This is a genomic window from Klebsiella sp. F11 (assembly GCF_056712265.1).
The window spans coordinates 903,151-959,031 of sequence record NZ_CM160060.1 but is presented as its reverse complement, the minus strand read 5'-3'; the positions used below and the strand labels follow the sequence as shown (position 1 = coordinate 959,031).

The 55,881-nt window shown below is 58.9% G+C and carries 55 protein-coding genes, 1 tRNA gene, 1 other RNA gene and 1 pseudogene (1 of these 58 only partly in view); 17 read left to right on the top strand and 41 right to left on the bottom strand.

Annotation, left to right across the window (positions count from 1 at the left end):
* Positions 1-244: 244 nt before the first annotated feature.
* The 6 genes from fbpC to AC1M2H_RS04855 form a co-directional block, all read right to left on the bottom strand.
* On the bottom strand, positions 245-1,291 hold the full coding sequence (fbpC, locus tag AC1M2H_RS04880) for a ferric ABC transporter ATP-binding protein (RefSeq protein ID WP_480150515.1): 1,047 nt from the start codon (positions 1,289-1,291) through the stop codon (positions 245-247).
* Positions 1,292-1,295: 4 nt separating this feature from the next.
* Positions 1,296-3,374, bottom strand: a complete 2,079-nt coding sequence (locus tag AC1M2H_RS04875) for an ABC transporter permease (RefSeq protein ID WP_480150514.1) — start codon at positions 3,372-3,374, stop codon at positions 1,296-1,298.
* A gap of 60 nt (positions 3,375-3,434) precedes the next feature.
* Positions 3,435-4,466 (bottom strand): ABC transporter substrate-binding protein, encoded by a 1,032-nt coding sequence (locus AC1M2H_RS04870; protein WP_480150513.1) that lies wholly within the window; start codon positions 4,464-4,466, stop codon positions 3,435-3,437.
* A gap of 11 nt (positions 4,467-4,477) precedes the next feature.
* Complete coding sequence (gene uhpC, locus AC1M2H_RS04865; protein ID WP_480150512.1) at positions 4,478-5,779, bottom strand: MFS transporter family glucose-6-phosphate receptor UhpC; 1,302 nt, start codon at positions 5,777-5,779, stop codon at positions 4,478-4,480.
* Between the two features lie 85 nt (positions 5,780-5,864).
* Entirely contained in the window at positions 5,865-7,406 is a 1,542-nt protein-coding gene (locus AC1M2H_RS04860; RefSeq protein WP_480150511.1) for an MASE1 domain-containing sensor histidine kinase, read from the bottom strand.
* On the bottom strand, positions 7,406-8,035 hold the full coding sequence (locus tag AC1M2H_RS04855) for a response regulator (protein ID WP_480150510.1): 630 nt from the start codon (positions 8,033-8,035) through the stop codon (positions 7,406-7,408). The genes AC1M2H_RS04860 and AC1M2H_RS04855 overlap by 1 nt, the downstream gene beginning before the upstream one ends.
* A gap of 205 nt (positions 8,036-8,240) precedes the next feature.
* On the opposite strand from AC1M2H_RS04855, the gene AC1M2H_RS04850 reads away from it, so the two are divergent.
* Complete coding sequence (locus AC1M2H_RS04850; RefSeq protein ID WP_480150509.1) at positions 8,241-8,810, top strand: cytochrome b; 570 nt, start codon at positions 8,241-8,243, stop codon at positions 8,808-8,810.
* Between the two features lie 44 nt (positions 8,811-8,854).
* Here the strand turns inward: AC1M2H_RS04850 and AC1M2H_RS04845 are convergent, their stop codons facing one another.
* A complete protein-coding gene (locus AC1M2H_RS04845; RefSeq protein ID WP_480150508.1) occupies positions 8,855-9,433 on the bottom strand; it encodes a YceI family protein in 579 nt (192 codons plus the stop codon).
* A gap of 164 nt (positions 9,434-9,597) precedes the next feature.
* Between AC1M2H_RS04845 and AC1M2H_RS04840 the strand changes: the two genes are divergently transcribed.
* Positions 9,598-10,017, top strand: coding sequence for a GNAT family N-acetyltransferase (locus AC1M2H_RS04840; RefSeq protein WP_480150507.1), 420 nt, complete (start codon positions 9,598-9,600; stop codon positions 10,015-10,017).
* Between the two features lie 40 nt (positions 10,018-10,057).
* Here AC1M2H_RS04840 and AC1M2H_RS04835 read toward each other — a convergent pair whose 3' ends face one another.
* Positions 10,058-10,792: an SDR family oxidoreductase gene (locus AC1M2H_RS04835; protein WP_480150506.1), complete on the bottom strand. Its 735-nt coding sequence runs from the start codon at positions 10,790-10,792 to the stop codon at positions 10,058-10,060.
* Between the two features lie 96 nt (positions 10,793-10,888).
* Here AC1M2H_RS04835 and AC1M2H_RS04830 point away from each other — a divergent pair, with 96 nt between their 5' ends.
* The gene (locus AC1M2H_RS04830; protein WP_480150505.1) at positions 10,889-11,719 is read left to right on the top strand and encodes a LysR family transcriptional regulator; all 831 of its coding nucleotides are present in this window, start codon (positions 10,889-10,891) and stop codon (positions 11,717-11,719) included.
* Positions 11,720-12,094: 375 nt separating this feature from the next.
* Here AC1M2H_RS04830 and AC1M2H_RS04825 read toward each other — a convergent pair whose 3' ends face one another.
* The gene (locus AC1M2H_RS04825) at positions 12,095-12,493 is read right to left on the bottom strand and encodes a helix-turn-helix transcriptional regulator (protein ID WP_480152312.1); all 399 of its coding nucleotides are present in this window, start codon (positions 12,491-12,493) and stop codon (positions 12,095-12,097) included.
* Between the two features lie 373 nt (positions 12,494-12,866).
* Here AC1M2H_RS04825 and AC1M2H_RS04820 point away from each other — a divergent pair, with 373 nt between their 5' ends.
* On the top strand, positions 12,867-14,063 hold the full coding sequence (locus AC1M2H_RS04820; RefSeq protein ID WP_480150503.1) for an IS110 family RNA-guided transposase: 1,197 nt from the start codon (positions 12,867-12,869) through the stop codon (positions 14,061-14,063).
* 309 nt (positions 14,064-14,372) lie between these two features.
* Here the strand turns inward: AC1M2H_RS04820 and AC1M2H_RS04815 are convergent, their stop codons facing one another.
* The 6 genes from AC1M2H_RS04815 to actS all read right to left on the bottom strand — a co-directional run bounded on the left by AC1M2H_RS04815 (position 14,373) and on the right by actS (position 17,983).
* On the bottom strand, positions 14,373-15,248 hold the full coding sequence (locus AC1M2H_RS04815; RefSeq protein WP_480150502.1) for an AraC family transcriptional regulator: 876 nt from the start codon (positions 15,246-15,248) through the stop codon (positions 14,373-14,375).
* A 323-nt stretch (positions 15,249-15,571) separates the two neighbouring features.
* Positions 15,572-16,057: an Hcp family type VI secretion system effector gene (locus tag AC1M2H_RS04810; RefSeq protein ID WP_480150501.1), complete on the bottom strand. Its 486-nt coding sequence runs from the start codon at positions 16,055-16,057 to the stop codon at positions 15,572-15,574.
* An 18-nt stretch (positions 16,058-16,075) separates the two neighbouring features.
* Positions 16,076-16,402 (bottom strand): DUF1493 family protein, encoded by a 327-nt coding sequence (locus AC1M2H_RS04805; RefSeq protein ID WP_480150500.1) that lies wholly within the window; start codon positions 16,400-16,402, stop codon positions 16,076-16,078.
* A complete protein-coding gene (locus AC1M2H_RS04800; RefSeq protein WP_480150499.1) occupies positions 16,396-16,845 on the bottom strand; it encodes an STM2901 family protein in 450 nt (149 codons plus the stop codon). The genes AC1M2H_RS04805 and AC1M2H_RS04800 overlap by 7 nt, the downstream gene beginning before the upstream one ends.
* 264 nt (positions 16,846-17,109) lie before the next feature.
* Positions 17,110-17,183 (bottom strand) — tRNA-Gly (locus tag AC1M2H_RS04795).
* An 80-nt stretch (positions 17,184-17,263) separates the two neighbouring features.
* Entirely contained in the window at positions 17,264-17,983 is a 720-nt protein-coding gene (actS, locus tag AC1M2H_RS04790; RefSeq protein WP_480150498.1) for an amidase activator ActS, read from the bottom strand.
* A 268-nt stretch (positions 17,984-18,251) separates the two neighbouring features.
* Between actS and idi the strand changes: the two genes are divergently transcribed.
* Positions 18,252-18,803, top strand: coding sequence for an isopentenyl-diphosphate Delta-isomerase (gene idi / locus AC1M2H_RS04785; protein ID WP_480150497.1), 552 nt, complete (start codon positions 18,252-18,254; stop codon positions 18,801-18,803).
* 102 nt (positions 18,804-18,905) lie between these two features.
* On the opposite strand, the gene lysS is transcribed toward idi, so the two are convergent.
* From lysS to xerD, 5 genes are all read right to left on the bottom strand, one after another.
* Positions 18,906-20,423 carry a lysine--tRNA ligase gene (gene lysS, locus AC1M2H_RS04780; RefSeq protein WP_480150496.1) on the bottom strand — a complete coding sequence of 506 codons (1,518 nt, stop codon included), beginning with the start codon at positions 20,421-20,423 and terminating at the stop codon, positions 18,906-18,908.
* A gap of 9 nt (positions 20,424-20,432) precedes the next feature.
* Positions 20,433-21,531 (bottom strand): peptide chain release factor 2 gene (gene prfB / locus AC1M2H_RS04775; RefSeq protein ID WP_143350158.1). Its coding sequence is split into 2 segments (ribosomal slippage): positions 20,433-21,455 and positions 21,457-21,531, totalling 1,098 coding nucleotides; the frame shifts between segments, so codons are not numbered across the junction.
* 122 nt (positions 21,532-21,653) lie between these two features.
* On the bottom strand, positions 21,654-23,387 hold the full coding sequence (recJ, locus tag AC1M2H_RS04770; RefSeq protein ID WP_480150495.1) for a single-stranded-DNA-specific exonuclease RecJ: 1,734 nt from the start codon (positions 23,385-23,387) through the stop codon (positions 21,654-21,656).
* Between the two features lie 5 nt (positions 23,388-23,392).
* Positions 23,393-24,106, bottom strand: coding sequence for a bifunctional protein-disulfide isomerase/oxidoreductase DsbC (gene dsbC, locus AC1M2H_RS04765; protein ID WP_480150494.1), 714 nt, complete (start codon positions 24,104-24,106; stop codon positions 23,393-23,395).
* Between the two features lie 23 nt (positions 24,107-24,129).
* A complete protein-coding gene (xerD, locus tag AC1M2H_RS04760) occupies positions 24,130-25,026 on the bottom strand; it encodes a site-specific tyrosine recombinase XerD (protein ID WP_480150493.1) in 897 nt (298 codons plus the stop codon).
* 158 nt (positions 25,027-25,184) lie between these two features.
* Here xerD and fldB point away from each other — a divergent pair, with 158 nt between their 5' ends.
* Positions 25,185-25,706, top strand: coding sequence for a flavodoxin FldB (gene fldB, locus AC1M2H_RS04755; protein WP_480150492.1), 522 nt, complete (start codon positions 25,185-25,187; stop codon positions 25,704-25,706).
* 30 nt (positions 25,707-25,736) lie between these two features.
* Here fldB and AC1M2H_RS04750 read toward each other — a convergent pair whose 3' ends face one another.
* A complete protein-coding gene (locus AC1M2H_RS04750; protein WP_480150491.1) occupies positions 25,737-26,147 on the bottom strand; it encodes a protein YgfX in 411 nt (136 codons plus the stop codon).
* Entirely contained in the window at positions 26,128-26,394 is a 267-nt protein-coding gene (sdhE, locus tag AC1M2H_RS04745) for an FAD assembly factor SdhE (RefSeq protein WP_041147145.1), read from the bottom strand. The genes AC1M2H_RS04750 and sdhE overlap by 20 nt, the downstream gene beginning before the upstream one ends.
* A gap of 369 nt (positions 26,395-26,763) precedes the next feature.
* Between sdhE and ygfZ the strand changes: the two genes are divergently transcribed.
* Complete coding sequence (gene ygfZ / locus AC1M2H_RS04740) at positions 26,764-27,747, top strand: tRNA-modifying protein YgfZ (protein WP_480150490.1); 984 nt, start codon at positions 26,764-26,766, stop codon at positions 27,745-27,747.
* Between the two features lie 77 nt (positions 27,748-27,824).
* On the opposite strand, the gene trhA is transcribed toward ygfZ, so the two are convergent.
* Together trhA and yqfB are read right to left on the bottom strand one after the other, a co-directional pair.
* On the bottom strand, positions 27,825-28,484 hold the full coding sequence (gene trhA / locus AC1M2H_RS04735; protein ID WP_480150489.1) for a PAQR family membrane homeostasis protein TrhA: 660 nt from the start codon (positions 28,482-28,484) through the stop codon (positions 27,825-27,827).
* 160 nt (positions 28,485-28,644) lie between these two features.
* Positions 28,645-28,956: a N(4)-acetylcytidine aminohydrolase gene (yqfB, locus tag AC1M2H_RS04730; RefSeq protein WP_480150488.1), complete on the bottom strand. Its 312-nt coding sequence runs from the start codon at positions 28,954-28,956 to the stop codon at positions 28,645-28,647.
* Positions 28,957-29,005: 49 nt separating this feature from the next.
* On the opposite strand from yqfB, the gene AC1M2H_RS04725 reads away from it, so the two are divergent.
* The 6 genes and pseudogenes from AC1M2H_RS04725 to AC1M2H_RS04700 all read left to right on the top strand — a co-directional run bounded on the left by AC1M2H_RS04725 (position 29,006) and on the right by AC1M2H_RS04700 (position 34,948).
* On the top strand, positions 29,006-29,734 hold the full coding sequence (locus AC1M2H_RS04725) for a MurR/RpiR family transcriptional regulator (RefSeq protein ID WP_480151841.1): 729 nt from the start codon (positions 29,006-29,008) through the stop codon (positions 29,732-29,734).
* A gap of 120 nt (positions 29,735-29,854) precedes the next feature.
* Positions 29,855-31,288 (top strand): 6-phospho-beta-glucosidase, encoded by a 1,434-nt coding sequence (locus tag AC1M2H_RS04720; RefSeq protein WP_480150487.1) that lies wholly within the window; start codon positions 29,855-29,857, stop codon positions 31,286-31,288.
* A 137-nt stretch (positions 31,289-31,425) separates the two neighbouring features.
* Positions 31,426-31,785 (top strand): copper resistance protein, encoded by a 360-nt coding sequence (locus AC1M2H_RS04715; protein ID WP_480150486.1) that lies wholly within the window; start codon positions 31,426-31,428, stop codon positions 31,783-31,785.
* 49 nt (positions 31,786-31,834) lie between these two features.
* Entirely contained in the window at positions 31,835-33,847 is a 2,013-nt protein-coding gene (locus AC1M2H_RS04710; protein ID WP_480150485.1) for a protein-disulfide reductase DsbD family protein, read from the top strand.
* Positions 33,847-34,458 carry a DsbA family protein gene (locus tag AC1M2H_RS04705; protein ID WP_480151840.1) on the top strand — a complete coding sequence of 204 codons (612 nt, stop codon included), beginning with the start codon at positions 33,847-33,849 and terminating at the stop codon, positions 34,456-34,458. The genes AC1M2H_RS04710 and AC1M2H_RS04705 overlap by 1 nt, the downstream gene beginning before the upstream one ends.
* Positions 34,448-34,948, top strand: a pseudogene (locus tag AC1M2H_RS04700) (protein disulfide oxidoreductase). Before AC1M2H_RS04705 ends, AC1M2H_RS04700 begins: the two are co-directional and overlap by 11 nt.
* A gap of 49 nt (positions 34,949-34,997) precedes the next feature.
* On the opposite strand, the gene AC1M2H_RS04695 reads toward AC1M2H_RS04700, so the two are convergent.
* The 8 genes from AC1M2H_RS04695 to AC1M2H_RS04660 all read right to left on the bottom strand — a co-directional run bounded on the left by AC1M2H_RS04695 (position 34,998) and on the right by AC1M2H_RS04660 (position 45,087).
* Positions 34,998-35,741, bottom strand: coding sequence for an SDR family oxidoreductase (locus AC1M2H_RS04695; protein WP_480150484.1), 744 nt, complete (start codon positions 35,739-35,741; stop codon positions 34,998-35,000).
* Positions 35,742-35,801: 60 nt separating this feature from the next.
* Complete coding sequence (gcvP, locus tag AC1M2H_RS04690) at positions 35,802-38,675, bottom strand: aminomethyl-transferring glycine dehydrogenase (protein WP_480150483.1); 2,874 nt, start codon at positions 38,673-38,675, stop codon at positions 35,802-35,804.
* 175 nt (positions 38,676-38,850) lie between these two features.
* A complete protein-coding gene (gene gcvH, locus AC1M2H_RS04685; RefSeq protein WP_480150482.1) occupies positions 38,851-39,240 on the bottom strand; it encodes a glycine cleavage system protein GcvH in 390 nt (129 codons plus the stop codon).
* Between the two features lie 22 nt (positions 39,241-39,262).
* The gene (gene gcvT, locus AC1M2H_RS04680) at positions 39,263-40,357 is read right to left on the bottom strand and encodes a glycine cleavage system aminomethyltransferase GcvT (RefSeq protein WP_480150481.1); all 1,095 of its coding nucleotides are present in this window, start codon (positions 40,355-40,357) and stop codon (positions 39,263-39,265) included.
* A 423-nt stretch (positions 40,358-40,780) separates the two neighbouring features.
* Positions 40,781-41,983, bottom strand: coding sequence for an FAD-dependent 2-octaprenylphenol hydroxylase (gene ubiI / locus AC1M2H_RS04675; RefSeq protein WP_480150480.1), 1,203 nt, complete (start codon positions 41,981-41,983; stop codon positions 40,781-40,783).
* A 10-nt stretch (positions 41,984-41,993) separates the two neighbouring features.
* The gene (gene ubiH, locus AC1M2H_RS04670; protein WP_480150479.1) at positions 41,994-43,172 is read right to left on the bottom strand and encodes a 2-octaprenyl-6-methoxyphenyl hydroxylase; all 1,179 of its coding nucleotides are present in this window, start codon (positions 43,170-43,172) and stop codon (positions 41,994-41,996) included.
* Positions 43,169-44,485 (bottom strand): Xaa-Pro aminopeptidase, encoded by a 1,317-nt coding sequence (gene pepP / locus AC1M2H_RS04665; protein ID WP_480150478.1) that lies wholly within the window; start codon positions 44,483-44,485, stop codon positions 43,169-43,171. Before pepP ends, ubiH begins: the two co-directional genes overlap by 4 nt.
* Before the next feature lie 23 nt (positions 44,486-44,508).
* Complete coding sequence (locus tag AC1M2H_RS04660; protein ID WP_464415139.1) at positions 44,509-45,087, bottom strand: YecA/YgfB family protein; 579 nt, start codon at positions 45,085-45,087, stop codon at positions 44,509-44,511.
* Between the two features lie 166 nt (positions 45,088-45,253).
* On the opposite strand from AC1M2H_RS04660, the gene zapA reads away from it, so the two are divergent.
* The 3 genes from zapA (at position 45,254) to AC1M2H_RS04645 (ending at position 46,534) form a co-directional block, all read left to right on the top strand.
* Positions 45,254-45,583, top strand: coding sequence for a cell division protein ZapA (gene zapA, locus AC1M2H_RS04655; protein WP_041147162.1), 330 nt, complete (start codon positions 45,254-45,256; stop codon positions 45,581-45,583).
* A 40-nt stretch (positions 45,584-45,623) separates the two neighbouring features.
* A non-coding RNA gene (gene ssrS / locus AC1M2H_RS04650) (6S RNA) lies at positions 45,624-45,807 on the top strand.
* A gap of 127 nt (positions 45,808-45,934) precedes the next feature.
* Complete coding sequence (locus tag AC1M2H_RS04645) at positions 45,935-46,534, top strand: 5-formyltetrahydrofolate cyclo-ligase (RefSeq protein WP_480150477.1); 600 nt, start codon at positions 45,935-45,937, stop codon at positions 46,532-46,534.
* Between the two features lies 1 nt (position 46,535).
* Here AC1M2H_RS04645 and AC1M2H_RS04640 read toward each other — a convergent pair whose 3' ends face one another.
* The 3 genes from AC1M2H_RS04640 to rpiA all read right to left on the bottom strand — a co-directional run bounded on the left by AC1M2H_RS04640 (position 46,536) and on the right by rpiA (position 49,345).
* Positions 46,536-47,147, bottom strand: a complete 612-nt coding sequence (locus AC1M2H_RS04640; protein ID WP_480150476.1) for a DUF2238 domain-containing protein — start codon at positions 47,145-47,147, stop codon at positions 46,536-46,538.
* Positions 47,148-47,184: 37 nt separating this feature from the next.
* On the bottom strand, positions 47,185-48,417 hold the full coding sequence (gene serA, locus AC1M2H_RS04635; protein WP_480150475.1) for a phosphoglycerate dehydrogenase: 1,233 nt from the start codon (positions 48,415-48,417) through the stop codon (positions 47,185-47,187).
* A gap of 268 nt (positions 48,418-48,685) precedes the next feature.
* Positions 48,686-49,345: a ribose-5-phosphate isomerase RpiA gene (rpiA, locus tag AC1M2H_RS04630; protein WP_045857130.1), complete on the bottom strand. Its 660-nt coding sequence runs from the start codon at positions 49,343-49,345 to the stop codon at positions 48,686-48,688.
* Positions 49,346-49,512: 167 nt separating this feature from the next.
* Between rpiA and argP the strand changes: the two genes are divergently transcribed.
* Positions 49,513-50,406, top strand: coding sequence for a DNA-binding transcriptional regulator ArgP (gene argP, locus AC1M2H_RS04625; protein WP_041147167.1), 894 nt, complete (start codon positions 49,513-49,515; stop codon positions 50,404-50,406).
* A gap of 53 nt (positions 50,407-50,459) precedes the next feature.
* Here the strand turns inward: argP and AC1M2H_RS04620 are convergent, their stop codons facing one another.
* From AC1M2H_RS04620 to epd, 6 genes are all read right to left on the bottom strand, one after another.
* Positions 50,460-51,233, bottom strand: coding sequence for an oxidative stress defense protein (locus AC1M2H_RS04620; RefSeq protein ID WP_480150474.1), 774 nt, complete (start codon positions 51,231-51,233; stop codon positions 50,460-50,462).
* An 83-nt stretch (positions 51,234-51,316) separates the two neighbouring features.
* A complete protein-coding gene (argO, locus tag AC1M2H_RS04615; protein ID WP_480150473.1) occupies positions 51,317-51,958 on the bottom strand; it encodes an arginine exporter ArgO in 642 nt (213 codons plus the stop codon).
* Positions 51,959-52,099: 141 nt separating this feature from the next.
* The gene (mscS, locus tag AC1M2H_RS04610) at positions 52,100-52,957 is read right to left on the bottom strand and encodes a small-conductance mechanosensitive channel MscS (protein ID WP_480150472.1); all 858 of its coding nucleotides are present in this window, start codon (positions 52,955-52,957) and stop codon (positions 52,100-52,102) included.
* A gap of 189 nt (positions 52,958-53,146) precedes the next feature.
* A complete protein-coding gene (fbaA, locus tag AC1M2H_RS04605; protein WP_480150471.1) occupies positions 53,147-54,226 on the bottom strand; it encodes a class II fructose-bisphosphate aldolase in 1,080 nt (359 codons plus the stop codon).
* A gap of 202 nt (positions 54,227-54,428) precedes the next feature.
* The gene (gene pgk / locus AC1M2H_RS04600) at positions 54,429-55,592 is read right to left on the bottom strand and encodes a phosphoglycerate kinase (protein ID WP_426812470.1); all 1,164 of its coding nucleotides are present in this window, start codon (positions 55,590-55,592) and stop codon (positions 54,429-54,431) included.
* A gap of 48 nt (positions 55,593-55,640) precedes the next feature.
* A protein-coding gene (gene epd, locus AC1M2H_RS04595) for an erythrose-4-phosphate dehydrogenase (protein WP_480150470.1) crosses the window boundary here: on the bottom strand, positions 55,641-55,881 show its 3' end. It continues 779 nt past the right edge of the window; only the last 241 of its 1,020 coding nucleotides appear in the window; its start codon lies beyond the right edge, outside the window; it ends in the stop codon at positions 55,641-55,643.

Genomic DNA, 55,881 nt, shown 5'->3' with positions numbered 1-55,881 from the left:
CGCAAATAGTGTTGACATTGCCACTACGACAGATTTTATTATTTTATTGTTTATAAACAAAAAGTTATTGAATATCCATTCAGTATAAATGGATAGCCCGCGGTGGCTGGATAGCGTGATTAAAACCGGGATAAATGTAGGGTTGGCGAAGTCTACGGCGGGAAATGGGGATAAATAGGGTTATTGATTTTTCACCGGCGTCGCACGCCGGCGGCCCCCCACCGCGAAGCGGGGGGCCGGGCTCCTAGGCGGCATCCTGTAGCATAAACATCCCGTACGGATGAATCTGCAGGTAGTAGCTCTCACCGACGTCGGGCTGCAGGCGGGTGGCGTTGATTTGCAGCAAAATCTGCTGGCCGTGCCACTCGACGATCGCCTCATACTGCGGCCCCATATAGGCCACGTGACGGATGACGCAGCGCTGGCTCTCAAGCCCCTGCTGGCTGAGGGTAATCGCCTCCGGGCGAACGCCGACGGTGCCGCTTCCGCTGGCGGTAAAGTGCGGCGGACGCGGCAGGCGATAGCCGTGGATCTCCACGCTTTCGGCGCTGAAGCTGGCCGGGAGCAGGTTCGCGTCGCCCATAAAACTGGCCATAAAGCGCGAAGCGGGCTGACGGTACAGCTCCTGCGGCGAGCCAATCTGCATGATGCTGCCTTTGTTCATCACCAGCACCGTATCGGAGACCGCAAAGGCCTCGCTCTGATCGTGGGTGACGTACAGCGAGGTAATATTGAACTGCTTTTGCAGCTCGCGGATCTTATCCCGCATGCTGCGGCGCAGGTTGGCGTCAAGGTTGCTCAGCGGCTCGTCGAACAGCAGCACCTTCGGCTTGAGGATCAGCGCCCTGGCCAGCGCCACGCGCTGCTGCTGACCGCCGGAGATCTGATCGACAAAGCGATCCTCATAGCCTTCCAGGTCAACCATCGCCAGCGCCTCTTTCACCCGCGCTTTTGTCTCGCTGCGCGATACGCCGAGCATCTTCAGGCCGTAGCCGACGTTCTCCCCCAGCGACATATGGGGGAACAGCGCGTAGGACTGGAACACCATGCAGATATCGCGCTGCTGGATGGAGCGGTGGGTGACGTCTTCGCCATCGATAAAAATCTGCCCGCTGGTGGGCTTTTCCAGCCCGGCCACCAGCCGCAGCACCGTGGTTTTTCCGCAGCCGGACGGCCCGAGCAGCGTCACCATCTGCCCCTGCGGAATGGAAAGGTTAATGGTTTCGATAACGGTGTTATCGCCAAAGCGCTTGCCGACGTTGCGCAGCTCAACGAAATGTTTTTGAGTCATAGAATTACGCCTGATTTTTGGCTTTTGAGCGGGAGATTCGCGCCTCGCCGATCAGCCAGTCAAAGAGGAAAATAATCGCCAGCATCACGACTATCAGAATGGAGCCGTAGGCGATCGCCACGCCGTATTCGCCGTCTTCTACCCGGTTGAGAATGTAGGCCGTTGCCACCCGGGTATCCGGCGTGACGAGGAAGACAATCGCGCTGACGGTGGTAATGGCGCGCACGAAGCTGTAGATCAGCGCCGACAAAATAGCCGGGCGCAGCAGCGGCAGCAGGATATGGGTAATGGTGCGTAGGCTCCCGGCGCGCAGGCTTAGCGAGGCCTCATCCAGCGACTTATCGATCTGGCCGAGGCCGGCGATGCCCGCGCGAATGCCGACCGGCACGTTGCGCATCACCATCGACATAATCACAATCGCCGCCGTGCCGGTGAGGTAAACCGGCGCGCTGTTGAAGGCCAGAATGTACGATACCCCCGCCACGATGCCGGGAACCGCGAAGCACAGCATGGTGGTGAACTCGATGGTCTTTTTGCCCCTGAACTGCTGGCGCACCACCACCCAGGCGATCAGCAGCCCGAAGGCGGCGGTGATCGGCGCCGCAATTCCGGCGTACAGCAGGGTATCAAGCAGCGAAGGCCACGCGCCGTCGCTCATCCCCTGGCCAAAGAGCTTAATAAAGTTATCCAGCGTCAGGGTGTAGTCCACGCCCCAGTTGACGGTGAAGCTGCCGTAGAAAATGCTGCCGTAGAGCAGAGCGTTAAACGCAATCCAGATCGCCAGCAGGGCCACCACGCCCCGCACCAGCATCGCCGGCAGCGGCTGCACGTCGCCGCGGTAGGATTTGCCGGAAACGGTCACGTAGGAGCGCTTGCCGATCCACATATACTGCACGCAGAACACCAGCAGCGAAAACAGCAGCAGGAACGCGCCGAGGGTGCTGGCGGCCTGATAATCCAGCTGCGAGCCGGTAATGTAGAAGTAGATCTGCGTCGCCAGCACGTCGAAGTTGCCGCCCAGCACCAGCGGGTTGCTGAAGTCGGCCAGCGACTGCACGATAACGATCAGGAAGGCGTTCGCCAGCGCCGGCTTGAGCAGCGGGACGAATACGCCGTTAAAGGTTTGCCAGCGGCTGGCGCGCAGGGTATACGACGCCTCCTCCAGCGAGGGGTGAATGGTCTTGATGGCGCCGTCGAGGATCATAAACGCCATCGGGGTAAAGGCCAGCACCTGCGCCAGCCAGATGCCGGTAAAACCGTACAGCCAGTTGGTGTTGGTCAGCCCGAACCAGGTCACCATAAATTCGGTCACGTAGCCGGAGCGCCCCATCATCAGCGTGACGCCAAGCCCTACCACGAACGGCGGCGTGACGATCGGCAGAATCGAGAAGATGCGTCCGATGATGGCGCTGCGCTTCGCGATGCGGGTGGTGTAAATCGCCAGCACCAGCCCGAAGAAGGTGCAGCCGATCCCGACTGCGACCGACAGCAGGATCGAGTTGATAATGACCTGTACGATATGCGCCTGGGAGAGGACGCTGACAAACGCCAGCGGCGCGAACTCCCCGGCGGCGTTGGTGAACATCGGGATAAAAATGGCGATGCTCGGCCAGACGATAAAAATGCCGATCAGCGCGATGATGGTAATCAGCGAACCAATCACAAAGCGGTCGCCGCCCAGCCACTCGAGGCGCGTCAGCGCCAGGGTCATGATCGCGCCCAGCGCCACGAACAGCACGATGGCGGCGTAGCCTAAACCCCGGCCCTCGACGCTGGCGCTGATGACGATAAAGGCCATGCACAGCAGCGCCCAGCCGGCGTCAAAGTAGTGGCGGGCCCGCTGCTCGCGGCGCGCTTCGCTCAGCGGGCGAACCAGCAGCAGGCTAGGCAGCAGGTACCATAGCCAGCTAACGTTGACCTGCGACCAGCCGTAGGCGGCGAGGATCTCGTCGCGCGTCGACTCCAGCAGGCCGTAATCCAGGCTCCAGCCCGGCAGCAGGGCAAACGCCAGCCAGCCGAGTAAAACCCACAGGAATACCGCATCCCGTTTTTTCGCGGGATGAAGAGCTAATGTGTGTGACATAAGTTTTCCGGGTGTTGTTGGCCCGGCGGGGACGCCGGACGATAACCACTTGTCGCGGGCTTATTGACCCATCTTCACGTCGGCAACCCATTTATTAATGAGCGCTTTACGTACTTCCGTTGAGCCGTACTTATCCATGTCATAGCTGATGAGCTTGAGGTCATCGAGCTTCAGCGAGTTTGGCGAGGTTTCCGCCGTGGTGTTGGTGAGGATTTGATAGGATTTGCCCTTCTTCCACGCCAGCTCCTGGGCATCCTTCGACAGCACCCAGTCAACGAACAGCTTCGCGTTATCCGCGTTGCGCGCGCCCTTCAGAATGCTGACGCCGCCAATCTCGTAGCCGGTGCCCTCGCACGGGGAGATGAGCTCCAGCGGCGCGCCCTGCTCTTTTTCCAGCGAGTAGTCGTGAAGGAAGCCGATACCGATCGCCGTTTCGCCGCGGGCGGCGTTACGCGCCGGGGCGATGCCGGATTTGGTGTACTGGGAGACGTTGGCGTTGAGCTGCTTCAGATAATCAAACGCCTGATCTTCCCCCCACAGCTGGACGAAGGTTGCCAGCGCGGTATAGGCGGTGCCCGAGCTCTGCGGATCGGCAATCTGGATCTCGCCCTTGTATTCCGCTTTGGTCAGATCCTTCCAGCATTTCGGCACCGGCAGATTCTTCTCTTTCAGCCGCTGCGTGTTGACGCCGAAGCCGAGGATCCCGACGTAAACCGCCGAGGAGAGGTTGCCCTTCACCTTCGCCGGATCGCGGAACTTCTCCATGATCTGCGCGAGGTTAGGCGATTTATACGGTTGCAGCAGCCCCATTTCGCCGGCCTGCGACTGCGGATCGAGGGTACCGCCGTACCAGACGTCGGCCTGCGGGTTTTTCTTCTCCGCGTCCACCTTCGCCAGGGTACTGCCGGAACCGTTGCGGATAAACGAGGTTTTAACGTCGTACTTGTCGCCGAACGCCTTGGTTTCGGCTTCGCACATTTCGTTGGTGGCGCTGCAGTAGACCACCAGGCGGCCTTTAGCCTGCGCCGCGCCGCTGAGGGCGGCGAGCGCGAGTCCGGAAGCAATGAGGGTAGAGAGAAGCGTTGTTTTCATTATTCAGCCATTCAGGATGTTGTGTGATTGCGAGAAACGGTGACGCCCGACATCAGCAGAGGCATCAGTAATAAACCCATCAAAACGGCGGCCAGCGAGAGCAAGCTGAACATCCCCGACCAGCCGTAGCGTTCGATAACCTGCGACAGCGGCCAGCCGGCCAGCGCGGCCCCCAGATAGGCAAACACGCCGAGAAAACCGCTGATCGAACCCGCCGCCTGCTTGTGCCCGTACTCAACGGCGGCAAGGCCAATGAGCATCTGCGGACCAAAGACAAAAAAACCGACGCTGAAAAAGCACATCGCCAGCAGCGCGTAGTGGTGCACCGGCGCCAGCCACAGCGCGGCGACCGAGACCATTAGCCCCAGCGTGAACAGCAGGAGCATCGGCGCGCGCTGGCCGCTGAACAGCAAATCTGAACCCCAGCCGGCAAACAGCGCCCCGAGCAGTCCGCCGGCCTCGAACAGCATGACCGTGGCGTTGGCGCTCAGCAGATTGACGCCGTGGCTCTCCGCCAGCCAGATGTTGCCCCAATCGTTGAGCGCGATGCGGATCAGGTACACCAGCACGTATGAGGCGCCCAGCAGCCAGATCATCGGGTTCTGCAGCATGGTGGTGCGCAGCATCTGCCACAGCCCCATCGGCGGGCTCTGCAGCTCCTGGCGCAGCTCCAGCGGATCGTTGCGCCACTCGCCCACCGTCGGCAGCCCCTCCTCCTGCGGCGTACCCCGCAGCTGCGTGGTCAGCCAGATACCGAGTACGATGCTGATGATCCCCGGCGCCAGCATCGCCGCCCGCCAGCCCCAAAAGTGGGCGGCGAAGGCGCAAATCAGCGGCACAATCGCTCCGCCGATATTGATGGAGGTGTTCCAGCATCCCCACCAAAAGCCGCGTTCGTTGCGCGAGTACCAGTGGGTTAACAGCCGGGCGCAGGGCGGCCATCCCCATCCCTGGAAAAAGCCGTTTAGCGTCCAGATACACAGCAGCGCCGGCAGGGAGTGGCTAAACACGAACAGCACGTTCAGCACCCCGGTCGCCAGCAGGCCAATCCCCATAAACGCCCGCTGTCCGTGGCCGTCATGCCACAATCCGGCGGCAAATTTCGACAGGCCGTAGCTCAGATAAAACAGCGAGCCGATCAGCCCGATGTCGCTTTTGCTCAGCCCCATGTCCAGCTGCAAAACCGGCAGCACGTAGTTGATGCTTTTGCGCGTCAGGTAGAACGCGGCGTAGCCAATGACCATGCACAGCAGCAGCCTCGGGCGCTGGGTCCGGTAGCGTTGGGCGATCTGTGCGGCAGACAGTGCGGGCATGGCGTTCTCCGTTTAGGCTGACGATATAAAAGCGCGGGGCAAAATGGATGAGAGAAAGTCCGGGGCGGCTAAGACTTTTTCCTGGTTAACGAAGTGTTTGTGACGAAAATGTGGGCAGGTTAACAATTACGCGCGTGCCGCCGCGTGATTCCAGGGTCAGCTCGCCGCCGAGAGCGTGGACCCGCTCGCGAATGCCCTGCATGCCAAAGCCTGGCGTATTCTGCGGGCCGAGGCCGCTGCCGTTATCCCGCACCTCGAGGTACAGACCGTCGCCCTGCTGGCAAAGCAGGATCGCCACCTCGCTGGCGCCGGCGTGCTTGCTGACGTTATTGAGCAGCTCCTGCAGCAGGCGATAGAGGGTAAAGACCAGGGTTTCGCTGGCCGGCGGAGTCGCCAGCCGGTAGTCGAAGCGGCAGTCAATCCCGCGCTCGGCAAAAGCGAACTCCTTCACCAGATGGTGCAGCGCCTCCTTGAGCGACAGTTCGTCCAGCGCCGGGGGGCGCAGCTGGCGCAGCATCTGGCGGGTGGAGTGGTGAATGCGCTGGGCCAGGGCGTTGATTTGTCCGGCGGCCTCAATCGCCAGGGTGCTGCCGCCGGCCCGTTTGACCAGCTGCGACTGGATCTGAATGGCGGTGATGTTCTGCCCGATTTCATCATGCAGCTCGCGGGCGAGATGCTTGCGGGTATCCTCCTCCGTGTGGATCAGCTTCTCCGTCAGCTCGCGCCGGGTCTGCAGCTCCTGCTCCAGCCGGCGGCGATAGCGATCGAGATTGAGCGCCAGATGCTGCTGGCGGCTGATGGCGATGCCAAGGCCGATCCCCAGCAGCGACTGGGTGGCGAGGAAAATCTCAAGCTCCAGCAGGTCCGTAAACCCGCCGCCCACCTGGCGCGCGATGGCGATCATCATGCTGCCAAGCAGGCCGGACAGCACCCCGCCCTGCCAGCCAAACTTCCACGCCATCACCACGTTAGGCAAAAACACCACGATCAGCAGCAGCCGCTCCAGCGCCGGGGAGAGCACCATCTGGGTGCCGATGCCGATGATAAAAAACAGGCTGCACCAGATAATCAGCGAGGCGCGCAGCGGCGGGTTGCTGGTATCCAGCCCCAGCAGCTGATAGCGATGCTGCTGGCGCAAAAACTCGAACATCAGATAGACAAAGGGCGTCAGCAGCACGCCGCCGGTAAACGAGGCCAGCCCGAGCAGCGTCGCGGGGCTTTGCAAAAAGGCGATCAGGGTCAGGGTCTGGAGCAGCGCGTTGGCGCTGACCGCGGCGATCAGCAGCGACAGCCGCTGCCAGTAGAGCGGGAAACGGTACCAGAAACGCTGCGCCATAGAGGCCGAGAACATGCCCACCAGCGGGACGATCGCGATCGTGTAGCCGGTCAGCAGCTGCTCGCTGCGCAGCCAGCCGATCGCCGCCAGCGGCGGCAGGACCACCGCCGGCCAAAAGCGGCGCGGCAGCAGGATCAGCAGCGCCAGATAGACGCCCTGGGGCAGGAACAGCACCGCCTGCTGGCCGTTGTGGGTCAAATAGAAGCTGAGCGTCCACAGCATCAGCCAGCCGCTTCCCCAGGCCAGGGTGATAAACAACGTCAGGATCAGATGGCGGGAGGCGCGTGTCATCAATGGCCCGTCAGCAGCTGATTATCGAGAGCGAAATGCACCAGCTCGATGGTGCTGCCGCACTGCAGCTTGCTCAGCACGTTAGCCCGGTGAACGTGGACGGTTTTATGGCTCAGCGCCAGGCTGAAGGCGATCGCCTTCACGCTCTCCCCTTTCACCAGCAGCTCGAATATCTCCCGCTCGCGCGGGGTCAGGACGTCGAGCGCTTTTGGCGACGATTCGCCGCCGCGCAGCGCCTTAAGCGCATCAACGCACAGGTAATGGCCGCCCATCCCCACCGAACGTACCGCCTGCACCAGCTCTTCCGGGCCGCAGCGTTTGGTCAGATAGCCGCTCGCCCCGGCATCGATGGCGCTCTGCACAAAAGCCGGGGTGTCGTAGATGCTGAGAATAATGGCGCGAAACCCCGGCTGCCGCTGGCGCAGGCGTTTGAGCAGGCTCAGGCCATTCTCATCGGGCATGGCGATGTCGAGCACCGCAACATCAATTTCGCTGCGCATCAGCGCCGGCCACGCCTCGGCGGCGCTGCTGTACTGCCCCGCCACGATAAGATCGTCTTCCAGATTTAATAGCTGGGCAAAACCGGAGCGAACGACCACATGGTCATCCACCAGGGCGACTCTGATCATGATGCAATACTCTTGGCGGAAAGTTGTTTTATGATGCCTGTTAGCGCGGCGCAGGCAATGCCGCAGCCGCCGTTATGTAATGAATGTAACAAAATTGCAATAAACCGACCCGTGCGGACGAGCGCCCGATAGAAAAATTTTCCGAATAGATATTCCCCCTGGCGCGTTTACCCATCATCAAACACCGCTGATGGAGTCCCCTACTATGAAAGAACTGTCCCCCACCGCGCAGCGCCAGAGCTATGATCGCCTCACGTTGACGCTGCACTGGCTGACCGCCGCCTGCGTCATCTTTCTCTTTTCCAGCGCCCATATCTGGGCGTGGCTGGAGCGCGGCACGCCGTTGCGAAAAGAGCTGCAGGCCCTGCATATCTCGTTCGGCATCTTGCTGGCGCTGACGATCGTCGTGCGCCTGCTGTGGCGTATTATCAGCCAGCGCATCCCGCGCTACGCCCTGCCCCCGGCCCGGCAGCCGCGCCCGATGAAGCTTGCCGCGCACGCCGTCCACGGGATGCTGTACCTGCTGCTGTTCGCCCAGGCCACGCTGGGCTTTCTATTTCGCTGGGCGCAGCAGGAGCCGTTCCGCTTTTTTGGCGGGCTCGATCTCTCCGGCTGGGTGAGCATCGATCCCACGCTCAGGCATACCCTGGGAGAGTGGCACAATAACGTGGCGTGGGCGCTCATTACTCTCGCCTGCGCCCACGCCCTGGCGGCGCTGGCCCACCACTACCTGCTTCGCGATAACGTGCTGTCCCGGATGCTGCCCGGCCGTTAATCCCCGTCGTTAGATAACTCCCACGCGAATAGCGCGCGTGGGCGTTATGCCCGATGCCGAATTTTAGCCTCAATGGCGATATCAATGGTGACGGTATCGCCCACCAGCGCCGCCAGGCTGTCCATATTAAAAGCCGCACGAGAGATGGCGGTCGTCGCATGCAGCGAAAGCACCTCCCGGCCGACGGGGTTGCTCGTCGAATCTTTGAGAGCCGCTTCCAGCATGACCGGGCGCAGAATATTTTTTACGCCGAGGTAGCCAAAAACCCGAAAGCGCCCGCCTCCCAGCGCCACCACGCGGCTGCTGGTAAAACGGATCGCTGGATAACGATCGGCATCGAAAAAAAGAGGGCCTTTCATTTGCCAGGTCAGCAGATTATTGGAAGCCGCGAGGGTGGCGACCGGGATATTGACGCTCAGCCGATCGTCCATGTCATTATCCGTATCCAGCGTCAGTTCCCCCGTTACGCCGGCAAGGTGCGCCTGCGAGGTGCCGCCGAAAGCGTGCCATGAAAGCCCGATTGCGGTATCGGGGGTGCTGATGCCGTAACTAACCGGCATCGCGTACAGCGGCGCCGGGCCGAGCAAGAGCCCGAAGGCGATAGCGGAAACTGTGCGCATCATAGTGGGTTATCCTCAGTGTTGATAACCGGTAAACGCGCCTGGCCCCGTTTTTATTCATTTCTATTTTTGCCGACGGATCGGTAGTTTGCCGGCGACGCGCGCAGCGGTTGAGCGAACGCGTGGTTGATGGTAAACAGGGGAACGCCCACTATCGAGATCAATACATGTCAGCAACCTACGCCATTGTGGAAACCGTTCCTCCGGCAGACGATTTTTGTCGCCTGCGCGTCATCTCCGGTTTAACGCCCCGCCCTCTTGAGGCGGCGAAACGCGCGCTGCCCCGCAGCTGCCACGGCGTATACGTGGAGCATTCCGGGATAATTGTCGGCATGGGACGCATCGTTGGCGACGGCGCGCTTAACTTCGAGATTGTCGATGTTGCCGTCGATCCGGCGCATCAGGGCAAGGGGCTGGGGCGAAAAATCATGGAGCATCTGATGGCCTGGCTTGAGCTGCATGCGCCGACGGGCGCCTACGTCAGCCTGGTCGCCGACGTTCCCGAACTGTATAAAAAATTTGGCTTTCAGCTGGTGCGCCCGGAGAGCGAAGGCATGGCGCTGGTGTGGGGATCGCACAGGGGTTGAAGGGAGGAGTCATCCCCCCCCCTTCTTTTAGCGGGGACCGCTACGCGCCCTGGCGGGTCGCGGCGAGGACAATTTCGCGAATGCAGACGTACTGCGGCTGGGAGTAGGCGTACTCGATAGCGTGGGCTACGTCTTCCGGGCTGAGAACTTTGCCGCCCATATCCTGCTTCCACGCCTGGTAACCGGCCTTAATGTCGTCGCTGGAGGTATGGCTCAGCAGCTCGGTCTCGACGGCGCCGGGCGCAATCACCACCACCCGCACGTTATGCGGCGACAGCTCTTCACGCAGGTTTTCCGACAGGCCGTGGACGGCAAACTTGGTCCCGACGTACACCACGTGGTTAGGGAAGGTTTTGCGCCCGGCAATGGAGCTGATGTTAATAATGGTGCCGGCCTTGCGTTCAACCATCCCTTTGGTGACGGCATGAACGCCGTTCAGCAGGCCCTTGACGTTCACGTCCAGCATCTGCTCCCACTCATCCGGATCCTGCTGGTCAATGTTACCCAGCAGCATCACGCCGGCGTTGTTCACCATCGCATCCACCGGCCCGAACTGCTGTTCCGCTTCGGCGATCGCCGCGGCGACCGCCTGGCGGTCGGTAACATCCACCGCGCGGCACAGGGCGTTCGGCAGATTTAGCGCCGTCATACGCTCGACGCGACGGGCCAGCAGGAGCAGCGCATGTCCGCGCTCTGAGAGCAGTCTGGCGGTCGCCAGGCCAATGCCGGAGCTTGCGCCGGTAATCACAACTAAAGGTTTTACTGCAGCGTTCATGGCGTTACCTCATAAATAAAATTGATGGCGCTACTTTAAATCCGCATAGATATGGTGAAAAATGGTTTGTTTTTCTCACAGCCATAAAAAATAACTATGGATAAACGACAGCTCGGCGCCTTCATCTGCGTGTTTGAAGAGCGAAATATTACCCGCGCGGCTGAACAGTTAAGTCTGACGCAGCCGGCGCTATCCGCCACCATCAAGGCCCTGGAAGAGGAGCTGGGAACGCGGCTTTTCGTGCGCAAGCCGCGAGGAGTAGAGGTGACCGAGGACGCGAGAGCGCTCTATCCTCACGCCTGCCGGATGATCCAGGATATGGCCGCGCTAAGCACCCGCTTTCGCAAGCGCCAGGACAAGCTGCCGCTGAGTATTGGCATTGAGCAGGATATCGCCTCTCCCTGCCTCGATCCGCTGCTGCAGAAGATCCGCCTGGCGATGCCGGACACCCTGGTCACGCTCGATCCCGGCTGTACGGGCGATATTCGCCTCGGCTGCGAAAGCCTGCGCTGCGAGGATGAGCTTTTTATGCCGCTGTTCGAAGAGCGCTACGTGCTGGCCTATCCCGCCGCGCACCCGCTGGGCCAGCTGGCGGAGCTGACGTCGGAACAGCTCTGTAGCCAGCCGTGGGTGATGTATCCGGCTCACGACTCCCATCAGCGATTCCTGCCGTTTTACGGCGCCTCGGCCGGCGCCCCCAGCGCCAACGCCGGAAGCTTTAGCCTGGCGCTCGATCTGGTAGAGGCGGGCTTCGGTCTGGCGATCGCCCCCCGCTCGCTGGTTGAATCGCGCTGCGAGCTGAGCTCGCGTCAGCTGCCCGGCTATCCGCTACTGCGCCGGGTCGGCATTTGTTACGCCATGCAGGCGGTGGAAATAGCCGCCGTGGAGCAGTTGCTGAATATGTTAAGCCGACAGGCCGCCGTTTGATTGAATATCTGCAAGAGAAGCCTGAAATCGCCGGGAGCTACTCTCTATTCCGCGCTACCTCAGGCCATTGGCACACAGGGTGCAATAAAACATCCGGCCCGCCGCCGAACTTGACGCGGAAGCGGGCCAGATGGTGTGCTTAATTATCGGCGTCGATCCCGATATTAAAACATCTCTCGCGTCTCCATTGCTCTTTGCTTATTCGGCAGCCTATGCAAAATGCGACTCAGCAGCTGGGAAATCACGGCGAGTGCAAGCATGTACCATCCCGCGCTGGCAAAGACAAAACCATTAAGTTCAGCAAAGCTCAATGTATGGATGGATTATTTTCAGCAAAAACCCTCCTTCCCTCGAATAGCGGGGAGTGCCTGTACATTACTCTGCGCTGCGTTGTTTCATCTCATTATCCCGCCAGCGTTCCCAACGGTTTCTGAGTTCACTCCTGCTGGTGCCAATATTTTCATGCAATATCGTCGCCTGGCGCATTCGATCAGCCCGGAAATGACGAAAGCCGCCGCGTAGCTCGCACCAGCTAATGAGGAGACAGCTGGTCTGGTCATAGCCCAGCATCACCGGCCAAACGATTCTTTGAGTGATGTCGCCGGAGCTGGAGCAGTAATCCAGTAAAAGCTTTTTGCCTTCCCGAATAGCGATGCGTATCTTTCGCGTATCGGGTTTGCAGCTGCCTGACTCATCCGGTTTTATCCCTACTGCCGAATAAGATAAATAACCGAGCAGCCGTGCGGGGACCGCCGAGGCAATTTTTGCCAGCACGTCGCTGGCGTTATTCGCCAGAGTCGCATCCGGTAAGCGCCGCACCAGCTCTGCGCCAAGAAAGATGGCTTCCAGCTCCTCGGCCGTAAACATCAAAGGGGGCATATCGTAATCTGAACTTAAAACATAGCCACAACCCGCCCCCCGTTACTTTATTCATACCCCTTATAATGGGGTGTTAGCCAGCCAGACCCGGCATGATTACTGCCCCCTGTCGTCCATGATCCGGGGGGTGATGTCACCGGGTCTGGTGGGGCGCTGGTAACCGCTAATAGGGGGCAGGTCAGACATCATGTCGGGACCGTCTGTAACGTGGATGCCGGTACCTGCTCCCCGTGGTTATCTGGTTAACCCGTATAAACAGGGAGACAGAATGACCGAATCTAGTGGTTACGAATCAGTCCAGGTCTTTATCGGTGTTGATGTCGGTAAAGATACTCATCACGCTGTTGCCGTTAATCGTCCAGGTAAGCGCCTGTTCGATAAAGCGTTACCCAACGATGAAAACAAACTCCGGTCGCTGATATCTGACCTGAAACAGCATGGTCAGATACTGCTGGTTGTTGACCAGCCTGCCACCATCGGCGCGTTACCCGTCGCAGTTGCCCGCTCTGAAGGCATCCTTGTCGGATACCTCCCCGGACTGGCAATGCGCCGCATCGCCGACTTACATGCCGGTGAAGCCAAAACCGATGCCCGTGATGCGGCCATCATTGCCGAAGCAGCACGTACTCTGCCTCATGCGCTACGCACACTAAAGCTGGCTGACGAGCAAATCGCCGAACTCTCCATGCTCTGCGGCTTCGATGATGATCTTGCTGCACAAACAACGCAGGCCAGCAACCGTATCCGTGGCCTGTTGACCCAGATACATCCGGCACTGGAACGTGTTCTGGGCCCACGGCTGGATCATCCGGCAGTACTCGATCTTCTCCAGCGATATCCCTCACCCGAAAAACTCGCTTCGCTGGGTGAGAAGAAGCTGGCAACCCAGCTCTGCAAACTCGCACCTCGTCTGGGAAAGCGCCTTGCTGCAGATATCACCCAGGCACTGACAGAGCAAACCGTCGTCGTTCCCGGCACGAATGCCGCTGTCGTTGTTCTGCCCCGCCTGGCTCTCCAGCTCATCACACTGCGTAAGCAAAGAGACGAGGTGGCTCTTGAGGTAGAACAACGGGTTCTTGCTCACCCTCTTTACCCGGTCCTGACCAGCATGCCCGGAGTCGGTGTCAGGACCGCTGCCAGACTCCTCACAGAGGTTGCCTGCCGCGCCTTCGCCTCTGCTGCACATCTCGCAGCTTATGCCGGTCTTGCGCCTGTAACCCGGCGTTCCGGTTCATCCATACGAGGGGAGCATCCCTCACGACGGGGTAATAAGACGCTCAAACGGGCGCTGTTCCTGTCAGCCTTCGCTGCGCTCAGAGATCCGATCTCCAGGGCTTACTACACACGCAAAATGAGCCAGGGAAAACGCCACAACCAGGCGCTTATCGCTCTCGCAAGACGGCGTTGTGACGTCCTGTTCGCCATGATGCGTGACGGGACTTTTTATACCCCTACGGCGTCATAACATGCTTGACAACTTAATAGGGGCACCCCCCCGAAAGATTTACCCTGGGAAAACAGGACGGCGCAGTTTCGCGATCCCGAAGGCTCGTTGATTTCACTTTATACTCCGGTAACGGAAGCGGCGAAAACGCGCTTTAATCGGGGATAAGAGGAAGGCAAACCGCTACCGGCCGAAAGAAAGATGGGAGGGCTGCCCGGGGAAGTTGAAGTCCCAGATTAAATCTGGACGACGCCACTCCCCCGGAGAAAAAACGCACCGGGAAACTTCCCGGCGCCTCTCACTTCTGCAGCGGCGGTAGCCAGGATCGGCTTATTTCAGCGGCAAATAGATATCCGTGAGCAATTCATGTTCCGCCACCTCGTGCACAAAGTTGTGGTAGTGAAAGAAGAGCGGGAAGTCGCGCAGCTCTTCTCCGCTACCGGGCAGCCAGTCGCGATACAGAGCCTGCGCCAGGCCGGTTAACGCATCGTGCGATCCCTGATGGCGCAGCACCGCGCATCGGCCCGCGGGGATTTCGTTATTAACCACCCCGAAGCGATTATCTTCGGCAATCGGTGACGTTACCGTTCCGCAAATATGGAACTCAAATTCATCCGCTGGCGTTGTGGCCGGATCGTCCGGAGCAACACCATACGTTTGGCTGCTGGCAACGGGTGAAAGACCCGTGCCTTTTCGCCATTCAATAAAGCGGGCCGCAGTTTCGTTTATGAGCTCCGGTTGGCCGCGGTGGCTCAACATGGCAACCGGCGTGGCGGAAAAGTTAATGATCCTGACCTGGCCTTGCATCGTTTTTCTCCTCGTTTGATAAGCTTCTGATATACGCTGATGCCAGTCGACCCAGAGGGGACGCTGGCGAAACTGCGTCGGTGACAGACCAAACATTTGCCTGAAGGCGCGGCTGAATGATTCGGCATGCTGAAAACCGGCGTCGAACGCGATATCGGTGATTCTCTCTAACGGATTAAAAGCCAGCCGATAGGATGCGCGTTTTAAGCGCATCATCTGGATGTAACGACCAGGCGGCATGCCGCAATAGCTGCAAAACTGACGATGGAAATGAAATGGCGAAAAGTAGGCCACTTCGCTGAGTTTTTCCAGCAACAGCGCGTCGTCGAGATGGCGGTCAATATAATCAAAAACCTGATTAAAACGTCTGGCGTAACTATCGGTCTTGTTATCACACATGGCTTCCTCCGTGCCTCTTAATATGCGCAAAGGCGATGTGATTTGCCTGACCGATCTTGCGCAAAATAACAAAACCGCAAAAGAAACCAGTCGCAAGGTGCGGCCTTAGCTGCCGCAGACAAACGCCCTCCCAGAGCGGCGTTATCAATGATGGCGCCGGGATGCGTCAAAAAATGGAGTATGCCGATCCAGAACTGGCGGTTGGCAATGAGCCGTTTTATTATCGAGTTCGGTGACCGCCTGAGCGATCGTCTTTAATGCGGCGGCAGTTACACAGAATTATTTACAGGGTTATACGAGGGGGAGCGCAACGCCCCCTTTCTTTATGTCGTTGGGCGTTCGTTCCAGGCGTCTGTATACTGGATATTACCATCCACAATACGCCAGGTGATTTTTTCATAACGCAGTTGCACGCTCTCCAAATGCCCCGTACCTGTTACAGTCCGAGTGTCGTGAACAATTGGCGTTACAGAAACAACCTTCACACCTTCCAGCAGAATATTGAAGTATTCCACTTCCTGACCAGCGTCATTAATATGATAGAACTTGAATTCAGCACTTTGCAGCGTCTGGCCAGTGGCAACGGCTTTGTAAAGGTATGGGCTGGAAGAATCAATCTCTTTATCGAACAGAAATGGCGCGTGTTTACGTGTGCCCGTCAATTTTCCTGTAGCGCCATCGGTAGGAATGCTGAGATTATGTGTAAGACCGCGAAGTTCGACACTCCCCTCACGATATTGAACATCGGAACCGCCACGGATTACCGCGCCGCCATCATCTTTCAAAAATAAGTGTACAGGTACAGCCATTCTTAAAACTCCTTGTAATCAATCGTATAACCAGCGTCCGGCTTTAGCTGACTCTGCGAACATTCGTACAGTTAGCGGCTTTGATACTTGCCTGATCGGCTCTTTGTTAAACCATTTGCGGTATACAGAATCTCTTTCCCACGGGTAGTAGGCATCAAAATTGATCGCCGATACATCGACGTTAAATTTTTCCCCGAAATCCTCGATTGCATAAGGCAATTCATCCCATTCAGCGTAGCCTTGTAACGGCGTATCAAACTCAATTGGGATAGGCTTAAAAGTAAAGGTTACTGCAAGAGATAACTCTCCTCGGAAAAACTCTAATACTTCACCATCTGTCACCATACGCGATCTTCTTTTCTGGCTACAGTGTTGTAGGTATTCACCGTTTTATAGGTAATCTGAGCGACATCACTCGCCAATAGTGCCCAGCCTATAACAGGGATTGAGCGCCCGACGAATGCGCCTAAATTGTTAGTCATCATTGGCTTTAAGTACTTGATACTGGCATTGGTTATAGTGGGAAGTCTGATAGGGAGTTTTACGTTGAGCAAATCGCGGGAATACTTAGAAGCAATTGAGGTGCCAGGTGTCGCACCGTATGGCTTGCCTCTGGTTTTCAACAAAGGTAGACCAAGAACAATACAGGCCATCTCTATAACGTCAGAGATCCCGCCAAACTGTTCATCAATCTTATCGAGAAAGATCCAGAAAAATAGCTCACCCGCCGAAATGTTGCAGACACCTTTATAGAAGTATGTTTCATTAAGTTGTTCTACTGTATCCATCAGTAACCCTTTAATTGCTAATGACTTCTTCGCTTATCGTACTACTATGCAATCGGACACAGGACAGTTTTCTTCCACGAAACTTCTGATTTTTAGGCAATAGAAGCCATAAAGCCTCATTGGTGATACAGCAACAAGCGGAGCGGAGCGATTTTCTTGTGTTGGTACTCGTCGTTCAATGGTAGAACGATCGCGACAACTTATCCAAGGTAACCCATTGAAAGAAAATGAGTTTTATCGAGGCTTGCCACAAGGAGAGAGATCTGGAGCGGGCGAAGGGAATCGAACCCTCGTATAGAGCTTGGGAAGCTCTCGTTCTACCATTGAACTACGCCCGCGAAGAGGTGCGAGGGCCATTATAGACCTTACGCACCGTCTGACAAGACTGGCCCATGCTAACTGCTGATAAAATAACCCGTTAGCACTTAGGCTTACTGCCCTGCGGCGGCAAATAGCGCTGCGGATCGATGGCCGTTGCCCGGTAGCGTATCTGGAAGTGCAGACGCACGGAGTCGGCATCGGTGCTGCCCATCGTGGCGATCTGCTGGCCTATCTTCACGCTCTGGCCGTTGTTGACCATCATTTTATCGTTATGCGCATAGGCGCTGATGTAGTCATCGCTGTGCTTAATCATGATTAGATTACCGTAGCCGCGCAGCTGGTTGCCGACGTACACCACCTTCCCCGCGCCGGCCGCATATACCGGCTGGCCGCGCGTACCGGCGATATCAATGCCCTTATTGCCGCCATCGTTTGAGGAGTAAGGCAGGATGACCTTACCGCTGGTCGGCCAGCGCCAGCAACGCTGCCCTACCGGCGGCCACGTGACCGGCGGCAGAGCGGCCGGCGGCTTAGCCGCAGCGGTGCGGGTCGCGGCGCTTTTCTTCGCGCTCTTGCCGCCGCTCGTTCCCGACGCGCTGTTCAGCTTCAGGCGCTGCCCCACTTCGATGGTATAGGGCGGCGAAAGATTATTCAGCCGGGCCAAATCTTTGACGCTGGTGCCGGTGGTGCGGGAAATGCGGTACAGCGTATCGCCGCGCTTAACGGTATAGGCGGAACCGGAATCGGATGAGCTGGAGCATCCGGCAATCACCAGGCTGCTAACCAACATCATAGCGATATAAAAGCGTTTTCTCATCGGGCGTCCTGCACTCAACACAACTCTCACCTCGTCGGAATGGACGATTATCATACCAGCCCGCAGCCGGATCCCCAATCGATACGCCTCTTACCCTTAAGGATTAAACGCCCGGCGGACGGCCGCCTGTGACGCGCCTTCCCGTCAACTGTCCGCTTCCTGGGCTTGTTTTGGTAATGCCTTTCGTCCGCGAATGGTCTACCCTAACGGCCTGAGTACATGGCCCGGCGGGTTTGTACCGGGTCATTTTTTATTTTCAGGAGTCGTTATGACCGGGGAACACGTCATTTTGCTGGACGAGCAGGATAAGCCAGCCGGCATGCTGGAAAAGTATGCCGCTCATACCTTAGATACCCCACTACACCTCGCGTTTTCCTGCTGGCTGTTTGACGAACGGGGCCAGCTGTTGGTCACCCGCCGTTCGCTGGAGAAGAAGGCCTGGCCGGGCGTGTGGACCAACTCGGTCTGCGGACACCCTCAGGAGGGCGAAACGTTCGAACAGGCCGTTACGCGGCGCAGCCGCTTTGAGCTCGGCGCCGAAATCACCGATATCGTGCCGATCGCCCCGCGGTTTCGCTACCGGGCCGTCGCCCCCAACGGCATCGTCGAGAACGAAGTCTGCCCGGTATACGCCGCCCGCGTCGCCGGCCCGCTGCGGCCGAATAGCGATGAGGTCATGGACTATCAATGGTGCAGGCTGGCGGATCTGCTCAACGCGCTGGCGATAACGCCGTGGGCCTTCAGCCCGTGGATGGTGCTGGAGGCCCTGGATGAGGACGCCCGCGCGGCGCTGCAAGACTACGTTGCGCCACTGCGCTGAGGATCGATAACGCCTCCTCGCACGGCCATCGCGCAGAAGCGCGGCGGCGACCATAAAAAAACCCCGACACGCAGGCCGGGGTTTGATCGTTCGCGGTGGGTCTTATTTAACCGGGCGCATCGCCGGGAACAGGATCACGTCGCGGATGGTGTGGCTGTTGGTGAACAGCATCACCATACGGTCGATACCGATACCCAGGCCAGCGGTCGGCGGCAGGCCGTGCTCCAGCGCGGTCACGTAGTCTTCGTCGTAGAACATCGCTTCGTCGTCGCCGGCGGCTTTCGCGTTCACCTGGTCGAGGAAACGCTGCGCCTGGTCTTCGGCATCGTTCAGCTCGCTGAAGCCGTTGCCGATTTCACGGCCGCCGATGAAGAACTCAAAGCGGTCGGTGATTTCCGGATTCTCGTCGTTACGACGCGCCAGCGGAGAAACCTCTGCCGGGTACTCGGTGATGAAGGTCGGCTGGATCAGGTGCGCTTCCGCCACTTCTTCGAAGATCTCGGTCACAACGCGGCCCAGGCCCCAGCTCTTCTCAACCTTGACGCCGACGGCGGCGGCAATTGCCTTCGCGGAGTCGAAGTTATCCAGATCCGCCATCTCGGTTTCCGGACGGTATTTCTTGATAGCCTCGCGCATGGTCAGCTTCTCAAACGGCTTGCCGAAGTCAAAGGTCTGATCGCCATAAGGCACCGCGGTATTGCCGAGAATATCCTGCGCCAGGGTGCGGAACAGGGATTCGGTCAGCTCGATCAGGTCCTTATAGTCCGCATACGCCATATAGAGTTCCATCATGGTGAACTCTGGGTTGTGGCGTACGGAGATGCCTTCGTTACGGAAGTTACGGTTGATCTCGAACACGCGCTCGAAGCCGCCGACAACCAGACGCTTGAGGTACAGTTCCGGCGCGATACGCAGGTACATGTCCAGATCCAGCGCGTTGTGGTGGGTGATAAACGGACGGGCGGAGGCGCCGCCGGGGATCACCTGCATCATCGGGGTTTCAACTTCCATAAAGCCGCGGCCGACCATGAACTGGCGAATGCCGGCCAGGATCTGCGAACGCACTTTAAAGGTGTTGCGGGATTCGTCGTTGGAGATGAGATCCAGGTAGCGCTGGCGATAGCGCGCTTCCTGATCCTGCAGGCCGTGGAACTTGTCCGGCAGCGGGCGCAGGGCCTTGGTCAGCAGACGCAGCTCGCTGCAGTGGATAGAGAGCTCGCCGGTTTTAGTTTTGAACAGCTTGCCGCGCGCCGCGATGATATCGCCGAGGTCCCACTTTTTGAACTGCTCGTTGTAGACGCCTTCCGGCAGATCGTCACGCGCCACATACAGCTGAATGCGGCCGCCGACGTCCTGCAGGGTGACGAAGGAGGCTTTACCCATGATACGACGAGTCATCATGCGGCCAGCGACGGAAACCTCAACGTTCAGCGCTTCCAGCTCTTCATTTTCTTTCGCATCGAAGTCAGCGTGCAGAAGGTCTGAGGTATGGTCACGACGAAAATCGTTCGGGAACGGGATACCCTGCTCGCGCAGCGCAGCCAGCTTTTCACGACGGCTTTTCAGTTCATTATTAAGGTCAATTGCCGCGTCAGCGCCCGGTGCTTGTTGTTCAGACATGTTGGTTCCTCATAACCCTGCTTTCAGACTTGCTTCGATAAATTGATCCAGGCTGCCGTCAAGCACCGCCTGAGTGTTGCGGGTTTCCACCCCGGTGCGCAGATCTTTAATGCGGGAATCATCCAGCACGTAAGAACGGATCTGGCTGCCCCAGCCGATGTCCGATTTGGTATCTTCCATCGCCTGCTTCTCGGCATTTTTCTTCTGCATCTCCAGTTCATAAAGCTTGGCTTTCATCTGCTTCATGGCCTGGTCTTTGTTTTTATGCTGCGAACGGTCGTTCTGGCACTGCGTGACTAACCCGCTTGGAATGTGGGTAATACGCACCGCGGATTCGGTACGGTTAACGTGCTGACCGCCCGCGCCGGAGGCACGGTAAACGTCAATACGCAGGTCCGCCGGGTTGATCTCGATGTCGATATCGTCATCGACTTCCGGGTAAACGAACGCGGAGCTGAAGGAGGTGTGGCGACGGCCGCCGGAGTCGAACGGGCTCTTACGTACCAGGCGGTGAACACCGGTTTCGGTACGCAGCCAGCCGTAGGCGTAATCGCCGATAATCTTGATGGTCACGGACTTGATGCCCGCCACTTCGCCTTCAGACTCTTCGATAATTTCGGTCTTAAAGCCGCGCGCTTCGGCCCAGCGCAGATACATGCGCGTCAGCATGCTGGCCCAGTCCTGCGCTTCGGTGCCGCCGGAGCCGGCCTGAATATCGAGGTAGCAATCGGCGCTGTCGTACTCGCCGGAGAACATGCGGCGGAATTCAAGCTGCGCCAGCTTCTCGTCGAGCACGTTAAGCTCGGCGACGGCTTCGTTGAAGGTCTCTTCGTCTTCGGCCTCAACGGCCAGCTCCAGCAGGCCGGAAACGTCTTCCAGACCCTGGGACATCTGATCGAGGGTGTCAACGATGGCTTCCAGAGAAGAACGCTCTTTGCCCAGCGCCTGTGCGCGCTCGGGCTCGTTCCATACGTCCGGCTGTTCCAGCTCGGCGTTTACTTCTTCCAGACGCTCTTTCTTAGCATCATAGTCAAAGGTACCCCCTAAGAACGTCGGAGCGCTCCGTGAGGTCCTGAATACGGTTTTTTACCGGATTTATTTCAAACATGATCGATTTTCTTTTAATGGATTGGTCAAAATGCGGTGATAAGAGCGGAATTGTACCGGATCCCCGCTCTCTTTTATAGCCACTTCAGCCTTCAGGCGGCCTCTTTGTTGCCGGTTTATTCGTCACAGCGGCCAAAGATGGTCAATGATAAGCTGCAGGCTGCGGTTGCCGCGAAACTCGTTGATATCGAGCTTATAGGCGAGGGTTACTTCGCGCACGCCGTTATCCGGCCACATCGAGGTATCGACGTTGAAGGCGATGCCGTCCAGCAGCGGCCCGCCGCCAACCGGCTCGACCATCACCTTGAGATGCCGCTCGCCCACCAGACGCTGCTGCAGCAGGCGGAAACGGCCGTCGAACAGCGGCTCAGGGAACATCTGCCCCCACGGCCCGGCGTCGCGCAGCATCTGCGCCACCTCCATGCTCATCTCCCCGGCGTCCAGCGGACCGTCGGAAACCACTTCCCCCTGCAGCAGCGCAGGGTCCAGCCATTCGGTCACCAGCTCGCCGAAGCGCTGCTGGAACTCTTCGAAGCGGGCCTCTTCCAGCGACAGCCCCGCCGCCATCGCGTGGCCGCCAAACTTGAGGATCAGCCCCGGGTTGAGCGTGTCGAGACGCTCCAGCGCGTCGCGCATATGCAGCCCTTGCACCGAGCGGCCGGAACCTTTTAACAGCCCGTCTCCCGTCGGCGCAAAGGCGATAACCGGCCGATGAAAACGCTCTTTAATGCGCGAGGCCAGAATGCCGACCACGCCCTGATGCCACTGCGGGTGATACATCGCCAGCCCGCCGGGCAGCGCCTCGCTGCTGCGCTCAAGCTGCTGGCACAGGGTGAGCGCTTCCGCCTGCATCCCCTGTTCAATCTCTTTGCGGGTCTGGTTCAGGGCATCCAGTTCGTTGGCCAGCACCCGCGCCTCGCCGGCGTTATCGCACAGCAAAAGCGCCACGCCCACCGACATATCGTCCAGCCTTCCCGCCGCGTTCAGCCGCGGGCCAAGGGCAAAGCCGAGATCGCTGGCCGCCAGCTTCTGCGGGTCGCGGTTGGCAATCTCCAGCAGCGCCTTAATTCCCGGACGGCACTTGCCCGCCCGAATGCGGCTCAGCCCCTGCCAGGTGAGGATACGGTTATTGGCGTCCAGCGGCACCACGTCCGCCACCGTGCCCAGCGCCACCAGATCCAGCAGCTCGGCGAGATTAGGCGCGGCAATCCCGCGCGTTTCGAACCAGTTTTTATCGCGCAGGAAGGTGCGCAGCGCCAGCATCAGGTAAAACGCCACCCCGACTCCGGCCAGCGATTTTGACGGGAAGCCGCAGTCGCGCAGGTTCGGGTTGACGATGGCCTCCGCCGCCGGCAGCGTGTCGCCCGGCAGGTGGTGATCGGTAACCACCACCGGGATCCCCAGCTCGTGCGCGCGATCGACGCCGCTGTGCGAGGAGATGCCGTTATCGACGGTCATGATCATCTGCGCGCCGCGGGCGTGGGCCTGATCGACCACTTCCGGGCTCAGGCCATAGCCATCTTCAAACCGGTTCGGCACCAGATAGGAGACGTTGCCGTAGCCCAGCGCGCGCAGCGCCAGCACGCTCAGAGCGGTGCTGGTAGCGCCATCGGCGTCAAAATCGCCGACGATTACAATATGCAAATCCTGCTGGAAGGCGTCGTAGAGCATCTCAACGGCTTTGTCGATGCCGTTGAGCTGCGCCCACGGCAGCATGCCCCTAACGCCGCGCTCCAGTTCCTGAGCACTGCGTACGCCGCGGCTCGCGTAGAGCCGCTGCAGCAGCGGCGAAAGGTCGGCGGGAAGCTCCGCGCCGTCGGCCGCCTCACGGCGGCGCAGTTGTGTCTGTTGTTTCACGCGAATTATTTACCGCTGGTTTGTTTTTGATGCTCATCGAGGAAGGCTTTCAGCTCTTTCGGCCCCTGATAGCCCGGCAGCAGGTAGCCGTCGCTCAATACCATTGCCGGCGTACCGTTGACGTCGAACTGCACGCCGAGCGTGTAGTGCTTGCTGATATCCACGCCGCAGCTGGCCGGCTGTACGCCTTTGCCGCCCATCGCGTCATTCAGGGCTTTATTGCGATCTTTGGCGCACCAGATGGCCTGCATGTCCTGCTCGGTCTGGCTCTGCAGCCCCTGGCGCGGGAAGGCCAGGTAGCGAACGGTGATGCCCAGCGCGTTGTAGTCGCTCATCTCTTCATGCAGCTTGTGGCAGTAGCCGCAGGTGATGTCGGTAAAGACGGTGATAACGTGCTTTTCCTGCGGCGCCTTGTAGATAATCATCTCTTTTTCCAGCGCGTTCAGCTTGCCCACCAGCAGCGAGTTGGTGACGTTAACCGGCTGGGCGCCGCTGACGTCGTACATCGGCCCCTGGATAACGTGCTTGCCGTCGTCGGTCACGTACAGCACGCCGCCGTCGGTCAGCACGGTGCTCATGCCGGCAACCGGCGAGGGCTGAATGTCGGTGCTCTGCACGCCCAACTTGGCCAGCGACTGCTTGATCGTCGCGCTGTCGGCGTGCGCCGCGCCGGAGAGCGTTGCCGCCAGCAGGGTGAACATCAGTAAACCTTTTTTCATACTCAATCCTTTTTATGCAGCACTCACGCCCGCGGGTGGTGCTGTTGATGAAGTTGTCTCAGACGCTCGGTCGCCACGTGGGTGTAAATCTGCGTCGTCGAGAGATCGCTGTGTCCCAGCAGCATCTGCACCACGCGCAGGTCGGCGCCATGATTGAGCAAATGCGTCGCAAACGCGTGGCGTAAAACGTGCGGGGAGAGCTTCGCGCTGTCGATCCCCGCCAGCACCGCATAGTGCTTAATGCGATGCCAGAACGTCTGCCGGGTCATTTGCTGCGCGCGCTGGCTGGGGAAGAGTACGTCGGAGGCGACGCCGTTCAGCAGCCAGGGACGGCCATACTCAAGGTAGTTCTCAACCCACAGCACCGCCTCTTCGCCGAGCGGTACCAGCCGCTCTTTGTTGCCTTTCCCCACCACCCGCAGCACGCCCTGGCGCAGGCTGATATCGCTCATCGTCAGGCCCACCAGCTCCGAGACGCGCAGGCCGGTGGCATACAGCACCTCCAGCATCGCCTTGTCGCGCAGCTCCAGGGGCTGCTCCACCAGCGGCGCCTGCAGCAGGCGGTCCACCTGTACTTCGCTGAGATCTTTCGGCAGGCGCTGCGGCAGCTTTGGCGACGCCAGCAGCGCGCTGGGATCGTCGGTACGGATTTTTTCCCGATACAGATGCTGGAAAAAGCGGCGCACCGCGCTCAGCAGCCGCGCGGTGCTGGTGGCCTTGTAGCCGCCGGTTTGCCTTTCGGCCAGCAGCGACTGGAGATCCTCCCCGCTGACGCTGACAAGCGTCAGCCCGCGATGGTGCAGCCACTCCACGACCATCGTCAGGTCCCGACGGTAGGCGCTCAGCGTATTTTCCGCGAGGTTGCGCTCCAGCCACAGGGCATCAAGAAACTGTTCGATTTGTGCCAGATCCTGTTCCACATCGGCCTCTTTGCTCGTTAAATCGTCCCCAGTATACCCAAATAAGCCGCACGACTGGACAAAAACGGCGGCGACGGGCTGCCTGAAGTATGACGGCTATCATCACCTTTCTGGTAGACTAGACGCAAAGTCACAGCATGAATTGAGATGTTTACGCCATGAACATAGGCCTTTTTTACGGTTCCAGTACCTGCTACACCGAAATGGCTGCGGAGAAAATCCGCGATATTATCGGCTCCGAATTAGTGACCCTGCACAACCTGAAAGATGACTCCCCCGAGCTGATGACCGGCTACGACGTGCTGATCCTCGGCATCCCGACCTGGGATTTCGGCGAGATTCAGGAAGACTGGGAGGCCATCTGGCCACAGCTCGAGACCCTGGATCTGCAGGATAAGATAGTGGCGCTGTACGGCATGGGCGACCAGCTGGGCTACGGCGAGTGGTTCCTCGACGCGCTGGGCATGCTGCACGACAGGCTGGCAACCCGGGGCGTGAAGTTTATCGGCTACTGGCCGACCGAAGGCTATGAGTTCACCAGCCAGAAGCCAATCGTTGCCGATGGCCAGCTGTTCGTTGGCCTCGCGCTCGATGAAACGAACCAGTATGACCTGAGCGACGATCGTATCCAGAGCTGGTGCGAGCAAATCCTTGCGGAAATGGCCGAACAGTTCGCCTGAGATTAGCGGCGAGCCTGGCGCGCCAGGCTCTTAGTCCTGCGCCGGTTTGTGCAGCACCAGCCGGCGCAAATCGCACCACTCCCTCGCATCCATGCTATCAGCCGCCACCCACAGGTGCTGGCTGCGACGCGTTTGCGTATCGCGCAGACGCAGCAGCATCCCGCTGTTAATAACCCACGGCATGCCGACGATCTCCCACTCCGCTTTTTGCCAGCGCAGCCGGGAATCGGTCAACAGCTTTATTTCTCCCTGGCAGGCGTGGATCCGCCGCTGGCTGCGTACGCAGTCAAACACCACCAGAGAGAGCAGCAGTAGCCATAACGGGGTGTAGCTGAGCGGCCAGGGCATCAGCAGAACGATAGCCGCCACTACGCCGTGGAGCAGCAGCGAGAACCACTGCGAACGCCAGGAAATGCGTAAATCAGATTGCCACAGGACCACGTTCCCGATTCCGAGTCTGGATTAATTTTACCATCCGCTGCAGCTGCGCGTCGGAGGGTTCGCCGTGATTCATCAGCCAGTTGAACAGATCCGGGTCGTCGTTTTCTAGCAACCGGATGAACAGCAGCTTGTCCTCATCGCTGAGCGTATCGTACTCATACTCGAAAAACGGCATGATGGAGATGTCGAGTTCACGCATACCCCGGCGGCATGCCCAGTGGATGCGGGCTTTATTAGTAATGTCCATGTTATCCTTCCAGCGTAAAGGTATATACCCGTCATACTTCAAGTTGCATGTGCGTTAGCCACGTTCGTTCCTCCCAGCCACTTACCCGAGTAAGCTCCTGGGGACTCGCTCACTTGCCGCCTTCCTGCAACTCGAATTATTTAGGCTATAGGTTAGTTTAACCCGTTTTTGGCACTTACTTTACAGCATTATCGAGAAGCGCGAGCAGCATTCCACAAAAACCGTAAATTTATTATGGTTTTATCCGTTTCCTTCGTTCGCCCTCTTACGCCTTTAGGGCACAAATGGCCTGCCGAAAGCGCTTGCATTGCACCATAGCTCTTTTACCATTAGTCACTCACTCTGCGTTAAGCTATTCAGGACATGACTATGGCTTTTACACCTTTTCCTCCACGTCAGCCCTCCTCTTCCGCGCGGCTGCCGTTAACGCTGATGACCCTGGATGACTGGGCGCTGGCAACGATCACCGGTCAGGATGCGGAGAAATATCTGCAGGGGCAGATCACCGCTGATGTCAGCGCGCTGACTGACGATCGCCACCTGCTGGCCGCGCACTGTGACGCCAAGGGTAAAATGTGGAGCAACCTGCATGTGTTTCGCCGCGACGGCGGCTTCGCGTGGATTGAGCGCCGCAGCCTGCGCGACGCGCAGCTAACCGAACTGAAAAAGTACGCGGTGTTCTCTAAGGTGACCATCGCCGCGGACGATGAGCTCGTCCTGCTGGGCATAGCCGGTTTCCAGGCCCGCGCCGCGCTGGCTCCGCTGTTCAGCGAACTGCCGAATGCCGATAAACAGGTGGTGACCGACGGCGCCACCAGCCTGCTGTGGTTTGCGCATCCGGCGGAGCGTTTCCTGCTGGTGACCGACGCGGCAACGGCGACTCGCGTCACCGAAGCGTTGCGCAGCGATGCCCAGCTGAACAACAGCCAGCAGTGGCTGGCGCTGAATATTGAAGCGGGTTTACCGGTCATCGATAGCGCCAATAGCGCGCAGTTTCTGCCGCAGGCCACCAACCTGCAGGCGCTGGGCGGCATCAGCTTTAAAAAAGGCTGCTATACCGGGCAGGAGATGGTCGCTCGGGCAAAATTCCGCGGAGCCAACAAGCGGGCGCTGTGGTTGCTGAGCGGGAAAGCCAGCCGCGTTCCGCAGGCCGGGGAAGACCTTGAGCTGCAGATGGGCGAGAACTGGCGCCGCACCGGCACCGTGCTGGCCGCCGTACAGTTAGATGATGGTCAGCTGTTGGTGCAGGTGGTGATGAATAATGACATGGAGGCGGATAGCGTATTCCGCGTACGCGACGATGCCGGCACGCTAAGCATCACCCCGCTGCCGTACTCGCTGGAAGAAGAGTAGCCTTTCGCCTGCAGATAATGGCGTCAGCGCCCTGCCCTGAGGCGGCGCTGACGCTACTTTCCCCGCTCGCCGATGATTTAAACCTGCCCCACGTACAGATAGATCGCCAGGAAGTGACAAACGCTGCCGCCGAGGACAAAGCCGTGCCAGATCGCATGGTTGTAGGGTATCCGCTTGCAGACGTAGAAGATAACCCCCAGCGAATAGACGATCCCCCCGACCGCCAGCAGCGTCACCCCGCCAACCGCCAGCTTAATCGCCAGCTGATAAACCACGATGAGCGACAGCCAGCCCATCGTTAGATAGGTGACCAGCGACAGGATTTTAAAGCGGTGCGCAATGGTCAGCTTAAACAGGATCCCCAGCAGCGCCAGGCTCCAGATAACGATCATCAGGCCGCGCGAGAGCGGCGAGTTGAGCCCCACCAGCAGAAAAGGGGTATAGGTGCCCGCAATCAGCAGATAAATGGCGCAGTGGTCGAATTTTTTCAACCACAGCTTCGCCCGCTGGTGCGGAACCGCGTGATAGAGCGTGGAGGCGAGAAACAGCAGAATCATGCTGCCGCCGTAGAGGCTGTAGCTGGTAATCGCCATCGCGCCGGCGTTAGCGTCTACCGCCTGCACCAGCAGCAGCACCAGGCCGACGATCCCAAACACCAGACCGATCCCGTGACTGATGCTGTTGGCAATTTCCTCTGCCAGAGAATATCCCTGGGTGATTAATGGTTTACTAACCATATTTGACTCCGAAAACATGAAAGCTTTCAACGCTCACCTAGGGTAACTGAGAATGATTCCAGTGAACACCTGTTAGCTAAAATAAAACGATGAATATTTGTAAGCAGTTTAAAATCATAATATTACAGTTAAATTTCACCTAACAGGCGTGCGCTATTTATCAAAGCAGTTTGAATTCAATGACATAAAACTGCCCTTCATCCGGGTAGATCTCCGCGATGACCTGCCGCAGCTGCGCGAGGGTCATATTTTCCTGCTGCGCGTGCCGTTCGCTCAGCGTCGCCAGGGTTACCGTGGAGGTCGCGACCACGCTAATCGTGCAGAAATAGCCGTCATCTTCATAGCGCCCGACGCGCAGCACATCGCCGACCCTGAAATGCGACTCCGCGGCGTTGCGGATGGTGATCGTTTTGCGGCCGCTAAGGATGTCGTCCTGAAAGCGCTGAAAAAAGGTTATGTCATTCGGCTGCATGATATGATTCCGTCCTGGTCATTCTGAATTGTGAGTTATTACCGTGAGTATGTTCTCCCACGCCGCTATTGCCAGTCTCAATAATCTTGAGATGATGGTCTACCACTACGTCATTAAGAATCGTGACAAAGTGATGTATATGACCATCCGCGAGCTGGCGGAAGCCGCCGGCGTTTCCACCACCACCGTGCTGCGCTTCTGCCGCAAGCTGCAGTGTGAGGGATACTCAGAGTTTCGCATACGCTTTAAATTATATCTCGAGCAGAATGAGCCTCTACAGGCAAATATCGGCGCCAGCGAAATAATGAGTTTTTTTAAAAGCGTCAATAACGATGAATTTGATAATTTACTCGAGCGCGCGGTGGATATTATTCTTGCCTCGGAGCGTATTATTTTCGTCGGTGCCGGAACCTCCGGCGCGCTGGCGAAATATGGCGCACGGTTCTTCTCCAACGTCGGGAAATTCAGTAACCATATCGACGATCCCTATTTTCCGGTGACTAACGATATGGCCCGCAACGCGCTGGCGATCGTCCTCTCCGTTTCCGGCGAAACCGAAGAGATCCTGCGCTTTGCCGGCCAGTTCAGCCTCCACCGCTGCAAGGTGATGTCGATAACCAGCCACGAGCATTCGCGGCTGGCGAAGCTGGCGGATTTCAACCTCTCCTGGCACATCCCGCAAACGCGCATCGGCGGCGTCTACGATATTACGACGCAAATTCCGGTGATTTATATTCTTGAAAGCCTGGGGCGTAAATTAGCCCGTAAAATAGCCTAAAAATAACACCCTGTTTTTTCGATGTAACATATTCCAGGAGCGGCAAATTGTTATATCGTGACATTTATATGCCCTTTGCTAGACTCGAAACCAACGAAACATCAGACGAGATTAGCAGCAATGAAAAAAATCCCCTTAGCGAAAGATTTTTTATGGGGCGGCGCGGTCGCGGCGCACCAGGTTGAAGGCGGCTGGAATAAGGGCGGTAAAGGTCCGAGCATTTGCGACGTGCTGACCGGCGGCGCCCACGGCGTGCCGCGCGAGATTACCCACCAGGTTGAGCCGGGTAAATACTACCCCAACCACGAAGCCATCGATTTCCACGGCCGCTACAAAGAAGACATCAAGCTGTTCGCCGAGATGGGCTTCAAATGTTTCCGCACCTCCATCGCCTGGACCCGCATCTTCCCGCTCGGCGACGAAGCTCAGCCGAACGAAGAGGGGCTGCAGTTCTATGACGACATGTTCGATGAGCTGCTGAAGTACAACATCGAACCGGTTATTACCCTCTCCCACTTTGAAATGCCCCTGCACCTCGTGCGGCAGTACGGCGGCTGGACCAGCCGTAAAGTCGTCGATTTCTTCGTGCGCTTTGCCGAGGTGGTCTTCGAGCGCTATAAGCACAAAGTGAAATACTGGATGACCTTTAACGAGATCAACAACCAGCGTAACTGGCGCGCGCCGCTGTTCGGCTACTGCTGCTCCGGCGTGGTCTATACCGAACATGAAAACCCGGAAGAGACCATGTACCAGGTGCTGCACCATCAGTTCGTGGCCAGCGCGCTGGCGGTGAAGGCGGCGCGGCGCATCAACCCGCAGATGCAGGTTGGCTGCATGCTGGCGATGGTCGCCCTCTATCCGTTCTCCTGCAAGCCGGAAGACGTGATGTTCGCTCAGGAGTCGATGCGCGAACGCTACGTCTTCACCGACGTGCAGCTGCGCGGCTACTACCCAACCTATGTCCTGAACGAGTGGCAGCGACGCGGCTTCAGCATCAGGATGGAAAAGGGCGATGAGCAGATCCTGCGCGAAGGCACCTGCGACTACCTCGGCTTCAGCTACTACATGACCAACGCGGTGAAGGCCGAAGGCGGCAGCGGCGACGCCATTTCCGGCTTTGAAGGCAGCGTACCGAACCCGCACGTGAAGGCCTCCGACTGGGGCTGGCAAATTGACCCGGTGGGCCTGCGCTACGCGCTGTGCGAGCTGTATGAACGCTATCAGAAGCCGCTGTTTATCGTGGAAAACGGCTTTGGCGCCTACGACAAAGTCGAAGAGGACGGCAGCATCAACGATGACTATCGCATCGACTACCTCCGCGCCCACGTTGAAGAAATGATCAAAGCGGTCACTTACGATGGTGTCGAGCTGATGGGCTACACCCCGTGGGGCTGCATCGATTGCGTCTCCTTCACCACCGGCCAGTACAGCAAGCGCTACGGCTTTATCTACGTCAATAAGCACGATGACGGTACCGGCGATATGTCCCGCTCGCGGAAAAAGAGCTTCAGCTGGTACAAAGAAGTGATTGCCAGCAACGGCGAAAAGCTCTGATCTCTCGCCCTGCCGCCTTCTCCTCTCTCCGCTTCGGGGAGAGGAGTTCTCCCCCGCCCGGACACTTCTTTACAGCTTTCGCATTGCCAAAATGCTTCAGGCCGCTAAGATAGGCCACGTGAATATTTGGGGCGATCATGATTAAGCAACAGCGCAAAGCCATTCTTCTTGTAGTTCTTGCCTGCCTGGTGGTGCTGGTATGCACCGCGCAGCGTATGGCGGGGCTGCACGCGCTGATGATGGACGCCGCCGCCGTGACGCAGTCGGCCCAGCAGGGGCCGGACAACGCCGACGCGCCGGTCACCCCCTGCGAGCTGAGTGCAAAGTCGCTGCTGGCCTCGCCGCCGGTGCTGTTTGAAGGGGCCCTGTTCGCTTTCGCTCTCCTGCTGACGGTGCTGGCGGCGGTGCCGCCGCGCATTGAGCGGCTGTGGCCGCCCCGCGTTATCTCCCCTCCCCGGCTACGGGTGCACCTGCGGCTATGCGTCTTCCGTGAATGAGAACTTTTCCTGACAGCTCAGGTTAATCAATCATTTACGGAGAAAATTTATGCTTATGGTATTCAGGCGACTGCTGGTCTGCCTGCTTTGGCTATGGCTGCCCGCAAGCCAGGCCGCCGACAGCGGCTGGCTACGCGCCGCCGATAATCAACACGCCAGCGTCAGGCTGCGCGCGCAAAACGAGGGCGGCGGCGCGGCCCGCCTGCTGCTGGACGTGGCTCTGGAAAAGGGCTGGAAAACCTACTGGCGCTCGCCGGGAGAAGGCGGGATCGCGCCGGCGATCGCCTGGCATCAGCCGCTGGCGGTGAGCTGGCGCTGGCCGGTGCCGCAGCGTTTTGACGTTGCCGGTATTTCGACCCAGGGCTATCACGACAGCGTCAGTTTCCCGATGGCGATCCGCGGCCAGTTTCCTGCGACGCTGAGCGGCGTGCTGACGCTTTCCACCTGCAGCAACGTCTGCATTCTGACCGACTATCCCTTCTCGCTGGATATGACCGCTCCGGCGGACAACGACTTTGGCTACGATTATACCCGCGCAATGGGCGCCCTGCCGCTGCCCGACGGGCTGACGACGCACCTCTCCGCCGGCTACAGCAGCGGCAGACTGACGGTGACCGCCGTTCGTGAAGCCGGCTGGCAGCAGCCCTCCCTGTTCATCGACAGCATGGAAGACGTCGATTTCGCTAAACCTACCTTTACCATCAAGGGCGATACCCTCACCGCCACGCTGCCGGTCACCGACGGCTGGGGCGAGGCGGCGCCGGACCTGCGCAATAAGCGCCTCTCGCTGGTGCTGGCCGACGGCGGCCAGGCGCAGGAGAGCTCGCTCATTATCAGCGCAGCGTCTCCGGTTCCCGCTACGTCGTGGTGGTGGGCGCTGCTGATGGCGCTGGCCGGCGGGCTGATCCTCAACGTCATGCCCTGCGTTCTGCCGGTGCTGGCGATGAAGCTCGGTTCGCTGGTGCAAACCGGCGTTCACCAGCGCGGCGCGGTGCGGCGACAGTTCCTCGCCTCGGTTAGCGGTATCGTAACCTCTTTCCTCGCCCTGGCGCTGATGATGACGCTGCTGCGCCTCGGCAATCAGGCCTTAGGCTGGGGGATCCAGTTCCAGAACCCGTGGTTTATCGGCGTCATGACGCTGGTGATGGTGCTGTTCAGCGCCAGCCTGCTGGGGCTGCTGGAGATCCGCCTCTCCTCCCGCGCCAGCACCTTCCTCGCTACCCGCGGCGGCAACGGCCTGATGGGGCACTTCTCCCAGGGCGCGCTGGCCACGCTGCTGGCAACTCCGTGCACCGCGCCTTTTCTCGGCACCGCGGTTTCGGTGGCGCTGGTGGCGCCGCTGCCTCTGCTGTGGGGCATCTTCTTCATGATGGGATTAGGCATGAGCCTGCCGTGGCTGCTGGTTGCCGCCTGGCCCGGACTCGCCCTGCGCCTGCCGCGCCCCGGCCGCTGGATGAACGTCGTCCGGGTGGCGCTCGGACTGATGATGCTCGGCTCGTCGCTGTGGCTGATGAGCCTGCTGACGGTGCATATCGGCCGCACGCCGGTGCTCGCGCTGGCGGTGATATTAGCGGTCGTACTGCTGATTGCGACGGCCTGGCGCTACCGCTGGCGTACGGCTCTGCGGGCCGGCGCGCTGGCGCTGGTCGTCGCGGCGGCGGTCGCCTTCGTTTCCCCGCCGGAGGACCAGGGCGCCAGACGCGACCGGGTAAACTGGCAGCCGCTCAGCGAGCAGGCCATTACCGCCGCCCTGACCGACCATAAGCGGGTCTTTATCGACGTTACCGCTGACTGGTGCGTGACCTGCAAAGCGAATAAATACAACGTGCTGCTGCGCGATGAGGTGCAGGACGCGCTCTCCGCCCCCGACGTGGTGGCGCTACGCGGCGACTGGAGCCGGCCGTCGGACACCATCAGCCGTTTTCTAAACGCTCGCGGCAGCGCCGCGGTCCCTTTCAACCAAATTTATGGGCCGGATTTAGCCCAGGGTCAGATACTTCCCGCGCTGTTAAACCGTGAAGCGCTGCTCGCCACGCTATCCGCCGCCAAAGGACAACAATGATGAGAACGATTACCGCCCTCCTGCTGCTGTGCATTTCGGCTTTTGCCTTCGCCGCCCCGGCGCCGCAGGCAGAGTCATCTTCCGACGCCCAGTTGGCGGACCTGCTGTTTAACGATCCCAATAGCCCGCGCATTGGGGCCAAAGCGCCGCGCCTGACCATCGTGTCGTTTACCGACTACAACTGCCCCTACTGCAAGCAGTTCGATCCGCTGCTGGAAAAAATCGTCCACGATAATCCCGACGTCCTGCTGATCGTCAAGCTGCTGCCGTTTAAGGGGCAAAGCTCGGTAAACGCGGCCAAAGCGGCGCTTTCAACCTGGCGTCAGCAGCCGGACAAATTCCTGGCGCTGCACCAGCGGCTGATGGCGAAAAAAGGCTATCACGACGATGCCAGCATTCTCGCCGCCAGGCAGAAGACCGCCACCGATGGCGTAAAGATAGATGATGGCACGATGGACTCACTGAAGATGAACCTGATTTTGTCCCAGGTGCTGAATATTCAGGGGACTCCCGCGACTATCGTCGGCGACGAAATGGTCTCCGGCGCCATTTCATATGCCGATCTGGAGGGGCTGGTAAAAGAGCAGCTGGCAAAAAACCGTGGCCGGTAAGCTGCGCCGCTGGCTGCGCGAGCTGATTATCCTGCTGCTGCTCGCGGCAGCGGCTATCGGCGGGATGGACTATCTGCGCCGGCCCGCGCTGCCGCAGAATTTTATCAGCACGCCGCTGCAAACCGTTGACGGTCGGACGGTCGATCTGCGCGCCATGAGCGAGGAGCGGCCGCTGCTGCTTTACGTCTAGGCGACGTGGTGCGGGATCTGCCGCTACACCACGCCGTCCGTCGCGGCGCTGGCCGCCGATGGCGGCAACGTCATGACGGTGGCGCTGCGCTCCGGCGATGGCCCGGCGCTGGAGAGGTGGCTGGCGCGTAAAAAAATGGCGCTGCCGACGGTTAACGATCCCGACGGGCGGCTTTCAGCGCAGTGGGATGTGCAGGTGACGCCAACCCTGGTGGTGATTTCTCGCGGCGAGGTGAAATCCGTCACCACCGGCTGGACCAGCGGCTGGGGGATGCGCCTGCGGCTGTGGCTGGCGTCATAACCTCGCAGACCCGGGCGGTTGCCGCCCGGGATTTCACATTGACCGGAGGTTATTTCCCGCCGGCCAGTTCAAGGAAGCTGCCGGTGACGTAGGAGGCTTTGTCGCTCAACAGCCAGGCGATGGCCTGGGCGACCTCTTCCGGCTGCCCGCCGCGCTGCATCGGCAGCATCGACTTCACGCGATCGACTCGTCCAGGCTCTCCGCCGGAGGCGTGCATTTCGGTATAAATCAGGCCCGGACGCACGCCGTTAACGCGAATGCCCTGCGCCGCCACCTCCAGCGACAGGCCGGTGGTCAGCGTATCGATCGCCCCTTTCGACGCGGCGTAGTCGACATACTCAAACGGCGCACCCAGCCGCGATGCGGCGGAAGAGACGTTCACAATCGCACCGCCTTTCCCGCCGTGCTTATGGGACATTCGCTTCACCGCTTCCCGGCAGCAAAGAAAATAGCCGGTGACGTTGGTGCTCAGCACCCGGTTAATCCGCTCGGCGCTCAGCTCTTCGACAGAGCTCTGGGTAAACAGAATGCCGGCATTATTCACCAGCGCGCTCAGGGGTTCACCAAGGCGGTCGATGCCGGCGAACATCGCCATCACCTGCGCTTCGTCGCTGATATCCGCGCGCAGGGCGATAGCCTTGCCGCCCTGGGCAATAATCTCATTCACCACTTCCGTCGCCGCGTTCACGTTGTGATGATAATTCACCGCCACGGTATAGCCTTCCTGCGCCAGCAGCAGCGCCGTCGCCCTGCCGATTCCGCGGCTGGCGCCGGTAATCAATACTACAGCCATCTTCTTCTCCCAAAAAATAAAGGCGCCGCAGCGCCTTTAAAAGATAGTCTAATCAGAGAATTACTGGTATTCGCTCAGCGGGACGCAGGAGCAGAACAGGTTACGGTCGCCGTAAACATCATCCAGACGCTTCACCGTCGGCCAGTATTTGTTCGCCAGCCCTGCCGGGAACACCGCCAGCTCGCGGGTGTACGGATGACCCCATTCGGCAACCAGCTCACCCTGGGTGTGCGGGGCGTTAACCAGCGGGTTATCCGCCAGCGGCCACTCGCCCGCCTGCACGCGGTCGATTTCGCCGCGGATCGCCAGCATCGCCTCGATAAAGCGGTCCAGCTCGGCTTTGCTTTCCGATTCGGTCGGCTCAACCATCAGCGTACCGGCCACCGGGAAGGACATGGTCGGCGCGTGGAAACCAAAATCGATCAGACGCTTGGCGATGTCCAGCTCGCTGATGCCGGTCTCTTCCTTCAGCGGACGGATATCCAGAATGCATTCGTGCGCCACACGGCCGTCGCGGCCGGTATAGAGCACCGGGAAAGCCTCTTTCAGGCGCGTCGCAATGTAGTTGGCGTTGAGGATCGCCACCTGGCTGGCCTGCTTCAGCCCTTCCGCGCCCATCATGCGGATATACATCCAGCTGATCGGTAAAATGGAGGCGCTGCCGAACGGCGCCGCAGAAACCGCGCCCTGACGGGTCAGCATGCCTTCAATTTGCACCACGCTGTGGCCCGGCACGAACGGGGCCAGGTGCGCCTTCACGCCGATCGGTCCCATGCCCGGGCCGCCGCCGCCGTGCGGAATGCAGAAGGTTTTATGCAGATTGAGGTGCGACACGTCCGCGCCGATAAAGCCCGGAGAGGTAATGCCCACCTGCGCGTTCATATTCGCGCCGTCGAGGTAAACCTGGCCGCCGAACTGATGCACGATTTCGCACACTTCGCGAATGGTCTCTTCGTAAACGCCGTGGGTTGACGGGTAGGTCACCATGATGCAGGAGAGGTTCTCACCCGCCTGCTCCGCCTTGAGGCGCAGATCGGCGAGATCGATGTTGCCGTTTTTATCGCAGGCCACCACTACCACCTGCATCCCTGCCATCTGCGCGGACGCCGGGTTGGTGCCGTGCGCCGAGCTTGGGATCAGGCAGATATCGCGATGGCCTTCATTGCGGCTTTCGTGGTAGTGGCGAATCGCCAGCAGGCCGGCGTATTCCCCCTGGGCGCCGGAGTTCGGCTGCATGCAGACGGCGTCATAGCCGGTCAGCTTCACCAGCCAGTCGGAGAGCTGGGCGATCATCTGATGGTAGCCTTCCGCCTGCTCTGCCGGGCAGAACGGGTGCAGCTCGGCAAACTCGGGCCAGGTGATCGGGATCATTTCCGCCGCGGCGTTAAGCTTCATGGTGCAGGATCCCAGCGGGATCATCGCCTGATTCAGCGCCAGATCTTTCCGCTCCAGGGAGTGCATATAGCGCATCATCTCGGTTTCGCTGTGATAGCGATTAAATACCGGATGGGTGAGGATCGCATCGTCGCGCAGCATGCTGGCAGGGATCGAACGGCTGTCGAGCGCCACGTCTTTGTCCAGCGCATCGATATCCAGCCCGTGCGCGTCGCCAAGGATCGCGCGGAACAGGTTGAGCACGTCTTCGCGGGTGGTCGCTTCATCAAGGGTGATGCCGACCGCGTTGTGAATGTCGCTGCGCAGGTTAATTTCCAGCGCCTCGGCGCGCGCCAGCACCGCGGCTTTATCGGCAACGTCGACGCACAGGGTGTCAAAGTAGTGCGCGTGGCGCAGCTTGAGCCCTTTCTTCTGCAGGCCGGCGGCGAGAATATCCGTCAGGCGATGGATGCGGCCGGCGATACGCTTCAGGCCCGCCGGGCCGTGGAAGACCGCGTACAGGCTGGCGATGTTGGCCAGCAGCACCTGGGAAGTACAAATATTGGAGTTCGCTTTCTCGCGGCGGATATGCTGCTCGCGGGTCTGCATCGCCATGCGCAGCGCGGTGTTGCCGGCGGCATCTTTCGATACGCCGATAATACGGCCGGGCATGGAGCGTTTGAATTCATCTTTTGCCGCAAAGAAGGCCGCGTGCGGGCCGCCGTAGCCCATCGGCACGCCGAAACGCTGGGCGGAACCGAAGACGATATCGGCCCCCTGCTTGCCCGGAGCGATCAGCAGCACCAGCGCCATAAAGTCGGCCGCCACGCTCACCACGACCTTGCGCGCTTTCAGCTCGGCAATCAGGCCTGAGTAATCGTGCACTTCGCCGGTGGTGCCGACCTGCTGCAGCAGCACGCCGAAAACGTCCTGATGATCGAGCGCTTTGTCCGCATCATCGACGATAACATCGAAGCCGAAGGTTTCCGCGCGGGTGCGCACCACGTCCAGGGTTTGCGGATGCACGTCGGCGGCCACGAAGAAGCGGTTCGCGTTCTTCAGCTTGCTGACGCGCTTAGCCATCGCCATCGCTTCCGCGCCGGCGGTTGCTTCATCCAGCAGCGAGGCGGAGGCGATATCCAGCCCGGTCAGATCGAGCGTGACCTGCTGGAAGTTGAGCAGCGATTCCAGACGGCCCTGCGACACTTCCGGCTGATAGGGGGTATACGCGGTATACCAGCCCGGATTTTCCAGCATATTGCGCTGAATAACCGGCGGCAGCTGCACGGCGGTGTAACCCATGCCGATGTAAGACTTAAAGCGCTTGTTACGCCCGGCGATCGCCTTCAGCTCCGCGAGCGCGGCGAATTCCGTCGTCGCGTCGCCAACCTGCGGCGGCGTTGCCAGCTGAATATCCTGCGGCACAATCTGGCCAATCAGGGCGTTAAGCGAATCGGCGCCAACGGTTTTCAGCATCTCCTGCTGTTGCTGAGCATCCGGACCGATGTGACGTTCAATAAAGGCGCCGCGGTTTTCAAGCTGACCTAAAGTCTGAGTCATGAGCGATGGTTCCTGAAACGTGCAGTGAATCGTAATTGTCTGACTGGTGTGCCCGGTGGATCACGAATGCTCGCCGGGCCTTAATACGCAAAATCATTCACGCGGCGGGCAGCGACGCTCCGCGGCTTACAAAAGCCAGCGACCGACGCGCCTGTGGCGTGAAGGATGGAGGTACTTACTCGTCTTCTAACAGCGCGGCGTAGGCCGTCGCGTCCAGCAGCGCCGCGACCTGAGTTTCATCGCTGGCTTTGATCTTGAAGATCCAGCCGGCAGCGTACGGTTCGCTGTTAACCAGCTCCGGGGAGTCGTTCAGCTCTTCGTTCACCGCCACGATCTCGCCGCTAATCGGGGCATAGATATCCGAGGCCGCTTTGACCGACTCCGCAACGGCGCAGTCATCGCCGGCGTCAACGGTCGTCCCGACTTCTGGCAGATCGACGAAAACCATATCGCCAAGCAGCTCCTGCGCGTGCTCGGTGATGCCAACGGTGTAGGTGCCGTCGGCTTCTTTGCGCAGCCATTCGTGTTCTTTACTGTATTTCAGTTCTGCTGGTACGTTGCTCATCATTCATCTCCAAAAGGGGGAATCACGCAACGGCTTTGCCGTTACGCACAAAAACGGGTTTAGTCACTTTTACCGGCATTTCGCGGTTACGAATCTGTACGACGGCCGTTTCACCGATGCCCGCCGGTACGCGTGCCAGTGCAATACTGTAGCCCAGCGTCGGGGAGAACGTTCCGCTGGTGATAATGCCCTCGTGCTGATTACCGTCAGCGTCGGTAAAGCGCACCGGCAGACCGCCGCGCAGCACGCCCTTCTCGGTCATCACCAGGCCAACCAGCTGTTCGGTGCCTTTTTCACGCTGCAGCTCCAGCGCTTCACGACCAATAAAGTTGCGATCGGCAGGTTCCCAGGCGATGGTCCAGCCCATATTTGCCGCCAGCGGGGAGACGCCTTCGTCCATATCCTGGCCGTACAGGTTCATCCCGGCTTCCAGACGCAGCGTGTCGCGCGCGCCGAGGCCGCAGGGCTTCACGCCCGCGTCCAGCAGGCTGCGCCAGAAATCTGCGGCCTGCTCTTTCGGCAGCGCAATCTCATAGCCCGCCTCGCCGGTATAGCCGGTGGTGGCGATAAACAGATCTCCCGCCTGTACGCCAAAAAACGGCTTCATGCCGGCAACGGCCTGGCGCTGCTGCTCGTTAAACAGGGTGGCGGCTCTCTCTTTCGCCTGCGGCCCCTGAACGGCGATCAGCGCCAGATCGTCGCGCACGGTTATCTCCAGGCCATAGGGTTCAGCCTGCTGGCTAATCCAGGCGAGGTCTTTTTCGCGGGTCGCGGAGTTAACCACGAGGCGGAAATAGTCTTCCGCCAGGAAATAGACAATCAGGTCATCGATAACGCCCGCCGAAGCGGTCAGCATTCCGCTGTACAGCGCCTTGCCCGGGACGGTGAGCTTCGCCACATCGTTAGCCAGCAGATAGCGCAGGAACTCGCGAATCCGGCTACCGTGGAAGTCGACGATGGTCATGTGCGAGACGTCGAACATGCCGGCATCGCTGCGCACCGCATGGTGCTCATCAATCTGGGAACCGTAGTGCAGCGGCATCATCCAGCCGTGGAAGTCCACCATGCGCGCACCGCACAGCGTGTGTTGTTCATACAACGGAGTCTGTTGAGCCATCTTTTCCTCGTCGAATAAAACGGAACCAGCTACTTTTTTTGGCGGCGATTTCGCCCCGCGAAATCCGGCATCGGGGCCCTTCGCTGGCGCCGACGCAAACGTTACCTTTGGCCTGAACTTACCACCGAAACCGGCGTTAAACCATAAGGTAAATCAGGACATCACATTAGCTTATGACCAAATCTCGCCGAAAACTCTACAGAATTATTGACTGGCAAAAAGCGATTTATGCCACATAAAATTAACATAACAAAAGTGACAGGCAGGTGATGATGATATTTTATGCGAATAAACGGGCCTGATTTCTTTCACAAAAAAAGAGAGGCATTAATAAAACTAATGCGAAAAAACGGCTGAGATTAGATTATTTCAAATGAGACGGGGAAACCCGGCGCGAGGGCCGGGGAGAGAAGTGTGACGCGCTTAACGTAACCAGGCCGGAAGGTCGTTCAGGCCCATCGCCTGGCGGATCAGCTGCGGCTTGACGCCCGGCAGCGTATCGGCCAGCTTGAGGCCGATATCGCGCAGCAGCTTCTTCGCCGGATGGCTGCCGGCAAACATTTCGCGAAAGCCCTGCATCCCCGCCAGCATCAGCGCGGCGCTGTGCTTGCGGCTGCGCTCATAGCGACGTAGATACAGATGCTGGCCAATATCCTTGCCCTGGGCATGCAGGCGCCGGATCTCATCGATAAGCTCGGCGGCATCCATAAAGCCGAGGTTCACCCCCTGCCCGGCCAGCGGGTGGATGGTGTGGGCCGCGTCGCCAACCAGCGCCAGGCGATGGGCGGCAAACTGGCGCGCGTAGCGGCCGGTAAGCGGGAAAACTTCGCGCTCGCTCTCAAGCTGGCACAGGCCGAGGCGGTTATCGAAGGCGATATTCAGCGCCTGATTAAACGTCGCCTCGTCCGCCTGCTGCATCTGCTCCGCTTCCTGCGGCGATAGCGACCAGACGATAGAGCACAGGTGCGGATCGCTGAGCGGCAGGAAAGCGAGAATACCCTCGCCGTGGAAGGCCTGGCGCGCGACGGCTTTATGCGGCTCCGCGGTGCGGATGGTGGCCACCAGCGCGTGATGGCGATAGTCCCAGAAGGTCAGCGGAATATCGGCCTTGTTGCGCAGCCAGGAGTTGGCGCCGTCGGCGCCGACCACCAGCCGGGCGGTCAGCATGCTGCCGTCCTGCAGGCTGAGAAAGGCTTCGTTCTCACCCCATGCTACCTGCTGCAGCTGCGCCGGGGCCAGCAGCGTGACGTCAGAACAGCGCTGCGCCTTTTGCCACAGCGCGTGGTGCACCACCGCGTTTTCAATAATGTGCCCGAGATGGCTGAAGCCCAGGCTTTGGTCATCAAAGCTGATGCGGCCAAAGCTGTCTTTATCCCACACTTCCATACCGTGATAACAGCTGGCGCGCCGGGCGATAATAGTTGACCAGACGTCAAGCTTGCTCAGGAGCTTCTCGCTGGCGGCGTTAATCGCCGAGACCCGCAGCGCCGGTCGCGCGTCGGCATCCAACGGCTGTGGCTCAGCCTGCTCAAGTACGGCGACGCGCAGCCCGCTACCCTGCAGTCCGCAGGCCACCGCCAGCCCCACCATGCCACCGCCCACAATGGCCACATCAACACTTTGCACGTTCAACTCCTTAACGGGGGACCCAACCGAGGGTACGCTGCGCCAGCGCATCGCGCGCCGGAGTAAATAATTCCATTGCCATCAGCCCGACGTTGCGCCCCGCAACCAGCGGCGCCCAGCGGTTGGCAAACAGATGAACCAGGCCATCGGTCACGCCGATAGTGGCGGACTTATCATCCGCACGCCGCGCCTGATACTGGTCAAGCAAGGCATAATCGCCGGGATCGCGGCCGCTGGCGCCGGCCTGGGCAACGATTTCCGCCAGGCTCATCACATCGCGCAGGCCGAGGTTAAACCCCTGTCCGGCAATGGGATGCAGCGTCTGCGCCGCGTTGCCGACCAGCGCCAGGCGATGGGAAACCGCGCGGGAAGCGGTGGTTAACGCCAGCGGATAAACGCTGCGCCTTCCGGCGTGGGTTATGCGCCCCAGCCGCCAGCCAAACGCCTGCTGCAGCTCGTGGCAAAAACGTGCATCCGACCAGCTCAGGACGTCGTCATACCGCGCCTGAGGGTGGCACCACACCAGCGAACAGCGGCCCTGCGACATCGGCAGCATCGCCAGGGGACCGTGCTCGGTAAACCGCTCAAAGGCGCGTCCCTCGTGGGGCAAAGCGGTGCTGACGTTGGCAACGATCGCCAGCTGTTGGTAGGGCTGCTGCTGCCAGCTGATACCGCAGCGGGCGCCGATGGTCGAGCGCGATCCGTCCGCCGCCACCAGCAGCCTGCCGTCAATCGTTTCGCCGCTGTCCAGGGTGATGCTAACGCCCACCTCCCATCGGCGGACGTTCTCTACTTTGGCCGGACAGTGCAAGGTAATGCCCGGCGCCTCGCGCAGCTGCGCAAACAGGCGCTGGCCGATATCGTGCAGCTCAACGACCTGGCCCAGCGCCGCGAGGCCATAGTCCTGCGCCTCCAGCGTGACGAACCCCGCGTGGCCGCGGTCGCTGACGTGCACGCGCTGAATTGGCGTCGCGCAGTCGGCGATCTCCTGCCAGATACCGACGCGCGCCAGCTGCTGGCAGGTGCCTGCCGCCAGCGCAATCGCCCTGGCGTCAAATCCAGGATGCCGCGAGGAGTCCGGCGCCGCCGCTTCCACCAGATGAACCGGCAGCGCGCCGTCGGTCAGCCGGGAGATAGCCAGAGCGAGGGTCGCGCCGGTCATGCCGCCGCCAACGATCAGCACGCTCATGATCGCGGTGCCGCGGCCATCAGCGCTTCGATGTCGTCCGCGCTTTTCACCACCCCGGCGGTCAGATTTTCATTGCCGTCAGCGGTGATCACAATATCGTCTTCGATGCGGATACCGATACCGCGATACTGCGGCGGCACCTCGGCGTCCGTCGCAATATACAGCCCCGGCTCAACGGTCAGCACCATGCCCGGTTCGAGAACCCGGGAGCGGTCGACATCGTAGTTTCCGACATCATGTACGTCCAGCCCCAGCCAGTGGCTCAGGCCGTGCATAAAGAACGGGCGGTGCGCATTGTTAGCCAGCAGCTCGTCAACGTCCCCTTTAAGAATGCCGAGGCGCAGCAGGCCAACGACCATTATCCGCACGACTTCCTGATTAACCTCCTGAATAGAGGTACCCGGGCGGTAGAGCCTCAGCGCGGTTTCCAGCGATTCGAGGACGATGTCATAAATCTCGCGCTGGGCCGGACTAAATTTGCCGTTCACCGGGAAGGTGCGCGTGATATCGCCCGCATAGCCGCGGTATTCGCAGCCGGCATCGATCAATACCAGATCGCCATCGCGCAGCTCGCTCTCGTTTTCGGTGTAATGCAGAATGCAGCCGTTGTCGCCGCCGCCAACGATGGTGTTATAGGAAGGGAAGCGGGCGCCGTGACGGTTGAATTCATGAAGGATTTCGCCTTCCAGCTGGTATTCGAACATCCCCGGCTGACATTTTTCCATCGCCCGGGTGTGGGCCAGCGCGGAAATTTCTCCGGCGCGGCGCAGCACGTCGAGCTCTTCTGGCGATTTGAACAGGCGCATCTCATGCACTATCGGCCGCCAGTCGATGACGGAATTTGGCGCCTGCAGGTTCTGGCGCGAGCCTTTACGCAGCTTTTCCTGCGCCATGAAGACGATTTTATCGGCGTAGGCATATTCGCCCTGCGCAAAATAGATGGCGTCAAGGCCGTTCAGCAGCTGATACAGCTGCTGGTTAATTTCGCTGAACGCCAGGGCGCGATCGACGCCGAGCTTCGACGGCGCGGCGTCCTGCCCAAGGCGGCGGCCGAACCAGATTTCCGCCGTCAGATCGCGGACGCGGTTAAACAGCACGCTGTGGTTATGGGTTTCGTCGCTTTTAATCAGCACCAGCAGGGCTTCAGGCTCATTGAAGCCGGTGAAGTACCAAAAATCGCTGTTCTGCCGGTAGGGATATTCCGAATCTGCGCTGCGTACCGCTTCCGGTGCGGCGAAAATGAGCGCCGCGCTGCCCGGCTGCATCTGCGCTAACAGCGCCTGGCGACGAGAAAGAAATTCCTGCTGTGTCATGACGCCCCCTCAACAAATTGTAATTAGTGTAGTGTCGGCTTGCGTACTTCCGGTGCGGTTGGCTGCTGGCGCGAGAAGTTTTCGTGGCACAGCAGCGCGGCAACGCGTACGTACTCGATAATCTCTTCCAGCGACATCTCCAGCTCTTCCTGGTCTTCGTCTTCGTCGTAGCCCAGCTGCGCAATGTTGCGCAGATCGTCGATGGCTTCGCCGGTTTCATCCTTGACCTTATCCAGCTTCGGCTGAGTCACACCAAGGCCCAGCAGGAAGTGGTTAACCCAACCGGCCAGCGCGTCGGCGCGTTCAAACACGCTCACGTTCTCACCTTCCGGCAGATAGAGCTGGAACAGAAAGCCGTCGTCTTCCAGCGAGTCGCTGGTCGCAGAATGCATGCTGCGCAGAGACTGCGCCAGCTCGTGACCGAATGCGAGACCTTCGTTCGTCAGGTCGTGCACCAGCGGCTGCCAGCTGCTGTCTTTATTGCCGCCGCACAGGATGCCGCTGATTAGGCCGTGCATTTCTGCCGGGGTTAAGCCCACGCCCTGTTGGTTAAGTAACTGGTCTACGGCGTTGTAACCAGGCATTTCGTTCTGTATAGACATGCGCATTCGTCATCGTTGGGAGGAATATTCATGATATGCTACCACTTTGGACCCTGGTGAACCAGAATAGGGCTTGTACCTTCGCATCAGGGTAGCTATAGTGTCGCCCCTTCGTCGTCCTGGGTACGGACGTGAAGGCCGCGCAGTCAATCAGCAGGAAGGTGGCATGTCTGCACAACCCGTCGATCTCCAAATTTTTGGCCGTTCACTCCGCGTGAATTGCCCGCCTGAACAAAGGGATGCCTTGAGTCAGGCAGCTGACGACCTGAATCAGCGGTTGCAAGATTTAAAAGAACGCACTAGAGTCACAAATACTGAGCAGCTGGTCTTCATCGCCGCGTTGAACATCAGCTATGAGTTAACTCAGGAAAAAGCGAAAACCCGCGACTACGCCTCCAGTATGGAACAGCGTATTCGGATGCTTCAGCAGACCATCGAGCAGGCGCTGCTCGAGCAAGGTCGCATAAGCGAAAGAACCGGGCCGAAGTTTGAATAACACTTTGCAATTAACTGTGTTAGAGTAATCGCAGAACAGAATTTCTCTGAGATGTTTGCAAGCGGGCCAGTCCCCTGAGCCGATATTTCATACCACAAGAATGTGGCGCTCCACGGTTGGTGAGCATGCTCGGTTCGTCCGAGAAGCCTTAAAACTGTGACGACGCATTCACCTTGAACCAAGGGTTCAAGGGTTACAGCCTGCGGCGGCATCTCGGAGATTCCCTTCTTTATTCGCGCTTCATTTCGTACGACTTCACTTTTAGCATTTCATCTACTCTGTATTACACTACGCCTACATGCATAACCGGCTCACGTCGTGACGTGATAATGCCCGATCAGGCGATCTTTCATGACCCAAATTTCTGATACCCGCTTAACCCGACAGCAGATTCGCCAGCACATCCGCCAGCTTCGACGCGCGCTGACGCCTGAACAGCAGGCCAGCCTCGCCGCGCTGGGAGCGAACCGCATGATGGCCTATCCGCCGGTGACCCTCGCGCGAACCGTGGCGCTGTTTCTTTCCTTCGATGGCGAGCTGGATACTCAGCCGCTGATTGAGCAGCTGTGGCGGGCGGGAAAACGCGTCTATCTCCCCGTGCTCCACCCTTTCAGCCCGGGAAATCTGCTGTTTTTACACTATCATCCGCACAGCGAGCTGGTGATAAACCGCCTGAAAATTCACGAGCCAAAGCTCGACGTGCGCGACGTGCTGCCGCTCTCCCGGCTGGATGTGCTGATTACGCCGCTGGTGGCCTTTGACGCGTTCGGCCAGCGCCTGGGAATGGGAGGGGGATTTTACGACAGGACGCTGCAAAACTGGCGGCAGTACCCGCTGCAGCCCGTCGGCTACGCCCACGACTGCCAGCAGGTCGACGCGCTGCCGGCGGAGCAGTGGGATATCCCGCTGCCCGCGGTGGTCACACCCTCAAAGCTATGGCAGTGGCCGTAGGCTATGAAAGACCGAGCCGGCTCAGCTGCCGGTTATGCCGGCCGCTTAGCAGGAAGATCGTCGCCAACGACCCCAGCAGCGCGCAGAACATATCCGACTGTGTGTCCCACGGGTCGCCCTGGGTGCCGAGAAAATCGTCCGCTCCCTGCCCCATCGCCAGCGCCGCCCACCATTCAATCAGCTCGTAGGTGGCGCTGATGGCCAAAGCGATGCAGCACACCAGAAATGACAGCATCTTGCGCCCGCGGACGTAGCCGCCGCGAATAAGAATTTCCCGCGCCGCCAGCGCCGGCACCAGCCCCTGAAAAAAGTGGCCCAGCTTATCGTACGGATTGCGGCTTAGGTTCAGCCACGCCTGCACGTCAAAACCAATTGGCACTTTGGCATAGGTATACATCCCGCCCACCATCAGAATGATGGCGTGAAAGAAGATAAGCGTGTACAGGAGCGGGGTAAGCGGATAGCGCGAACGCGTCGCCAGCAACAGCGGAACGATGATAATGACCGGCGTCACTTCCATCAGCCACGTGAGACGGTCGTGAGTGCCCAATCCCGTCCATGCCAGGAGCAGCAGCAGGAGCAAAACGCCGGTATTCAGCAGAGATTTATGCATAGGTTAAAGGGATCCCCGCAGGGATCCTCGATGTTAATCAGAACAACAGACGCGCGCGGATGGTGCCCGGAATCGCCTTCATCGCCTGCAGGGCCTGCTGCGCTACATCTTCTTCAGCTTCAATATCGATAACCACATAGCCCATCTGTGGAGTGGTTTGCAGATACTGCGCCGCAATGTTGATGCTCTGAGCGGCAAAGATCTGGTTGATTGCGGTCAACACGCCGGGACGGTTTTCGTGAATATGCAGCAGACGGCGGCCGCCGTGCAGCGGCAGCGACACTTCCGGGAAGTTAACCGCAGAAAGGGTTGAGCCGTTGTCGGAATACTTCGCCAGCTTGCCCGCCACTTCCAGACCGATGTTCTCCTGCGCTTCCTGGGTAGAACCGCCGATATGCGGCGTCAGGATCACGTTGTCGAACTCGCACAGCGGCGAGGTGAACGGATCGCTGTTGGTCGCCGGTTCGGTCGGGAAGACGTCGATTGCCGCGCCCGCCAGGTGCTTGCTCGCCAGCGCATCGCAGAGGGCCGGAATATCGACCACGGTACCGCGAGAGGCGTTGATCAGCAGCGCGCCAGGCTTCATCAGCGCCAGCTCTTCCGCGCCCATCATATTTTTGGTAGAGGCATTTTCCGGCACGTGCAGGCTCACCACGTCACTCATATTCAGCAGGTCGGAGAGATGCTGCACCTGGGTGGCGTTACCGAGCGTCAGTTTGCTTTCAATATCATAGAAATAGACGTGCATCCCCAGCGATTCGGCCAGAATGCCCAGCTGCGTACCGATATGGCCGTAGCCGATAATACCGAGCTTTTTGCCACGCGCTTCAAAGCTGCCGACCGCCAGTTTGTTCCACACGCCGCGGTGCGCTTTGGCGTTCGCTTCAGGGACGCCGCGCAGCATCAGCAGCAGCTCGCCGATGACCAGTTCGGCAACGGAGCGAGTGTTAGAAAACGGGGCGTTAAAGACCGGGATACCGCGTTTGGCCGCCGCGTCCAAATCGACCTGGTTGGTACCGATGCAGAAGCAGCCGACGGCGACCAGCTTTTCTGCGGCAGCGAAGACTTCTTCCGTCAGATGAGTACGGGAACGCAGGCCAATGAAATGGGCATCACGGATCGAGGCCTTCAGCGCTTCGTTATCGAGCGCGCCTTTGTGAAATTCAATGTTGGTATAGCCTGCAGCGCGGAGGTTATCCACCGCCTTTTGATGCACACCTTCAACCAGCAGAAACTTAATCTTGTCTTTTTCCAGTGATACCTTAGCCATTTCCCCGTCCTGTTTTGTCTTATCTGGTGTCGTGCGGAACGACACTTCATCCCAGCAACATATCAAAAAAAACTATCGCGGCAATATGAACGTTTGCGTCGACGTCCTGAAGAAATATCACTCAGAGGGAAATAGCAGGACAAAAAACCAGAAAGGGAAAGAAAGGTAGATTGTTACTCAGGCTAGTTGCATAAATGTGACAGAAGTCACCGAATTCATCCTGACGAAAAAATATTTGCGAGGGAGCGATTCGCTCCCTCCGATCGGATTATTTGACGATGGTTTTGACGCCGTCGGCGGTGCCGATCAGCGCGACATCGGCGCCACGGTTGGCGAACAGCCCCACGGTCACGACGCCAGGGATACCGTTAATGGCATTTTCCAGCGCAATCGCGTCGAGGATCTCGAGGCCGAAAACATCGAGGATGACGTTACCGTTATCGGTGATCACGCCCTGACGATACTCCGGACGGCCGCCCAGCTTCACCAGCTCACGCGCCACGGCGCTACGAGCCATAGGAATAACTTCTACCGGCAGCGGGAATTTGCCGAGGATATCGACCTGCTTGGAGGCGTCAGCGATACAGATAAACTTGTCCGCGACCGAGGCGATAATCTTCTCGCGGGTCAGCGCCGCGCCGCCGCCTTTAATCATCTGCATATGGCCGTTGATCTCATCGGCGCCGTCCACGTAAATACCCAAACGATCGACGCTATTGAGATCGAATACCGGAATGCCGAGGCTTTTTAGCTTTTCGGTGGAGGCATCGGAGCTGGAAACGGCCCCCTCAATCTGCCCCTTCATTGTGCCCAGCGCATCAATAAAATGCGCGGCCGTGGAGCCGGTGCCGACTCCCACGATGGTGCCCGGCTGTACATACTGCAATGCCGCCCAGCCTACTGCTTTCTTCAGTTCATCTTGCGTCATGATTATGGTCCGAGATGTGAATACCTGAGGCGCATTATAGAACATCGGGGGTGTTATTGTCCCTGCGACGGGGATCACACATCTGAGCAGACTATTTTCGTCTTCATCAAAAAGAAATTTATGTCATAGTGCAAGTTAATGAAAAGTTATGGGGGTACGCCAGAGCAATGAAACGACCGGACTACAGAACACTACAGGCGCTGGACGCGGTGATAAGAGAACGTGGGTTTGAGCGCGCCGCGCAGAAGCTATGCATAACACAGTCCGCCGTCTCTCAGCGTATTAAACAGCTGGAAAACATGTTCGGCCAGCCGCTGCTGGTGCGAACCGTGCCGCCGCGTCCAACCGAGCAGGGGCAGAAGCTGCTGGCCCTGCTGCGTCAGGTTGAGCTGCTGGAAGAGGAGTGGCTGGGCGATGAACAAACCGGCTCCACGCCGCTGCTGCTGTCGCTGGCGGTAAACGCCGACAGCCTGGCGACCTGGCTGCTGCCGGCGCTCTCCAGCGTGCTTTCCGACTCCCCTATTCGCCTGAACCTGCAGGTGGAAGACGAAACCCGCACCCAGGAGCGCCTGCGCCGCGGCGAGGTTGTCGGGGCGGTCAGTATCCAGCCGCAGGCGCTGCCAAGCTGCCTGGTCGATCAGCTCGGGGCGCTGGACTATCTGTTTGTCGCCTCGAAAGAGTTTGCGCAACGCTATTTTCCCAACGGCGTAACCCGCTCGGCGCTGCTCAAAGCGCCGGTGGTGGCCTTCGATCATCTCGACGACATGCACCAGGCGTTTTTGCAGCAGAACTTCGATCTGCCGCCGGGCAGCGTGCCTTGTCATATCGTTAACTCATCGGAAGCCTTTGTGCAGCTCGCGCGCCAGGGCACCACCTGCTGTATGATCCCGCATCTGCAGATTGAGAAAGAGCTGAACAGCGGCGAGCTTATCGATTTAACGCCGGGCCTGTTCCAGCGCCGGATGCTCTACTGGCATCGTTTCGCGCCGGAGAGCCGGATGATGCGCCGGGTCACCGATGCGCTGATTGCCTACGGCCACAAGGTGCTGCGCCAGGACTAAACGCCGGGCATAAAAAAAGCCACTTCAGCTGAAGTGGCTTTTTTGCATCTGGCTTACTGCGCCGCAGCGGCCGGTTTCTCCGGCTGAGCTGGCTCTGGCTGAGCCGGCTGGGCTGACTGACCAGGCTGCAGCTCAAAGACCACGTCCACCTGATCGTCGAACTGGATCGTCGCCTGCTCGTAAGTTTCCTGAGCGGAAACCGGCGCGGCATCGGCGGCTTTCATCATTCGAACCATCGGGCTCGGCTGATAGTTCGAGACATGATAGCGAACGCTATAAACCGGGCCCAGCTTGCTGTGGAAGCCGGCAGCCAGCTCCTGAGCCTGGTGCACGGCATCGTCGATCGCCGCCTTACGCGCCTTATCTTTATAGGCATCCGGTTGCGCAACGCCCAGCGATACCGAGCGAACTTCGTTCAGACCGGCCTTCAGCGCGCCGTCCAGCAGACCGTTAAGCTTGTCCAGCTGGCGCAACGTCACTTCGACGGTGCGCACGGCGCGGTAGCCTTTCAGGATGCTTTTGCCGTTCTGGTAATCATAGTCAGGCTGGGTACGCAGGTTCGCGGAGTTGATATCCTTCTTGGCGATGCCGTTCTTTTCCAGGAAAGAGAGGTATTGCGCAACGCGGTCATCGGCCTGCTTTTTCGCCGATGCGGCATCTTTCGCGGCAACGTTGACCTCAATTGCCAGGGTCGCAATATCGGGCGCCGCAGCAACGCTGGCGGTCCCCGAAGTCACAATGTGGGGGCCATTTGGCAATTCATTTGCCTGCGCCGCCATTGAGCTGAATCCGATTGCTGCCGCCAGGGCTATGAGCTTTAACTTCACTGTCGTTTCTCCATCTACATTGGTCGCCGATATATGGACGCATGCCAGCAAGCTTAACGCGTATACGCGGAAAGTCCATCGGACTAAGCCTGGTTGAACAAAACCTGCAGATGTAAAAGGCCATCTTTCGCCAGCTGGACGGCAATCAGCCACATCACCAGGCCAACCAGCAGGTTAATGATCCGCTGCGCCCGGGCGGTGCGCAAACGCGGCGCCAGCCAGGCCGCCAGCAGAGCGAGGCCGAAAAACCACAGGAACGAAGCGCTGATGGTGCCGAGCGCAAACCAGCGCTTCGGCTCAACCGCCAGCTGCCCGCCCAGGCTGCCGAGCACCACGAAGTTATCGAGATAGACGTGCGGGTTCAGCCAGGTTACCGCCAGCATGGTGACAATAATTTTCCAGCGCCCCTGCTGCATCACCTCCGCGCTCGCCAGCTCCAGATTGTCGCTAAAGGCCGTCTTCAGCGCGCCGAAACCGTACCATAGCAGGAAGGCCACGCCGCCCCAGGTCACCAGCGCCAGCAGCCACGGCGACTGCATCAGCAGCGCGCTGCCGCCAAAAATACCGGCGCAGATCAGCAGCAGATCGCTAATGGCGCACAGCAGCGCAATCATCAGATGATACTGGCGGCGAATCCCCTGATTCATCACAAACGCATTCTGCGGCCCAAGCGGCAAAATCATAGCCGCTCCCAGGGCAAGCCCCTGAAAGTAATACGATAACATAGTGGTTTTTCCGATGAGGTCGTTAATGCAGGTGAATATAACGCGCCAGAATCATTAGAGGAAATTTATAATATTAATCATTGATAAGAAGAGCTAATAAAGGCCAGCGGACGCTGGCCTTCGGTGAGTACGGGCGCGGAGCTACTCCGCCTGCTCCTGCGGGCGGATAACGTGCACGTCCATCTGCGGGTACGGGAAGCTGATGCCGTTGGCGTCGAAGTCGCGCTTGATACGCTCCAGAACATCCCAGTAAACGTTTTGCAGATCGCTGCTCTGGCTCCAGACGCGGATCACGTAGTTAACCGAGGACGCCCCCAGCTCGTTGAGACGTACGGTCCTTTCGCGATCTTTCAGGATGCGCTCGTCGGATTCGATAATATTGGTCAGCAGCTGCTTCACCTTATCAATATCGGCATCGTAGGCGACGCCAATAATAAATTCGTTGCGGCGAACCGGTTCGCGCGAAAAGTTAATGATGTTACCGGCGATGATTTTACCGTTCGGGATCACCACGATTTTGCCATCGGCGGTGCGCATGGTGGTGGAGAAAATCTGCACGTTCAGTACGGTGCCGGCCACGCCGCCGAGATCGACATATTCACCCGCGCGGAACGGGCGGAACATCACCAGCAGCACGCCAGCGGCGAGGTTGGACAGCGAGCCCTGCAGCGCCAGACCAACGGCTAAACCGGCGGCGCCGAGTATGGCAATCACCGACGCCGTCTGCACGCCGACGCGGCCTAAGGCGGCAATCAGGGTGAAGGCGATAATGGCGTAGCGCACCAGCGCGGAAAGAAAATCGGCAACGGTGGCATCAATCTTACGCGCCAGCATCAGACGATTAACCGTGTTCGACACCATGCGCGCGACGATCATCCCGACGATAATAATCGCGATCGCCGCGACGATGTTGACGGCATAGCTCAGGAGCAGCTCCTGATTACGCACCAGCCACGAGCTGGCGTTGTGTATGCTATCGGCGACGTTCAAATCTTCCATTTAACATTCCTTATGAATAACCCGGGCGGGAAATAAAAAACCAGGCCTGCAAAACGGCAGGTAGGTTAAGGGTAAACAATAAGCGCCTGTTTTGCCAAGTCGATCACAGTTTCTCTCTGGAATATCCTTTGGCACAGAAACGAAAAAGCCCGCAGTTAAGCGGGCTTCAGGGTAAGAAACAGAATTTTCTTACAGAACGTCGATCGCGTTCAGCTCTTTAAATGCCTGCTCCAGACGAGTCACCATGGACGCCTGAGCAGCACGCAGCCATACGCGCGGATCGTAGTATTTCTTGTTCGGCTGGTCTTCGCCTTTCGGGTTGCCCAGCTGGCCCTGCAGGTAAGCTTCGTTAGTTTTGTAGTACTGCAGGATACCGTCCCAGGTTGCCCATTGGGTATCGGTATCGATGTTCATTTTGATCACGCCGTAGCTTACGGAGTCTTTGATTTCCTGAGCAGAAGAACCGGAACCGCCGTGGAAGACGAAGTTCAGGCTGTTGTGCGGCAGGTTATGTTTCTTAGAAACATATTCCTGAGAGTCGCGCAGGATAGTCGGGGTCAGAACCACGTTGCCCGGCTTGTACACGCCGTGCACGTTACCGAAGGAAGCAGCGATGGTGAAACGCGGGCTGATCTTGCTCAGTTCAGTGTACGCGTAATCAACGTCTTCCGGCTGGGTGTAGAGCGCAGAAGCGTCCATGTGGCTGTTGTCCACGCCGTCTTCTTCGCCACCGGTGCAGCCCAGTTCGATTTCCAGGGTCATGTCCAGTTTCGCCATGCGCGCCAGGTATTTAGAGCAGATTTCGATGTTTTCGTGCAGGGACTCTTCGGACAGGTCAATCATGTGGGAAGAGAACAGCGGTTTGCCGTGAGCGGCGAAGTGTTTTTCACCCGCGTCCAGCAGACCGTCGATCCACGGCAGCAGTTTCTTCGCGCAGTGGTCGGTGTGCAGAATAACCGGCACGCCGTAGTGTTCAGCCATATGGTGAACGTGGTGCGCGCCGGAGATAGCGCCGAGGATTGCCGCGCCCTGAGGAACGTCGGTTTTCACGCCTTTACCCGCGATGAACGCCGCACCGCCGTTAGAGAACTGAACAATAACCGGAGATTTAGCTTTTGCAGCTGCTTCCAGAACGGCGTTGATGGAGTCAGTACCCACACAGTTAACCGCTGGCAGTGCGAAGTTATTCTCTTTAGCTACCTGGAACACTTTCTGAACGTCATCACCAGTGATCACGCCAGGTTTTACAAAATCAAAAATTTTAGACATGTTACGTAGTCCTGTATCTTCGGCCGTTTCTGCTCGTCACAATTCGTGCTGCCGGTGCGTTGGCTCTTCTCGCTTACCGCCGCCGCTAACTTGCATAAGCCGCCGGGGTTCGCCGTGTCGCTGCCTGCCGGCAACGCGAATTATTTAGAGCGACAATTGAATAGAATTTGAAAAACAGGCGATGTTACCCGCCTGTACAAACTTACTTCTTAGCGCGCTCTTCGAGCATTGCTACTGCTGGCAGTACTTTACCTTCCACGAATTCGAGGAACGCGCCGCCGCCAGTAGAGATGTAGGAAATTTTGTCAGAGATGCCAAACAGGTCAATGGCCGCCAGGGTATCGCCGCCGCCTGCGATGGAGAACGCTTCGCTGTCGGCGATAGCGTTAGCCACGATTTCGGTTCCTTTACGGAAGTTCGGGAACTCAAATACGCCGACCGGGCCGTTCCACAGGATGGTTTTGGCGTTTTTCAGGATCTCAGCCAGCCTCTGTGCGGAAACATCGCCGAGGTCCAGAATCTGCTCTTCATCTTTGATGTCGTTAACAGATTTCAGGGTTGCGGTCGCCGTTTCGGAGAATTCAGTCGCGACGCGAACGTCGGTCGGAACCGGGATATCGCAGGTCGTCAGCAGACGCTTAGCTTCGTCAACCAGGTCAGCTTCGTACAGGGATTTGCCCACGTTGTGGCCCTGAGCGGCGACGAAGGTGTTGGCGATACCGCCGCCGACAATCAGCTGGTCAGCGATTTTAGACAAGGAGTCCAGAACGGTCAGCTTAGTGGAAACTTTAGAACCGCCGACGATGGCAACCATCGGGCGAGCCGGCTCTTTCAGCGCTTTACCCAGCGCGTCCAGCTCGTCAGCCAACAGCGGGCCGGCGCAGGCGACGTCGGCAAATTTGCCGATACCGTGGGTAGAAGCCTGGGCGCGGTGGGCGGTGCCGAACGCATCCATAACGAACACGTCGCACAGCGCGGCGTATTTTTTAGACAGCTCTTCGTCGTCTTTCTTTTCGCCTTTGTTGAAGCGAACGTTTTCCAGAACAACCAGCTCGCCGGCGGCAACGTCAACGCCGTCCAGGTAATCTTTAACCAGACGTACCGGGCTGGAGAGTTTGTCTTTCAGGTAATTAACAACCGGCAGCAGAGAGAATTCTTCGTTGTACTCGCCTTCGGTCGGACGACCCAGGTGAGAAGTGACCATCACTTTAGCGCCCTGCTTCAGAGCCAGCTCAATGGTCGGCAGAGAAGCGCGAATACGCGCGTCGCTGGTTACTTTACCGTCTTTAACTGGTACGTTCAGATCGGCACGGATAAAAACGCGTTTACCAGCCAGATCCAGATCGGTCATCTTAATTACAGACATGGTGAATCCTCTCGTTGATTCATAAAGTTTTGCAAGCGCTCACGCGCTTTACCTGAAACCTTGAGCGGCCATCGCTAACGTGGTGTCCAGCATCCGGTTAGCAAAGCCCCATTCGTTATCGCACCAGACCAGCGTTTTGATCAAATGCGCTCCACTCACCCGCGTCTGGGTGCCATCAACGATGGCGCTGTGCGGATCGTGGTTAAAATCTGTCGAGACTAACGGCAATTCCGTATAGTCAACTATACCATGAAATGTTCCCTGCGCTGCTTTTTGCAGCAACTGGTTG

Excerpts from the sequence above, each read along its gene's own strand:
- fbpC (WP_480150515.1), bottom strand. The coding sequence starts at position 1,291 with ATGACTCAAAAACATTTCGTTGAGCTGCGCAACGTCGGCAAGCGCTTT.
- AC1M2H_RS04875 (WP_480150514.1), bottom strand. The coding sequence starts at position 3,374 with ATGTCACACACATTAGCTCTTCATCCCGCGAAAAAACGGGATGCGGTA.
- AC1M2H_RS04870 (WP_480150513.1), bottom strand. The coding sequence starts at position 4,466 with ATGAAAACAACGCTTCTCTCTACCCTCATTGCTTCCGGACTCGCGCTC.
- uhpC (WP_480150512.1), bottom strand. The coding sequence starts at position 5,779 with ATGCCCGCACTGTCTGCCGCACAGATCGCCCAACGCTACCGGACCCAG.
- AC1M2H_RS04860 (WP_480150511.1), bottom strand. The coding sequence starts at position 7,406 with ATGACACGCGCCTCCCGCCATCTGATCCTGACGTTGTTTATCACCCTG.
- AC1M2H_RS04855 (WP_480150510.1), bottom strand. The coding sequence starts at position 8,035 with ATGATCAGAGTCGCCCTGGTGGATGACCATGTGGTCGTTCGCTCCGGT.
- AC1M2H_RS04850 (WP_480150509.1), top strand. The coding sequence starts at position 8,241 with ATGAAAGAACTGTCCCCCACCGCGCAGCGCCAGAGCTATGATCGCCTC.
- AC1M2H_RS04845 (WP_480150508.1), bottom strand. The coding sequence starts at position 9,433 with ATGATGCGCACAGTTTCCGCTATCGCCTTCGGGCTCTTGCTCGGCCCG.
- AC1M2H_RS04840 (WP_480150507.1), top strand. The coding sequence starts at position 9,598 with ATGTCAGCAACCTACGCCATTGTGGAAACCGTTCCTCCGGCAGACGAT.
- AC1M2H_RS04835 (WP_480150506.1), bottom strand. The coding sequence starts at position 10,792 with ATGAACGCTGCAGTAAAACCTTTAGTTGTGATTACCGGCGCAAGCTCC.
- AC1M2H_RS04830 (WP_480150505.1), top strand. The coding sequence starts at position 10,889 with ATGGATAAACGACAGCTCGGCGCCTTCATCTGCGTGTTTGAAGAGCGA.
- AC1M2H_RS04820 (WP_480150503.1), top strand. The coding sequence starts at position 12,867 with ATGACCGAATCTAGTGGTTACGAATCAGTCCAGGTCTTTATCGGTGTT.
- AC1M2H_RS04815 (WP_480150502.1), bottom strand. The coding sequence starts at position 15,248 with ATGTGTGATAACAAGACCGATAGTTACGCCAGACGTTTTAATCAGGTT.
- AC1M2H_RS04810 (WP_480150501.1), bottom strand. The coding sequence starts at position 16,057 with ATGGCTGTACCTGTACACTTATTTTTGAAAGATGATGGCGGCGCGGTA.
- AC1M2H_RS04805 (WP_480150500.1), bottom strand. The coding sequence starts at position 16,402 with ATGGTGACAGATGGTGAAGTATTAGAGTTTTTCCGAGGAGAGTTATCT.
- AC1M2H_RS04800 (WP_480150499.1), bottom strand. The coding sequence starts at position 16,845 with ATGGATACAGTAGAACAACTTAATGAAACATACTTCTATAAAGGTGTC.
- actS (WP_480150498.1), bottom strand. The coding sequence starts at position 17,983 with ATGAGAAAACGCTTTTATATCGCTATGATGTTGGTTAGCAGCCTGGTG.
- idi (WP_480150497.1), top strand. The coding sequence starts at position 18,252 with ATGACCGGGGAACACGTCATTTTGCTGGACGAGCAGGATAAGCCAGCC.
- lysS (WP_480150496.1), bottom strand. The coding sequence starts at position 20,423 with ATGTCTGAACAACAAGCACCGGGCGCTGACGCGGCAATTGACCTTAAT.
- dsbC (WP_480150494.1), bottom strand. The coding sequence starts at position 24,106 with ATGAAAAAAGGTTTACTGATGTTCACCCTGCTGGCGGCAACGCTCTCC.
- fldB (WP_480150492.1), top strand. The coding sequence starts at position 25,185 with ATGAACATAGGCCTTTTTTACGGTTCCAGTACCTGCTACACCGAAATG.
- sdhE (WP_041147145.1), bottom strand. The coding sequence starts at position 26,394 with ATGGACATTACTAATAAAGCCCGCATCCACTGGGCATGCCGCCGGGGT.
- ygfZ (WP_480150490.1), top strand. The coding sequence starts at position 26,764 with ATGGCTTTTACACCTTTTCCTCCACGTCAGCCCTCCTCTTCCGCGCGG.
- trhA (WP_480150489.1), bottom strand. The coding sequence starts at position 28,484 with ATGGTTAGTAAACCATTAATCACCCAGGGATATTCTCTGGCAGAGGAA.
- yqfB (WP_480150488.1), bottom strand. The coding sequence starts at position 28,956 with ATGCAGCCGAATGACATAACCTTTTTTCAGCGCTTTCAGGACGACATC.
- AC1M2H_RS04725 (WP_480151841.1), top strand. The coding sequence starts at position 29,006 with ATGTTCTCCCACGCCGCTATTGCCAGTCTCAATAATCTTGAGATGATG.
- AC1M2H_RS04720 (WP_480150487.1), top strand. The coding sequence starts at position 29,855 with ATGAAAAAAATCCCCTTAGCGAAAGATTTTTTATGGGGCGGCGCGGTC.
- AC1M2H_RS04715 (WP_480150486.1), top strand. The coding sequence starts at position 31,426 with ATGATTAAGCAACAGCGCAAAGCCATTCTTCTTGTAGTTCTTGCCTGC.
- AC1M2H_RS04710 (WP_480150485.1), top strand. The coding sequence starts at position 31,835 with ATGCTTATGGTATTCAGGCGACTGCTGGTCTGCCTGCTTTGGCTATGG.
- AC1M2H_RS04705 (WP_480151840.1), top strand. The coding sequence starts at position 33,847 with ATGAGAACGATTACCGCCCTCCTGCTGCTGTGCATTTCGGCTTTTGCC.
- AC1M2H_RS04695 (WP_480150484.1), bottom strand. The coding sequence starts at position 35,741 with ATGGCTGTAGTATTGATTACCGGCGCCAGCCGCGGAATCGGCAGGGCG.
- gcvP (WP_480150483.1), bottom strand. The coding sequence starts at position 38,675 with ATGACTCAGACTTTAGGTCAGCTTGAAAACCGCGGCGCCTTTATTGAA.
- gcvH (WP_480150482.1), bottom strand. The coding sequence starts at position 39,240 with ATGAGCAACGTACCAGCAGAACTGAAATACAGTAAAGAACACGAATGG.
- gcvT (WP_480150481.1), bottom strand. The coding sequence starts at position 40,357 with ATGGCTCAACAGACTCCGTTGTATGAACAACACACGCTGTGCGGTGCG.
- ubiH (WP_480150479.1), bottom strand. The coding sequence starts at position 43,172 with ATGAGCGTGCTGATCGTTGGCGGCGGCATGACCGGCGCGACCCTCGCT.
- pepP (WP_480150478.1), bottom strand. The coding sequence starts at position 44,485 with ATGACACAGCAGGAATTTCTTTCTCGTCGCCAGGCGCTGTTAGCGCAG.
- AC1M2H_RS04660 (WP_464415139.1), bottom strand. The coding sequence starts at position 45,087 with ATGTCTATACAGAACGAAATGCCTGGTTACAACGCCGTAGACCAGTTA.
- zapA (WP_041147162.1), top strand. The coding sequence starts at position 45,254 with ATGTCTGCACAACCCGTCGATCTCCAAATTTTTGGCCGTTCACTCCGC.
- AC1M2H_RS04645 (WP_480150477.1), top strand. The coding sequence starts at position 45,935 with ATGACCCAAATTTCTGATACCCGCTTAACCCGACAGCAGATTCGCCAG.
- AC1M2H_RS04640 (WP_480150476.1), bottom strand. The coding sequence starts at position 47,147 with ATGCATAAATCTCTGCTGAATACCGGCGTTTTGCTCCTGCTGCTGCTC.
- serA (WP_480150475.1), bottom strand. The coding sequence starts at position 48,417 with ATGGCTAAGGTATCACTGGAAAAAGACAAGATTAAGTTTCTGCTGGTT.
- rpiA (WP_045857130.1), bottom strand. The coding sequence starts at position 49,345 with ATGACGCAAGATGAACTGAAGAAAGCAGTAGGCTGGGCGGCATTGCAG.
- argP (WP_041147167.1), top strand. The coding sequence starts at position 49,513 with ATGAAACGACCGGACTACAGAACACTACAGGCGCTGGACGCGGTGATA.
- argO (WP_480150473.1), bottom strand. The coding sequence starts at position 51,958 with ATGTTATCGTATTACTTTCAGGGGCTTGCCCTGGGAGCGGCTATGATT.
- mscS (WP_480150472.1), bottom strand. The coding sequence starts at position 52,957 with ATGGAAGATTTGAACGTCGCCGATAGCATACACAACGCCAGCTCGTGG.
- fbaA (WP_480150471.1), bottom strand. The coding sequence starts at position 54,226 with ATGTCTAAAATTTTTGATTTTGTAAAACCTGGCGTGATCACTGGTGAT.
- pgk (WP_426812470.1), bottom strand. The coding sequence starts at position 55,592 with ATGTCTGTAATTAAGATGACCGATCTGGATCTGGCTGGTAAACGCGTT.